49 protein-coding genes are annotated in these 57,671 nt (G+C 65.2%); 10 read left to right on the forward strand and 39 right to left on the reverse strand.

Going from position 1 to position 57,671, the window contains the following annotated elements; genetic code table 11:
- Positions 1-57 precede the first annotated feature (57 nt).
- Complete coding sequence (nusA, locus tag QP997_RS01310; RefSeq protein ID WP_284845956.1) at positions 58-1,086, reverse strand: transcription termination factor NusA; 1,029 nt, start codon at positions 1,084-1,086, stop codon at positions 58-60.
- Positions 1,087-1,113: 27 nt separating this feature from the next.
- Entirely contained in the window at positions 1,114-1,704 is a 591-nt protein-coding gene (gene rimP / locus QP997_RS01315; protein WP_284780304.1) for a ribosome maturation factor RimP, read from the reverse strand.
- A gap of 169 nt (positions 1,705-1,873) precedes the next feature.
- On the opposite strand from rimP, the gene QP997_RS01320 reads away from it, so the two are divergent.
- A complete protein-coding gene (locus QP997_RS01320) occupies positions 1,874-2,947 on the forward strand; it encodes a hypothetical protein (protein ID WP_284845957.1) in 1,074 nt (357 codons plus the stop codon).
- Between the two features lie 86 nt (positions 2,948-3,033).
- Here QP997_RS01320 and QP997_RS01325 read toward each other — a convergent pair whose 3' ends face one another.
- Positions 3,034-4,812 carry a proline--tRNA ligase gene (locus tag QP997_RS01325; RefSeq protein WP_284845958.1) on the reverse strand — a complete coding sequence of 593 codons (1,779 nt, stop codon included), beginning with the start codon at positions 4,810-4,812 and terminating at the stop codon, positions 3,034-3,036.
- 56 nt (positions 4,813-4,868) lie between these two features.
- Between QP997_RS01325 and QP997_RS01330 the strand changes: the two genes are divergently transcribed.
- A complete protein-coding gene (locus QP997_RS01330; protein ID WP_284845959.1) occupies positions 4,869-5,783 on the forward strand; it encodes a YaaA family protein in 915 nt (304 codons plus the stop codon).
- A 29-nt stretch (positions 5,784-5,812) separates the two neighbouring features.
- On the opposite strand, the gene cobA is transcribed toward QP997_RS01330, so the two are convergent.
- Together cobA and mqo are read right to left on the reverse strand one after the other, a co-directional pair.
- Positions 5,813-6,850, reverse strand: a complete 1,038-nt coding sequence (gene cobA / locus QP997_RS01335) for a uroporphyrinogen-III C-methyltransferase (protein ID WP_284845960.1) — start codon at positions 6,848-6,850, stop codon at positions 5,813-5,815.
- A gap of 112 nt (positions 6,851-6,962) precedes the next feature.
- Positions 6,963-8,450: a malate dehydrogenase (quinone) gene (gene mqo, locus QP997_RS01340; protein WP_284845961.1), complete on the reverse strand. Its 1,488-nt coding sequence runs from the start codon at positions 8,448-8,450 to the stop codon at positions 6,963-6,965.
- Positions 8,451-8,574: 124 nt separating this feature from the next.
- Between mqo and QP997_RS01345 the strand changes: the two genes are divergently transcribed.
- Together QP997_RS01345 and mtr are read left to right on the forward strand one after the other, a co-directional pair.
- Positions 8,575-9,735, forward strand: coding sequence for an alpha/beta hydrolase (locus QP997_RS01345; RefSeq protein ID WP_284845962.1), 1,161 nt, complete (start codon positions 8,575-8,577; stop codon positions 9,733-9,735).
- A gap of 57 nt (positions 9,736-9,792) precedes the next feature.
- Positions 9,793-11,220: a mycothione reductase gene (gene mtr / locus QP997_RS01350; protein ID WP_284845963.1), complete on the forward strand. Its 1,428-nt coding sequence runs from the start codon at positions 9,793-9,795 to the stop codon at positions 11,218-11,220.
- Positions 11,221-11,317: 97 nt separating this feature from the next.
- Here mtr and map read toward each other — a convergent pair whose 3' ends face one another.
- The 4 genes from map to QP997_RS01370 all read right to left on the reverse strand — a co-directional run bounded on the left by map (position 11,318) and on the right by QP997_RS01370 (position 16,267).
- On the reverse strand, positions 11,318-12,184 hold the full coding sequence (map, locus tag QP997_RS01355) for a type I methionyl aminopeptidase (RefSeq protein WP_284757637.1): 867 nt from the start codon (positions 12,182-12,184) through the stop codon (positions 11,318-11,320).
- A 38-nt stretch (positions 12,185-12,222) separates the two neighbouring features.
- Positions 12,223-14,139, reverse strand: coding sequence for a penicillin-binding transpeptidase domain-containing protein (locus QP997_RS01360; protein WP_502870417.1), 1,917 nt, complete (start codon positions 14,137-14,139; stop codon positions 12,223-12,225).
- 80 nt (positions 14,140-14,219) lie between these two features.
- Positions 14,220-14,870, reverse strand: a complete 651-nt coding sequence (locus QP997_RS01365) for a LuxR C-terminal-related transcriptional regulator (RefSeq protein ID WP_187441081.1) — start codon at positions 14,868-14,870, stop codon at positions 14,220-14,222.
- Positions 14,871-14,920: 50 nt separating this feature from the next.
- Entirely contained in the window at positions 14,921-16,267 is a 1,347-nt protein-coding gene (locus QP997_RS01370) for a sensor histidine kinase (protein ID WP_284845965.1), read from the reverse strand.
- Between the two features lie 115 nt (positions 16,268-16,382).
- Between QP997_RS01370 and QP997_RS01375 the strand changes: the two genes are divergently transcribed.
- Both QP997_RS01375 and QP997_RS01380 read left to right on the forward strand, forming a co-directional pair.
- Entirely contained in the window at positions 16,383-17,390 is a 1,008-nt protein-coding gene (locus tag QP997_RS01375; RefSeq protein ID WP_284845966.1) for an ABC transporter permease family protein, read from the forward strand.
- Between the two features lie 102 nt (positions 17,391-17,492).
- Positions 17,493-18,266: an ABC transporter ATP-binding protein gene (locus QP997_RS01380; RefSeq protein WP_284845967.1), complete on the forward strand. Its 774-nt coding sequence runs from the start codon at positions 17,493-17,495 to the stop codon at positions 18,264-18,266.
- A gap of 72 nt (positions 18,267-18,338) precedes the next feature.
- On the opposite strand, the gene ispG is transcribed toward QP997_RS01380, so the two are convergent.
- From ispG to dxr, 3 genes are all read right to left on the reverse strand, one after another.
- Positions 18,339-19,499 (reverse strand): flavodoxin-dependent (E)-4-hydroxy-3-methylbut-2-enyl-diphosphate synthase, encoded by a 1,161-nt coding sequence (ispG, locus tag QP997_RS01385; RefSeq protein WP_148811635.1) that lies wholly within the window; start codon positions 19,497-19,499, stop codon positions 18,339-18,341.
- Between the two features lie 128 nt (positions 19,500-19,627).
- Positions 19,628-21,031, reverse strand: coding sequence for a M50 family metallopeptidase (locus tag QP997_RS01390; RefSeq protein ID WP_284845968.1), 1,404 nt, complete (start codon positions 21,029-21,031; stop codon positions 19,628-19,630).
- Positions 21,016-22,209 carry a 1-deoxy-D-xylulose-5-phosphate reductoisomerase gene (gene dxr, locus QP997_RS01395; protein WP_148811633.1) on the reverse strand — a complete coding sequence of 398 codons (1,194 nt, stop codon included), beginning with the start codon at positions 22,207-22,209 and terminating at the stop codon, positions 21,016-21,018. The genes QP997_RS01390 and dxr overlap by 16 nt, the downstream gene beginning before the upstream one ends.
- Positions 22,210-22,338: 129 nt before the next feature.
- On the opposite strand from dxr, the gene QP997_RS01400 reads away from it, so the two are divergent.
- Positions 22,339-22,725: a DUF2631 domain-containing protein gene (locus QP997_RS01400; RefSeq protein ID WP_070758869.1), complete on the forward strand. Its 387-nt coding sequence runs from the start codon at positions 22,339-22,341 to the stop codon at positions 22,723-22,725.
- Between the two features lie 175 nt (positions 22,726-22,900).
- Here QP997_RS01400 and QP997_RS01405 read toward each other — a convergent pair whose 3' ends face one another.
- The 6 genes from QP997_RS01405 to rlmN form a co-directional block, all read right to left on the reverse strand.
- Positions 22,901-23,689, reverse strand: coding sequence for a 4Fe-4S dicluster domain-containing protein (locus QP997_RS01405; protein WP_284845969.1), 789 nt, complete (start codon positions 23,687-23,689; stop codon positions 22,901-22,903).
- A 55-nt stretch (positions 23,690-23,744) separates the two neighbouring features.
- Positions 23,745-24,350, reverse strand: a complete 606-nt coding sequence (locus tag QP997_RS01410; protein ID WP_284845970.1) for a TorD/DmsD family molecular chaperone — start codon at positions 24,348-24,350, stop codon at positions 23,745-23,747.
- Entirely contained in the window at positions 24,350-25,321 is a 972-nt protein-coding gene (locus QP997_RS01415; protein ID WP_284845971.1) for a dimethyl sulfoxide reductase anchor subunit family protein, read from the reverse strand. Before QP997_RS01415 ends, QP997_RS01410 begins: the two co-directional genes overlap by 1 nt.
- A gap of 4 nt (positions 25,322-25,325) precedes the next feature.
- Complete coding sequence (locus QP997_RS01420) at positions 25,326-25,967, reverse strand: DMSO/selenate family reductase complex B subunit (protein WP_012360075.1); 642 nt, start codon at positions 25,965-25,967, stop codon at positions 25,326-25,328.
- A gap of 24 nt (positions 25,968-25,991) precedes the next feature.
- Positions 25,992-28,451, reverse strand: coding sequence for a DMSO/selenate family reductase complex A subunit (locus QP997_RS01425; RefSeq protein WP_284845972.1), 2,460 nt, complete (start codon positions 28,449-28,451; stop codon positions 25,992-25,994).
- 162 nt (positions 28,452-28,613) lie between these two features.
- Positions 28,614-29,726 (reverse strand): dual-specificity RNA methyltransferase RlmN, encoded by a 1,113-nt coding sequence (gene rlmN, locus QP997_RS01430; protein ID WP_284845973.1) that lies wholly within the window; start codon positions 29,724-29,726, stop codon positions 28,614-28,616.
- Positions 29,727-29,859: 133 nt separating this feature from the next.
- Between rlmN and QP997_RS01435 the strand changes: the two genes are divergently transcribed.
- Positions 29,860-30,297 carry a LapA family protein gene (locus QP997_RS01435; protein WP_284845974.1) on the forward strand — a complete coding sequence of 146 codons (438 nt, stop codon included), beginning with the start codon at positions 29,860-29,862 and terminating at the stop codon, positions 30,295-30,297.
- 7 nt (positions 30,298-30,304) lie between these two features.
- On the opposite strand, the gene QP997_RS01440 is transcribed toward QP997_RS01435, so the two are convergent.
- The 5 genes from QP997_RS01440 to rpsB form a co-directional block, all read right to left on the reverse strand.
- Positions 30,305-31,129 carry a phosphatidate cytidylyltransferase gene (locus QP997_RS01440; RefSeq protein ID WP_070758875.1) on the reverse strand — a complete coding sequence of 275 codons (825 nt, stop codon included), beginning with the start codon at positions 31,127-31,129 and terminating at the stop codon, positions 30,305-30,307.
- Positions 31,130-31,361: 232 nt separating this feature from the next.
- A complete protein-coding gene (frr, locus tag QP997_RS01445) occupies positions 31,362-31,919 on the reverse strand; it encodes a ribosome recycling factor (RefSeq protein WP_070758862.1) in 558 nt (185 codons plus the stop codon).
- Between the two features lie 99 nt (positions 31,920-32,018).
- Positions 32,019-32,714 (reverse strand): UMP kinase, encoded by a 696-nt coding sequence (gene pyrH / locus QP997_RS01450; protein ID WP_222863800.1) that lies wholly within the window; start codon positions 32,712-32,714, stop codon positions 32,019-32,021.
- A gap of 204 nt (positions 32,715-32,918) precedes the next feature.
- On the reverse strand, positions 32,919-33,737 hold the full coding sequence (gene tsf, locus QP997_RS01455; RefSeq protein ID WP_284845975.1) for a translation elongation factor Ts: 819 nt from the start codon (positions 33,735-33,737) through the stop codon (positions 32,919-32,921).
- Between the two features lie 178 nt (positions 33,738-33,915).
- Positions 33,916-34,725, reverse strand: a complete 810-nt coding sequence (rpsB, locus tag QP997_RS01460; RefSeq protein ID WP_070758859.1) for a 30S ribosomal protein S2 — start codon at positions 34,723-34,725, stop codon at positions 33,916-33,918.
- Positions 34,726-35,241: 516 nt separating this feature from the next.
- On the opposite strand from rpsB, the gene QP997_RS01465 reads away from it, so the two are divergent.
- A complete protein-coding gene (locus QP997_RS01465; RefSeq protein ID WP_284845976.1) occupies positions 35,242-35,868 on the forward strand; it encodes a M23 family metallopeptidase in 627 nt (208 codons plus the stop codon).
- Positions 35,869-35,915: 47 nt separating this feature from the next.
- Here QP997_RS01465 and QP997_RS01470 read toward each other — a convergent pair whose 3' ends face one another.
- The 12 genes from QP997_RS01470 to betT (QP997_RS01525) all read right to left on the reverse strand — a co-directional run bounded on the left by QP997_RS01470 (position 35,916) and on the right by betT (QP997_RS01525) (position 51,690).
- Positions 35,916-36,899, reverse strand: coding sequence for a tyrosine recombinase XerC (locus QP997_RS01470; RefSeq protein WP_502870418.1), 984 nt, complete (start codon positions 36,897-36,899; stop codon positions 35,916-35,918).
- Positions 36,900-36,960: 61 nt separating this feature from the next.
- The gene (gene dprA / locus QP997_RS01475) at positions 36,961-38,217 is read right to left on the reverse strand and encodes a DNA-processing protein DprA (RefSeq protein WP_284845978.1); all 1,257 of its coding nucleotides are present in this window, start codon (positions 38,215-38,217) and stop codon (positions 36,961-36,963) included.
- A complete protein-coding gene (locus QP997_RS01480) occupies positions 38,214-39,830 on the reverse strand; it encodes a YifB family Mg chelatase-like AAA ATPase (protein WP_284845979.1) in 1,617 nt (538 codons plus the stop codon). Before QP997_RS01480 ends, dprA begins: the two co-directional genes overlap by 4 nt.
- Complete coding sequence (locus QP997_RS01485) at positions 39,830-40,294, reverse strand: YraN family protein (protein WP_284845980.1); 465 nt, start codon at positions 40,292-40,294, stop codon at positions 39,830-39,832. Before QP997_RS01485 ends, QP997_RS01480 begins: the two co-directional genes overlap by 1 nt.
- Before the next feature lie 236 nt (positions 40,295-40,530).
- Complete coding sequence (locus tag QP997_RS01490) at positions 40,531-40,839, reverse strand: DUF2469 domain-containing protein (protein ID WP_012360061.1); 309 nt, start codon at positions 40,837-40,839, stop codon at positions 40,531-40,533.
- Entirely contained in the window at positions 40,836-41,561 is a 726-nt protein-coding gene (gene rnhB, locus QP997_RS01495) for a ribonuclease HII (RefSeq protein WP_284845981.1), read from the reverse strand. The genes QP997_RS01490 and rnhB overlap by 4 nt, the downstream gene beginning before the upstream one ends.
- 2 nt (positions 41,562-41,563) lie before the next feature.
- Positions 41,564-42,457 carry a signal peptidase I gene (lepB, locus tag QP997_RS01500; RefSeq protein ID WP_284845982.1) on the reverse strand — a complete coding sequence of 298 codons (894 nt, stop codon included), beginning with the start codon at positions 42,455-42,457 and terminating at the stop codon, positions 41,564-41,566.
- A 140-nt stretch (positions 42,458-42,597) separates the two neighbouring features.
- On the reverse strand, positions 42,598-42,939 hold the full coding sequence (gene rplS / locus QP997_RS01505) for a 50S ribosomal protein L19 (protein ID WP_012360058.1): 342 nt from the start codon (positions 42,937-42,939) through the stop codon (positions 42,598-42,600).
- A gap of 130 nt (positions 42,940-43,069) precedes the next feature.
- Positions 43,070-45,433 carry a Tex family protein gene (locus QP997_RS01510; protein WP_284845983.1) on the reverse strand — a complete coding sequence of 788 codons (2,364 nt, stop codon included), beginning with the start codon at positions 45,431-45,433 and terminating at the stop codon, positions 43,070-43,072.
- Between the two features lie 80 nt (positions 45,434-45,513).
- Complete coding sequence (gene betT, locus QP997_RS01515; RefSeq protein ID WP_070761996.1) at positions 45,514-47,700, reverse strand: choline BCCT transporter BetT; 2,187 nt, start codon at positions 47,698-47,700, stop codon at positions 45,514-45,516.
- Between the two features lie 114 nt (positions 47,701-47,814).
- Positions 47,815-49,386 carry an aldehyde dehydrogenase family protein gene (locus tag QP997_RS01520; RefSeq protein WP_284845984.1) on the reverse strand — a complete coding sequence of 524 codons (1,572 nt, stop codon included), beginning with the start codon at positions 49,384-49,386 and terminating at the stop codon, positions 47,815-47,817.
- 39 nt (positions 49,387-49,425) lie between these two features.
- On the reverse strand, positions 49,426-51,690 hold the full coding sequence (betT, locus tag QP997_RS01525) for a choline BCCT transporter BetT (protein ID WP_284845985.1): 2,265 nt from the start codon (positions 51,688-51,690) through the stop codon (positions 49,426-49,428).
- A gap of 454 nt (positions 51,691-52,144) precedes the next feature.
- Between betT (QP997_RS01525) and betA the strand changes: the two genes are divergently transcribed.
- Entirely contained in the window at positions 52,145-53,935 is a 1,791-nt protein-coding gene (gene betA, locus QP997_RS01530; RefSeq protein ID WP_502870420.1) for a choline dehydrogenase, read from the forward strand.
- 57 nt (positions 53,936-53,992) lie between these two features.
- Here the strand turns inward: betA and trmD are convergent, their stop codons facing one another.
- The 4 genes from trmD to rpsP form a co-directional block, all read right to left on the reverse strand.
- Positions 53,993-54,874, reverse strand: a complete 882-nt coding sequence (gene trmD / locus QP997_RS01535) for a tRNA (guanosine(37)-N1)-methyltransferase TrmD (RefSeq protein ID WP_284845987.1) — start codon at positions 54,872-54,874, stop codon at positions 53,993-53,995.
- Positions 54,871-55,455 carry a ribosome maturation factor RimM gene (gene rimM, locus QP997_RS01540; RefSeq protein ID WP_015381525.1) on the reverse strand — a complete coding sequence of 195 codons (585 nt, stop codon included), beginning with the start codon at positions 55,453-55,455 and terminating at the stop codon, positions 54,871-54,873. The genes trmD and rimM overlap by 4 nt, the downstream gene beginning before the upstream one ends.
- A gap of 8 nt (positions 55,456-55,463) precedes the next feature.
- On the reverse strand, positions 55,464-56,807 hold the full coding sequence (gene gdhA, locus QP997_RS01545) for an NADP-specific glutamate dehydrogenase (protein WP_148813358.1): 1,344 nt from the start codon (positions 56,805-56,807) through the stop codon (positions 55,464-55,466).
- A gap of 349 nt (positions 56,808-57,156) precedes the next feature.
- A complete protein-coding gene (gene rpsP / locus QP997_RS01550) occupies positions 57,157-57,666 on the reverse strand; it encodes a 30S ribosomal protein S16 (RefSeq protein WP_070761991.1) in 510 nt (169 codons plus the stop codon).
- Positions 57,667-57,671 lie beyond the last annotated feature (5 nt).

Here is a 57,671-nt window from a genome sequence, read left to right on the forward strand (position 1 = left end):
CGCCGGATCCGGCGGGGCCACCCTAGCGAACCTCCCCCACGTTGAACTTCAGCGGCGCTAGTTCGCCTGCTCGCCCTCGCCAGCCGAGTGCTCCTCTGGCGCGGCGTCGGACTTAATGTCGATCTTCCACCCGGTGAGACGCGCGGCGAGGCGAACATTCTGCCCCTCCCTACCAATCGCCAGCGAGAGCTGGTAGTCCGGAACGACCACGCGAGCGATCTGCTGCTCTGCGTCGATCACAGTCGAGGAGACGAACTTCGAGGGCGAGAGCGCATTGCCCACGTACTGCGCCGGGTCATCGGAGTAGTCGATGATGTCGATCTTCTCGCCGCCGAGCTCACCCATGATGGCCGACACGCGCTGGCCACGCGGGCCGATGCACGCCCCCTTGGCATTGAGCCCCTTGATCGTGGCGCGGACTGCGATCTTCGTGCGGTGCCCCGCCTCGCGGGCGATGGACATGATCTCCACGGAGCCGTCGGCGACCTCCGGAACCTCGAGCTCGAACAGCCCGCGAACCAGCTCGGGGTGGGTGCGCGACAGGCTGATCTGCACGTTGCGGTCGGCGTGCTTGATGACGTCCGTGACGAAGGCCTTCACGCGGGTGCCGTGCTTGAGCACCTCGCCGGGGATGTGCTCGGCGGGCAGGATCTGGCCGTCGATGCCGTCCGCCTCGGTACCGATGTGGACCACGGTGATGCCGCGCTCGTTTGCGCGTGCGTCGCGGGTGACCACGCCAGAGACGATGGTGTGGCGGATCGACGAATATTCGTCGTAGCGCTGCTGGACTCGAGCTCCCCCGATCCGGCGGCGGATCGCCTCGCGCATCGCCAGCGCCGTGGTGCGGTCGAAGTTCTCCGGGGTCTCGTCCAACCGGCCGGTGACGTTGCCCTCCTCGTCGCGCTCCACCTGGTAGATCGCCACTGCACCAGAGGTGGGGTCAATCTGGACGTCCACCTCGCCGGTGAAGGCGCTCTGGTTGCGGTAGGCCTCCTTGAGGCCGTTGGCGATGGCGTGGATCAGCTCGTCGACCGGCACGCCCTCCTGCCGCTCGATGGCGCGCAGCGTAGCAAGATCAATATTCACTTGTACTCCTCATCGACTTCTTGTCGCTTAGGCTTCGTCACTCTTTGCGAGCTCATGGTACTCGGCCATGGTCAATCCGAGTAATTCCTGCTCGGCTGCTGGCGCGGGTGAGAATTCAACCTCGATGGTCGACCCGGCAAGCTCGGCGAGCGGGTAAATCCGCACCGGAGCCTGTGGGGTCTGCTTCCCCGCCTTCTTACCCTGGGACTTCTTCCCTGCCTTCTTCTTCGCCACGGGCAGGATCGCGACCTCGTCATTCTCGACTCCCGCGATACGCCCCTTGCCCCCTCCCGCAAGGTTGGCGAGTCGGCCAAGGTTGCGCTGGAAGTGGCGGGCGTCGCGCAGCGGGAAGTCCAGACCTGGGGTCGTCACTTCGAGGGTGTAGCTCGGCCCGAGGTCAATCTCCTGTGCCGCCTCAGCTGCATCGAACGCAGCGCCAATCAGCTGGGAAGCTTCCTCGAGCAGGTCAAGATCCGGCCGGTCGTCAGCGTCCACAGCGATCTTCACGCTGGACTTCGCCCCGGCCCGGGTAAAGGTTAATTTTTCCACATCAAGGCCACACTTCATCGCCTCGTCGGCGGCCAGTGCGCGGAGCTTTTCATCAAGAGGGGTTGCCATGCCTTGCACCCTACCCGCCAGTACGGTGCCCAGCGGAATGTGTGGCACCATAGTGGCTGTGAATCCGGACTCTCCTCAGAATCAACGCCTCCACCTCCCCGAGCGCTCTCGCGCCACCCCAGCCCTCACTCGGCGTGGCGTGCTCAAAGCGGGGGTCGCGGGGCTGGGGGTGGCTCTCGCAACAGGCCTGCTCTCGGCCTGTGGCATCGACGAGGCCTCGGAGGCGCTCAACCGCGTGCGCGGCGGCTTCGAGCCCAATGATCAGCTGCGTTCCATCGCAGCAGTGATGCGTTCGACTCTGAATCGGGCCGACGCTGAGGAAGAGGAATTCATCCGCCGCCAGATCGGGGTTCTCGAAAAGGAATTCCTGCGCCAGTGCGGCACCGACGATGAAGGCCAGCGGGACCCACAGTGCAGTTTCGAGGCCGCAGACGGTGGTGGCAGCGACGACTCCCCCACCTCCAGCAACACGTCACCCACCACCGAAAAGCCCCGGAGCGGCGGCGACAACAAGGGCAGCGATTCTGCCGCTGAGCGCAAACAGCTCTTCGCCGGAATCCAGCGCGAGCTGCTGGGCGCCATCGAAAGCCCGGAGTTGCCCAACGCGGATGCCCACGAGAAGGACTCTCAAGGCCGCACCGTGACCCGGCAAGAGTTCCAGACTCAGCTGCTGGTCGGCCTCTACGGCGCGACCGCGCCCGTCGCCGGTGCGCCGCAGCGCGAGGATATCGCCGAGCTGCTCGAGGATCCTGAGGTCGTGGGCCGCGGGAACACGAAGGCGCTCGGTGAGGATCTGAAGGACGCCCTGGACTCCGTCTACGGGGCGATCCAGGCCGCCGGGGTCGCGCTGGCGGCCGACGACGGCTCCGCACGCAAGCAACTGGCAGCCGCCGGAGATGGTGCCCGACTGGCCCGCGACGTCGTTACCGCGATGATCACACCCGCCGCAGACGACAGCGCCGAGAAGCCCGAGGACGCAGAAGGCGCTTATGAGCCCCCTGCTGGCTTCGGCGTATCGAAGGCCACCAAGGCCCCCGCGAGTGCCAAGGAGGCCCCCGCTTTCCTGCACGCCGCACTCGCCGCCCCGCTTTCCCAGCTACGCTTGCTCGCTGGCCGCGCCGAGACCGGGCCGCTGCGGGTGGCACTGGCTCAGGCGTGCGCAGCACTGAGCCGTGCCCAGGGCCAGCTGGAGTTGGCCCAGGGGCTTGGGCCCGAAGCAGTGGTCCTGCGAGGTGGGGACTAGCAACGCCCCCTTATCTCTCTGCGTAATCCACTGAGCTCACCCCCACCGGTTGCCCCACGCCTACCCCGCTGGCGTGGGGCAGGTTCTTAGGCCCGGGCTGCCTTCGTGATGACGTCGACGGCGTCCGCGTAGTCGATCTCGGAACGCTCGTCGTTCAGACGATCTCGCAGCTCGACCTTGCCCTCGGCGAAGCCGCGCCCAACGACCACGACCTGCGGCATTCCCAGCAGCTCGGAGTCCTTGAACTTCACGCCCGGGGAGACCTTCGGGCGATCGTCGAAGAGCACCTCCAGGCCCGCGTCCGACAGCGCCTCGGCGAGCTCGCGGGCAGCCTCGCCCGCGGCTTCGTCCTTGTTGGCGATGACCACGTGGACGTCGTAGGGGGCGATGCTGCGCGGCCAGCGCAGGCCCTTCTCGTCGTGCATCTGCTCGGCCACCACGGCCAGCAGTCGGGAGACGCCGATGCCGTAGGAACCCATCGTCGGGACGGTTCGGCGGCCGTTCTCGTCCAGGATCTGAACGTCGAAGGCCTCGGTGTACTTCCGGCCCAACTGGAAGATGTGGCCGATCTCGATGCCACGGGACAGGGTGAGCACGCCCTTGCCATCCGGGGAAGGGTCGCCCTCCCGAACCTCGGCGGCCTCAACATAACCATCCGGGGTGAAGTCGCGGCCCGCGACGAGGTTGGAGTAGTGACGATCCTTCTCATCCGCGCCGGTGATCCAGGCGGTGCCCTTGACCACACGGGGATCGGCGAGCACGCGCAGGTCGTTATCCGCGAACGTGCGGGGGCCAACGAAGCCCTTGACGAGGAAGGGGTACTTCTTGAAGTCCTCATCGTCAGCCAGTTCGACGACGGCCGGCTCCAGGGAGGCTTCGAGACGCTTCATGTCGACCTCGCGGTCGCCCGGCACGAGCACTCCGGTGAGCTCAGGGGCGTACGGGTTACCGTCCTCATCCTCGCCTGGGCGGGTGACCTTGCACACGATGCACTTGAGGGTGTCCTTCGCCGTCACCGGAGCCCCGTCGACAGTCAAGCCCGCCTCGTTGGCCCACTCCACGAGGGTCTCGATGGTGTCGGCTCCAGGGCTCTCGTGGCTTACTGCCTCCGGCTTATCCTCGACCGACTCCTCAGCCGGCGGAATGGAGACGACAGCTTCCACGTTGGCGGCGTAGTCGGACTCCGTGGAGCGAACGAAGGTATCCTCGCCGTCCGCAGCCACCGCCAGGAATTCCTCGGAGGCCGAACCACCCATCGCTCCAGAGGTCGCATAGCAAATGACGTACTCGATGCCGAGGGCGTCGAAGATCCGCTGGTAGGCCTTACGGTGCAGCTGGTAGGACTCGTCCAGCCCCTCGTCGGTCATGTTGAAGGAGTAGGAGTCCTTCATGACGAACTCGCGGCCGCGCAGGATGCCAGCACGCGGGCGAGCCTCATCGCGGTACTTGGTCTGGATTTGGTAGAGGACCTTCGGGAAATCCTTATAGGAGTTCAGCTCCCCCTTGACGAGCCAGGTGAACAGCTCCTCGTGGGTGGGACCGAGTAGGTAGTCCGCCTCCTTGCGGTCCTTGAGGCGGAAGAGCTCGGGACCGTATTCGTCCCAGCGCCCGGTGACCTCGTAGGGCTCCTTCGGCAGCAGCGCGGGGAACATCAGCTCCTGACCGCCGATGGCGTCCATTTCGCGCCGAACAACGTTTTCGACCTTGCGCAGGACGCGCAGACCAATGGGGAGCCAGGAGTACACACCCGGTGCAACGCGGCGGATATAGCCAGCTCGGACAAGCAGCTTGTGACTGGCGAGTTCTGCATCAGCTGGGTCGTCACGCAGCGTGTGCAGGAAGAGGGAGGACATGCGGGTAATCATGATGCTTAGCCTACAGCCCCGACCCTGCGTGGCACGCCACCGGCTAGCATGTTTTCATGCTCATCATCCTGCCTCCTTCGGAAAGCAAAACAGTGGGCGGCCAGCCCGGCCCGGTCGCCGTGGATCAGCTGGCCTTTCCCGGGTTAGCGCCAACCAGAAAACACCTGCTCAGCACCCTTGAGGAGATGGGCTGCAGTTTCCTTGCGGCCCAAGAAGCGCTGTCGAAGGACTCGGGTTCTGCAGAAGCCGCAGAAGAGCGGATTCGCTCCTTAGACAAGATGATCGGGATCCGTGCTACCCAGCACGCTGAGCACGAGTCCAACGCCGCCGTCGCTTCCTCCGAGCTGCTTCCTGCGGTGGAGCGATACACCGGGGTGGCCTACGATGCCCTCGACCCAACGGGGCAACGCACCGGCCTGCCCCTCCCCGCGGACGCGCGTGCAAGGCTGGCGATCGGCTCCGCGCTCTTCGGGGTGATCGCCGCCGACGACTTGATCCCCCGCTATCGACTCTCCGCCGGCTCCAAGGTGCTCGTGGACGGTCAGCCCCGCACCCTGCGCTCCCAGTGGACGAAGCCGGCCGAGGGCAACCGCATCGGCGAGGAGCTCGCCCGGTGGCGGGAGGATCGCGCCGCCGACACGGATGGCGCTGGCGGCGGGATCATTGACCTGCGCTCCGGTGGTTACCGGGACCTCGGGAAAATTCCGGGTGCGGTGAGCTTGCGAGTGGAATCCGAGTACCCGGACGGCAGCCGCAAGGTCGTCAGCCACTTCAACAAGCACTACAAGGGGCTAGTTGCCCGGGAGCTGGCGTTGGCCGGTGGACACCTGCCCGCTGACCCGCAGGGAACCGGCGAGCTGGCGGAGGCTTTCGCCCACCGCATCGGTGACGTGGAGGCGTTCGTCGAGGCGAATTTCCGCACAGAGGTGCGTAACCCCGGCGAGGTCACGCTCATCGTTCCGGCCGAATAGGCTTAAAAGCCCCTCCCCTCTTATCTCTGTTAGAACGCCGCCGCCAAGCCCTTGATCCGGCGCTCGCTGACCCGGCCGACCACAATGATCGCCGGTGGCTTGATTCCTGCCGCGTCGATCGTTTCCCCAAGGGTCCCGAGAGTGGTTTCCGTGATCCGCTCGCCGTCGATGGAGGCCGACTCGATGATCGTCACCGCCTGCTCGCGAGCGCGTCCCTTGGCGATGAGCTCAGCCGCGATTGCCCCTGCGTTCTTCACGGCCATGATCAGCACCAACGTGCCGGTCAGCCCAGCCAGCGCCTCCCAGTTCACGAGCGACTTCTCGTGGCCCGGGGGCACGTGCCCGGAGACGATCGTGATGTCGTGAACCCAGCCGCGGTGGGTCAGAGATACGCCGGCCAGCGCTGGCGCGGAGGTCGCGCTCGTCACCCCGGGGATGACGGATACCGGCACCCCGGCGGCCGCACATGCTTCGGCTTCTTCTAGTCCCCGGCCGAAGATGAAGGGATCCCCTCCCTTCAAGCGCACCACCTTCTTGCCCTGTTGAGCAGCCTCGATGAGCATCTCGTTGGTTTTCTCCTGGGCTACCTGCTTGCCATAGGGGATCTTGGACACGTCCACGAGTTCCACCCCGCGCTCGGCTGCCTCCTCGGCGAGACTAAAGGGACCCAGGTGGTCGGCGAAGATGATGTCGGCTCCCTCGATGGCTCGCTTCCCTGCGACGGTGATCAACCCCTCGCCACCGGGGCCACCGCCCACCAGCGTCACGGTCCCCGCGCCAGGGCATTCCCCGCCCCTGTCCCCCGCATTCTGCGCTTCCTCGGTTCCGCCCCCAAGGTTATTGACCGGCACGCCGTGCTGCTCAGCTGCTGCGATCAGTTCCGTGGCACCCGGGGTCTGGCCCGGGAGCACGACGAGGGCGGTGGCAGCCCAGTCAATCTCCGACGCCGCCCCGGCAGGGCTGGTGGTGACGATGGCTCCTGCGTCACGGCAGCGCTGGGCGACGAGCTCGGCGTCGGGGCTGCCGGCCGGGACAAGGACGTGGACGTTGCGCAGGGAAATACTCATAAGCACAGCATAGTAGACCGAGCGGTCTAGATTCTCAAGCCCCCACCAACAGCGAAAAACCGCCCGCCCCGAGGGCAATCCTCTCGGGCGGGCGGCCTGCGGGCAGCGGAAGCTACTTAGCCAGCTTCAGCGCCTTCTGGGAGCGGTCCCACTGCTCCTGGAACAGGGCCTCGTTCTTCACCAGGCGCTGGCCGTAGGACGGGATCATCTCGCGCAGCTTCGGAGCCCACTCAGCCATGTGGCCGCCGAAGCAGCGCTCCAGCACCTCGAGCATGGCAGCCGGGGCGATGGAAGCGCCCGGGGAGGCACCCATCAGGCCGGCGATGCTGCCGTCGTTGGAGTTGATCAGGGTCGTACCGAACTCCAGGGAACCGAACTTCGGGGCGCCGATCGGCTTGATGACCTGGACACGCTGGCCAGCGATGACCAGCTCCCAGTCCTCATCCTTAGCCTCCGGCATGTACTCGCGCAGGGACTCCATCTTCGCGGTCTGGTCCTTCAGCAGCTCCTCGACCAGGTACTTGGTCAGGCCGAACTCCTGCAGGCCAACACCGATCATGGACGGCAGATTGCCCGGACGCAGGGACTTGAACAGGTCCAGGAAGGAACCGGACTTCAGGAACTTCGGGGTCCAGCCGGCGTATGGGCCGAAGAGCAGGCCCTTCTTGCCGTCGATCACGCGGGTGTCGAGGTGTGGCACGGACATCGGCGGGGCGCCGACGGAGGCCTTACCGTAGACCTTCGCGGCGTGCTTCTCGATGAGCTCCTCGTTGGTGCAGCGCAGCCACTGGCCGGAGACCGGGAAGCCACCGTAGCCCTTGATCTCCGGGATGCCGGCCTTCTGCAGCAGCGGCAGTGCCATGCCGCCGGCGCCGATGAAGACGAAGTTGGCGGTGACGACGGAGGTGTCGCCGGTGTGGCGGTTCTTGACGGAGACCTTCCACTTCGCGCCGTCGCGCTTGAGGTTGACGACCTCGCTGCCGTAACGCACCTCGACGCCCTCAGCGGTCAGGGCGTCGACGTACTGGCGGGTCAGCGCACCGTAGTTGATGTCGGTGCCCTCCTCGAACCAGGAAATCGCGGTCGGGGTGTTGAAGTCGCGGCCCTCCGCCATCAGCGGCAGGAACTCACGGAACTTCGTCTCCGAGTCCGAGAACTTCATGTTCGGGAACAGCGGGTTATCCTTCAGGGCCTCGTAGCGGGCCTTCAGGTAGTCCACCTGATCCATGCCCTGAGCGAAGGAGACGTGAGGAACCCGGTTGATCCACTCAGACGGCTCGCCCAGGATGTCGTTCTCCACGAGGTGGGACCAGAACTGGCGGGAGACCTGGAACTTCTCGTTGACACCGACGGCCTTGGAGACGTCGATCTTGCCGTTGACCTCCGGCGTGTAGTTCAGCTCGCACAGCGCGGAGTGGCCGGTGCCTGCGTTGTTCCACGGGTCAGAAGACTCGGCGGCCGGGGTGTCCAGGCGCTCGAGAATCAGCTGGCTCCATTCCGGCTGGAGCTGCTTCAGCATCACAGACAGGGTGGTGGAGATGACGCCGGCGCCAACCAGCAGGACGTCGACGGTATCGTTTTGAGAACTGTTCGTTGCCACGGTTTCCTCAATCCTTCACGGAAGAAAGCTTTGTCACGCTTCTTCAACCATACGCCTGTGCCTTTTCGATCCATATTCAGGCCTGCCCTTATACCCCTGAAAAAGTTGAATATGATCGATCCCGATGAATGATTCCACAGCTATGAATAACGCCCCGGCCCACGGTGGCAACACGTCTTCCCGGCAGCTGGACGATGTCCTCACCGATCCGCGAGGCGCCAGCGTCGCAGAACTGACCTTCGGGCCGGACCTTCTGGGCCCGGATTTCGGGGTCCACTACGTCGAGATGGGCGACGATCCTGACGGCGAGACCCCGGTGCGTTTCGCCCTCGTCCGCTACTTCCCCGCCGAGGCTAGCGGGTCGACAGCCGCCACTGCGGTCTCCGACCCGACCCGTAATTTCTACGCGCGTCCCGCCCTACTTTTCGTCCACGGAATGACGGATTACTTCTTCCAGGACCACGTGGCCCGCTTCTTCCACGAGGCCGGCTACGCGGTCTACGCCATCGACATGCGCAAGTGCGGCAGAGCGTGGCGGGAAGGCCAGACCTGGCACCACGTAACCAGCCAGGCCATCTATGACGAGGACCTCTCCATCGCGCTGGGGCTCATCGGTACTGCCCACCCGACCGTCGTTGCGGTGGGTCACTCCACCGGCGGGCTGGACGTCACCACCTGGGCCGGCCGGCTCAACGCTGCTACTCAGCGCGATCCTTCCAGCGCGGAGGCCGGGCTGCACGGCATGCTCGGCGCCGTTGTCGGCAACTCCCCCTGGTATGGCATCCAGTTCGACGGCCTCGTGGGCTTCGTGATCAAGCGGGTCTTCCCGCAGCTCGCCAAGGTCGCCCCGCACATGCCCCTGCCGGAGGGCATCAACCCTTCCTATGGGCACTCACTTCACGCCGATTACGCGGGCGAATGGGACTACGACCTTGAGCTCAAGCCCATTGAGCCCCGCAAGAAGTACGTCAGCTGGATGGCCGGTGTGGTCCGCCAGATCGCCGACCTCCAGGCGGGCCATTGTGACACCGGCCTGCCGACCCTGGTGCTCACCAGCGACGGCCACTACTTCGGGCGCGGGCTCACGGACGCGACCTACGTCAATGACCCGATCCTCAAGCCGGAGCAGATGTGGCAGACCGCGCCGAAGGTCTCCCCTCATGCACACATCGAGGTCATCGCAGACGCCACCCACGATGTCTTCCTTTCCCGCCCCGCGGTGCGCCGTCGCGCCCTGAATGCGACTGCAGACTGGCTGGCAGCCCAGGGCATCGCCGGCAACTAGCTGGCCACAAACCGGCCTCGTGGCCGCCGCCTGTTTTTCGCGCCTAGGCTGGCAGGCATGAAGAACATGAATGCCGAGCAGAACACCGCACCGGGAGAGATCCAGGACTTCGACATCATCATCGTTGGCACCGGGTCGGGGAACACGATCCCGGCTCCGATCAACGATGAGAAGACCATCGCCATCGTCGAAAAGGGTGTCTTCGGTGGCACCTGCATCAACGTCGGCTGCATCCCGACGAAGATGTTCGTCCACACCGCGGATGTGGCGCGCTCCTTCCGCGTCGCCGACAAGCTCAGTCTGACTGGCTCGCTGGAGCACGTGGACTGGAAGGGCATCCAGCAACGCGTCTTCGGTGACCGCATCGATCCCATCGCCGAGGGCGGTGCGGCCTACCGCGCCGGGGACGAGACCCCGAATATCACCCTCTTCCACGGGGAAGCGGCGTCCTTCGTCGCGCCCCGGACGCTGCAGATCGGCGACGGCTCCGACGCGCCCGTCATCCGGGGCAAGGACGTGGTGCTGGCCACCGGCACCCGCCCGTGGATTCACCCCGTCCTCGCCGACTCCGGCGTGCGCTACCGCACCAACGAGGACATCATGCGCCTGGATACCCAGCCCGAGTCGCTGATCATCCTGGGCGGTGGCATCGTCGCGGTCGAGTTCGCCGCGATTTTCGACGCCCTGGGCACCAAGGTCACGGTCGTCAACCGCAGCGAGCGTCTCCTGCGCAAGCTGGACGCCGAGATCTCCGAGGCTTTCACTAAGCAGGCCCGCGAGCAGTGGGATACCCACCTCGGGGTGGAACCGCGCTCGGCGCGCGAGACCGACAACGGGCAGGTGGAGCTCACCCTCGACGACGGCACGGTGCTTCTCGCCGACGAGATCCTCGCCGCCCAGGGGCGCATCAGCAACGCGGACACGCTGGCACTCGAGGCCGCTGGCGTCGAAAAGAAGGAGAATGGGAAGATCAAGGTCGACGAATTCGGCCGCACCACGGCCGAGGGGGTATGGGCGCTGGGCGATGCCTCCAACGACTTCGATCTCAAGCACGTCGCGAACCAGGAGGCGAAGGTCATCCAACACAACCTCGCCCACCCCGAGGACCTGCGCGCCAACGACTACCACGCCGTCCCCAGTGGCGTGTTCACCCACCCGCAGATCGCGGTGGTGGGGATGACCGAGGAGGAAGCCAAGGACACGGGCCGGGAGCTGACGGTGAAGGTGCAGCGCTACGCGGATGTGGCCTACGGCTGGGCGATGGAGGACACCACCGGCTTCTGCAAGGTGATCGCCGACCGCAAGACTGGCGAAATCCTGGGCGCGCACATCATGGGGCCGGAGGCTAGCACGCTGATTCAGAGTGTCGTCACTGCGATGGCCTTCGGCATCGATGCCCGCCGCTTCGCCACCGAGCAGTACTGGCCGCACCCTGCGCTGACCGAGCTGGTGGAAAATGCCCTGCTCGGCCTGGAATTCGACTAGCCCCCTAACCCCGGCTCTCGCCCCTGCCTCGCGCTGCTGTCACGCCGAGCTAGTCCGGGAACCTGGGGCTGGAGGCCCCGGGGGGCTGGTGTGTGAGTTACTCCTCGCTCGGCAGGGTGAGGACCTCGTAGCCCTCCTCGGTGACGACGAGGGTGTGCTCGAACTGGGCGGTCCACTGCCGGTCGCTGGTCTGGACGGTCCAGTCGTCATCCCAGATCTCGTAGTCCAGCCCACCCAGGTTGATCATCGGCTCGATGGTCAGGGTCATGCCCGGCTCCAGCAGCGTCTGGTTGCTCGGGTTGTCGTAGTGCAGGACGATCAGGCCATTGTGGAAGGTGGGGCCCACGCCGTGGCCGGTGAAATCGCGGACCACGTTGTAGCCGAAGCGCTTAGCGTAGGACTCGATCACGCGGCCAATGACGTTGATCTCACGGCCGGGCTTGACGGCCTTGATGCCGCGCCACATAGCGGCCTCGGTGCGCTCGACGAGGAGGCGGTGCTCTTCGCTGACGTCCCCGGCGAGGAAGGTCGCGTTCGTGTCCCCGTGCACGCCGTTCTTGTAGGCGGTGACGTCGATGTTGACGATGTCCCCGTCCTCGATCACCGTCGTATCGGGGATGCCGTGGCAGATGATCTCGTTGAGGCTCACGCAGGTGGACTTCGGGAAGTCCCGGTATCCCAGGGTGGAGGGGTAGGCGCCGTGGTCGCACATGTACTCGTGTGCCACGCGGTCGACCTCGTCGGTGGTCACGCCCGGGCGGACGGCCTTGCCGGCCTCCTGGAGCGCGTCAGCGGCGATGCGGGAGGCTTCGCGCATCTTCTCGATGGTCTCTGGATCCTGGATCCAGGCCTCGCCGATGTTTTCCTGGACCTCGGCCTTCCACGCGTATTCCGGCCGCTCGATGTGGGCGGGCACGGTGCGGATCGGGGTTGGCTTACCTGGGGAAAGTGGTGCTCTCGTCATAGTGCCCGATGGTACTCCCCGGGCAGCGGCACAGTTCCTTAGCCCTCAGCGGCCGGGGTCAGCTGGTCCTCGCGCGGGGCCGCTGGGGCGTCCAGGTGCTTGAAGAACTCCCCGGTCACCGCGGTGGCGTGCTCACTGCCGCCGCCGCGGACGATGAGGGTCGCGAAGGCGAGGTCGCCGCGGTAGCCGGTGAACCAGGCGTGCGAGCCGTCGTTGATCTCCGCCTCACCGGTCTTGCCGCGGACGTCGCCGTAACGGTCGAGCCCGGCCGCGGTGCCGTTGGTCACCACGTCCTGCATCATGGCCTGCAGTTCGGCGACCCTCTTCTTGTCGAGCGCCGGGGGTGCTGCCGGGGATTTCTTGCCCTTATCGGCGCCCTTCGGCTGGGTGCCCGGCTTCGGCTTGTGAGAGGTAATGAGGTACGGGGTCGGCATCTTCCCCGCCGCCGCGGTGGCCGAGACCAGCGCCATGCCGAAGGGGCTGACCAGGTCGTGGCCCTGGCCGTAGCCGGCCTCGGTGCGGTCCAGCATGACCTCGCCGGTGGGAACCGATCCGGTGAAGGTATCCAGACCCGGAATCTTGAAGTCCACGCCCAGGCCGAACTGCGCGCTCGTGGCCTTCAACTCGCCGGGCTTGAGCTTGGTGGAGATGTCCGCAAACGTCGTGTTGCAGGAGCGGGCGAAGGCCTGGCGAAGCGGCCCGTCGCCGAACCCCGAGCCGTTGTAGTTCGTTACGATGCGCCCGCCGATGTCCTGGGTGCCGGGGCAGCCCACGATCGAATCAGGCGTGAGGTTCTGCTTCTCCAGGCCGGCGTAGGCGGTGATGATCTTGAACGTCGAGCCCGGCGGGTACTGGCCCTGCAGCGCGAGGTCGCCGTGCTCATCGGCCTTCGCTGTCTGTGCTACCGCGAGCACCTCGCCCGTCGACGGCCGCATGACGACCATCATCGTCTGGCTATCCGCTCGGGTGTCTACGGCTCGCTGGGCGGCGTCCTGCACCTTCTTGGAGAGGCTGACCTGCACCGACGGGGCTTCCTTCGCCTCGTGCTTCTCCAGCTCCGTGACCTCGTTGCCCTCGGCGGTGGAGACGATGACCTTCCACCCGTCGGTGCCCTGCAACTCGTCTTCGACGACCGTATTCACGCGGCTCAAGATGTCCGGCGCGAAGTTTGGGTCCGGGCGGACCAGCGCGGATTCATCGTTGAGGCGGACCCCCGGCACGTCCCGCAGCGCACCACGCAGCCGCTGCCCCAGCTTGTCCTCCACCATGGCGACCGAATAGTCGCCGTCGACCTTCTTGGCCTCCGCCGCGACCTTCTCCGCGTCGATGGCCGGCGCGTTCTCCCCACCCAGGGCGCTAACCTCAGCTGCGATGCGCTCGGCGGCTGCCCGGGCATCGCCGGCCTTGTCCGCGTTGAGGAAAATGCGCCACTTCTTCCCCGGCTTCATCAACACGGCACCGTCGGAGCCGACCACGCTCGCGGTCTCGGCCGCCACGGTGCGCAGCTCCAGGTGCTGATTAGCCCCCAGGCGCGGGTGCAGAACCGTGGGCTGCCAGCGGACCACCCAGTCCCCCTTGGACTTGGTGAGCGTCATCTGGGAGTCGTAGGCGAAACGGCGCTCACCCGGCAGCTGCCAATCCATGCGGTAGCTGGCGGTCGCGACGTTGTCCTGGGTGCGCACGTCCTTGAGCTGCGCGTCGAGCCCCTCGGCCTGCAGCTTGGTCCAGGTGTTGTCGATCTCCTTGGCCGCGGTATCCGACTTGTCCGTGATGGTCTCCGGCTCATTGCGTTCGGCCAGCCGTTCCAGGAACTCCGCCGCGGCGTCATCCGCCACATCCGGGCGCGGGGTGCACCCAGTGGCGGCCACGGTGACCCCCAGGGCGCACAGGAAGGCGAGGAAAATCCGACTCATAACCGTGTACGTTAGCACCGCATTTGCGCTGTTCATCGGCATGACACAGCCGAATTTTCACCCTGCTTAAGCGTGGAGTGGTGCCCACGGGGCCGCTAGGCGATGATCCTCGCTGGGCCTTGCTAGGCGATGATCCCCCGCTGGCGGGCCACAGCCACCGCCGAGGTGCGGTTATTGGCACCCAGCTTGCGGAAAACGTGCGAGAGGTGGCTCTTCACGGTGGCCTCGGTGAGGACGAGCTGACGGGCAATGTCTCGGTTGGATTTTCCCTCGCCGACCAGGGCCAGCACCTCGAGTTCCCGTGGGGTCAGCGCTTCGGTCGGGTTCGTCATCTGGCCCATGAGTTTTCCCATGATCTCCGGGGCCATGACGGATTCGCCACGGGCGGCACGTCGAATCCCGTCCAACACCTCGGACGGCGGGGCATCCTTGAGCAGGTAACCGACCGCACCAGCGGACACCGCACCGACGACGTCCTGGTCGGTGGAGTAGTTCGTGACCACGAGGACCTGGGGGCCGTCGGGAATCGCGCGGATCGCCTGGGTGGCGCGCACCCCACCCGCAAGCTCGGCGCCAGCCGGCCCCTCCCCGAAACGCAGATCCATGAGCACCACGTCGATCTCCTGCTCGGTCCCCTGGAGTTCCCGGACCTGAACCACGGCCTCGTCCGGGTCGGCGATCGAGGCGACGACGTCGATGCCCGCAGCGTCCTCGGCGGTTTCGATGAGTGCCTGCAGCCCCACGCGGACGACGGGGTGGTCATCCACGATCATGATGTTCAGCCCACCCTGGGCTCCCCGAGCTGGGGTCTGTGCTGCGTGGTTCACAGTGTCTCACCTTCCCGGCGCGGGTGCGACCCGGCGCCATCGACCCGATCGTATCCGGTCGTGGGCACCGTGATCGAGATGCCGGTTCCCTCCCCGGGGGCGGACTCGATGGTCATCTCGCCGCCGAGGGCCTGGACGCGACGGTAGACGCCTGAGAGGCCGAGGCTGCCGCCGGTAGCTCCGCGGTCGATGGCGTCACTGGGGTCAAAGCCCGCGCCATTGTCGACGACGTCGAGGATGACGTCCCCCGGGTGGAAGGTCAGCGAGAGTTTGGCGCGGTCGGCCCTAGCGTGGCGAACCACGTTGGATACGAGTGACTGGGCGCACCGCAGCAGCCCTTCCTCCACCTCGTCGGGCAACGGGCGGGGCGCGCCGTCCGTCTCGAAGCTCAGCTTCTCCCCGAGCGGGGTGGAGCTGGCTAGCCGTGCCAGGGCCACGGGCAGCGCTGCCCCCTCTAGTGGGGCGGGCTGCAGGGCGGCAATGATGCGGCGGGTCTCGGCGAGGTTCTCGGAGGCGGTGGTTTTAGCTAGCCGCACCTGGGTAAGCATCCGTTGGTGCACCGCCTCGATCTCCGGCTGTTCTGCGGGGTGCTGGGCGGCGGGCCGCTTTCCACCGCTATCGGGCGTTCCCCCGGCCACGCTTACCCCTGTCTCGCCTACCCCAGCCGGGCTGGCTCCCTCCAGCTGGGACTCCACGGCGGTGAGCAGCATGTGGATACTGGATAGCCCCTGGGCCACGGTGTCGTGGATGTCGCCGGCCAGCCGCATCCGCTCATCGGCCTCACCCGCCTTGCGGGAGCTGGCTAGGGCCTCTTCGCGGGCCGCGACCAGGGCATCGAGGGCGCGTGCCTTGGCGGTGGCCTCCCGGTGCAGCAGCTGGAAACCGACCCCCAGGGTCCAGGCGACCGCGGCCCCAATGGTCGGTCCGGTCACCGCGCCGATGTTCCAGCCGATGTGGCCCACCAGCATCGTCACGACCCCGAGCGTGAGCGCGGCGACCACCGCCGCGGAGATCCTCGGGCTAAACACGTACACGGCGAGGAAGAACATCGGGAAGACCACGAATGCGCCCTCCAGCTGCCCGACGGACATCACCGCCCACGCCCCCACCAGCAGGGCGAACCAGGTGGGCGCGCCCACCCAGCGGGTGACGAGTCGTTGGCTGCAGTAGATCACCCAGAACACCCCCAGCCCGACCCAGGTCATCGGGTGGGTGGCCCGCCAGGCCACGAGAATGAGCAGGCCGATCATCAACACCTGCAGGCCCAACCACAAGCCGTGGGAGAGCTTGTCGAGGGTCGCAGGCTGCGAGCTGACTGGGTGGGTGCGTGGGTCTTCCTTCACGCCTCCACCCTAACCCCCATGGCCTGGGGCTTTGGGGTGACTCATCCTTTCGTATGAGTCAAAGTCCACCCCCACAGCCGATGTTTTCCTCTCCCCGCCCGGCGAGCATAGAAGTATGTTCCAAGGTCTTAAAGAGCTCCGTTCCGCCCCCAGCCGCACTGCGCTGATCACCCTGACGGTTGCCATGATCACCGTGATGGTGACCTTCCTGGCTTCCCTCGCCGCAGGTTTGAAGTATCAGTCGGTGTCCGCGCTCCAGGACCGTCTGAGCGACGATCAGGTGCTGGTGCTCGAGGACTCCGGCACCGCGTCGCTATCCTCCTCCCGCCTCAGCGAGTCCCAGATCGACACGCTGCGCGAAGACTACGGCGCCTCCCTGCTCGTCGTCGCCCGGGAGCGCGTGGACTCCACCCCTGTGTCCGTGTTCAGCTCCCCTGATATCCCGCACGGTGTTGCGCAGGTTCCATCCGAGTTTGAGGACGACGCCCTCGCCGCGACCTCCGGAACGCCCGGCACCATCACGCTGGGCGGCAGCGATTTCCAGGTCGAGCGCCCCGACCGGGACCTCTACTTCGACCACCAGCCGGTGATCTTCGTGTCTGACGCCGATGCTGGGAGCCTGCGCACCAATTCCCTGGCAGCCGTCGTGGACGCCGAGGCGATCGATTCCGCGGGCGGGGCACCCGAGGGAACGGTGGCGCTGAGCGGCGATGACCGGTGGAATGCCTCGGCCTCCTATACCGGTGAGCAGCTCTCGCTGAACCTCATGATCAATCTGCTGTACGTGATTTCCGCCCTCGTGCTTGGCGCCTTCTTCATGGTGTGGACGATCCAGCGCCTGCGGGGCGTGGCGATCTCCTCGGCTTTGGGCGCCTCCCGTCGGGTGTTGATCACTGACTCGCTGGGCCAGGCCGTGGTCGTCCTCGCCGTGGGCATCCTGGGCGGGCTCGCGGTCACTGGCGGTGTCGGCATCGCCCTGGCCGACCCCCTGCCGATCGACCTCACCGCGTCCACGATGCTCCAGCCCGCCGGCATCCTGCTGCTCGCAGGCCTGGCAGGTTCCGCGCTCTCGCTGCACCCCGTGTTGAAGGTCTCCCCACGCGAGGCAATGGCCGCAGCCTAGGCATCTTTCTGGCGAGATAGTGCCACCACCCCGCTGGCGCACGATTCCCCTCCACTGACTTCCCCGACGTACACCCCGACAACGCCTTCCAAGGAGAAAACCATGACCACCGCAACCTCGCACAGCACCCAGGCCCTGCAGCAGAAGCGCAATGCACGCTCCGGTTCCGGGCTCACGATGGATGCCATCACCCTGGAGGTCAACGATGGCGCGCAGACTCGCCGCGTTCTGGATGAGGTCTCCCTACACATCGCCCCCGGCGAGCTGGTGGGTATCACCGGCCCGTCTGGTTCCGGTAAGTCCACCCTGCTGTCCGTGGCTGGCTGCCTCCAGGAGCCAACGAGCGGTGAGGCCGTGTTGACGGCGGCCGAGCCCGCCGAGGCGAGGACGCTCACCGGGCACTCCGCCCGCGAGGCTGCGCGCATCCGTCGCAGCCACATCGGCATCGTCTTCCAGCAGCCGAATCTCTTGCCCTCCCTGCGGGTCAAGGATCAGCTCATGGCGATGCTGCACTTGGGCTCCCCGTGGCCACTGCAGCGCAAGGCCAAGCAGGCTGCTTCCCAGCGTGCCGACGAGCTGCTGGATGCTGTGGGCCTGGGTGGCCTGCAGCAGCGCAAGGTCGGCGAACTCTCCGGTGGGCAGCAGGCCCGGGTCAACCTCGCCCGCGCGCTCATGAACTCCCCACAGCTCCTGCTCGTCGACGAGCCCACCGCGGCACTGGATACGACCACGGCGACCCAGGTCACCGAGCTGATTCGACAGATGGCTCGGGAGTCCAACGCGGCCACCCTGTATGTCTCCCACGACCAAGATCAGCTGGCTACCCTGGACCGAGTGGTGACCCTCGTGGACGGCAAGATCACCGAGAGCCGCTAAACCTGGATAAGGCTTCGGCCCCGCCCTGCGTACGCAGGACGGGGCCGATCGTCGTCATCAAGGAAAAGAACCCTAGCGGGTGACCTTCACCTCGGCGGAAGCCCCTTCCACGGCCTCCATGCCCTGCTCCTCGGCGATGCGGTGCGCCTCCTCGATGAGGGTCTCGACAATCTGGTCCTCGGGCACGGTCTTGATGACCTCACCCTTGACGAAGATCTGCCCCTTGCCGTTGCCGGACGCCACGCCAAGGTCGGCGTCCCGAGCCTCGCCTGGGCCGTTGACCACGCAGCCCATGACAGCCACGCGCAGCGGGAACTCCATGCCCTCCAGGCCGGCGGTGACCTCCTCGGCCAGGGTGTAGACATCCACCTGGGCGCGACCACAAGACGGGCAGGAAACAATCTCCAGCTTGCGGGGGCGCAGGTTCAGCGACTGCAGAATCTGGTCGCCGACCTTAATCTCCTCCACCGGGTCCGCAGACAGGGACACGCGGATCGTGTCGCCGATGCCCTGGGAGAGCAGCGCGCCGAAGGCCACGGAGGACTTGATGGTGCCCTGGAAAGCCGGGCCCGCCTCGGTCACGCCGAGGTGCAGCGGGTAGTCCGTCTTCGCCGCCAGCTGGCGGTAGGCCTCCACCATCACGACCGGGTCGGAGTGCTTCACGGAGATCGCGATATCCCCGAAGCCGTGCTCCTCGAACAGGCCGGCCTCCCAGATGGCGGACTCCACCAGCGCCTCCGGGGTGGCCTTGCCGTACTTTTCGAGCAGGCGCTTATCGAGGGAGCCGCCGTTGACACCGATGCGGATCGGAACGCCCGCGTCCCCGGCGGCCTGGGCGACCTCCTTGACGCGGCCGTCGAACTCCTTGATATTGCCCGGGTTCACACGCACCGCAGCACAGCCGGCCTCGATGGCCTGGAAGATGTAACGCGGCTGGAAGTGAATGTCAGCGATCACCGGGATCGGGGACTTCTTGGCGATGATCGGCAGGGCCTCGGCGTCGCGAGGCTTCGGGCAGGCCACGCGGACGATGTCGCAGCCCGACGCAGTCAGCTGGGCGATCTGCTGCAGCGTGGCGTTGACGTCGTGCGTCTTCGTGGTCGTCATCGACTGCACCGAGATCGGGTGCTCGCTGCCGACTCCCACGTCGCCGACCATCAGCTGGCGGGTCTTCCGGCGCGGCGCGAGCGTGGGTGGAGGTCCATCTGGGATTCCCAGAGAAATGCCGGACATGAAGGTCTCTAGCCCCTTTCGAAGAAAATAGAGTGCTGCGGATCAAGCAGCGTGCCCCTCCCAGCCTAATACCGCCCCGGCGACAACGGGCAACGCCCCCGCCGGTGTGGTGCGGACAGAGTTGCGAATTAGAAAAGCCGCACGGGGTTGATCACATCCGCGACGATGACGATGGCGCCGAAGACCATCAGCAACAGCGCGACACCGTAGGTCAGTGGCAGCAGCTTGCGGTAGTCCACCGGCTGGCCCGGCTCTTTACCCCGGCGGCGGCGCAGGCCATCACGAATGCGCTCGTAGATGGCCACCGCGATGTGCCCGCCATCGAGTGGCGGCAGCGGCACCAGGTTGAAGGCGGCGAGGAAGAGGTTCAGGCTGGCCAGCATCATCAGGAAGTAACGCCACTGCTCGTGTTGCACCAGCTCCCCGCCGATGCGGGAAGCACCCACCACGCTCATGGGGGAATCATCCGCGCGCTCGGCCCCGAAGATCGCCGCGACCACTCCTGGCACCTTCGCGGGCAGCGCGACCAAGCCCTTGGCCGTCTCGGAGACCATATAGCCGGTAAAGGAGAGGGTCCCTCCCACCGCGGTCGCCGGGTTGTATTCGACGTTGCCCGGCAGCTTGATCGTGATGCCAATCGCACCGGCGAGTCTCGTGGAGCCGTCCTGGTTGCGCCGTTCCACGATGTCGACGTCGACCTGCTTAACCTCGTCGGCACCATCCGGGTTTTGCACGCGCATCGGCACGGTGAGGGTATCGCCCACGCTGAGTTCGCGGCTCTGGGCGTGTGCCTCACCGCTCCCGGCGCCAGCCGCGTTCTCCGAGACGAGTTGGTCAATGGCCTTGGTGAAGTCCGGGAAGGTGGGCACCTCCTGGCCATCCACCTCGGTGATGGTATCGCCCGGTGTGATGCCCGCAGCGGCTGCTGGGCCGTCGCCCGTGCAGTCTGCGAGGGTGCCGTCGGCGTCCTGGGTCGGCGGGGCGCATTGGGTGGACTGCACGGTGGTGCGAATATCCGCCTTGTGGTCGGGCAGGCCCCAGATATTCGCCACCGAATAGAGCACGATCAGCGCGACGAGCACGTTGACGGCGATGCCGCCGGAGAGCACGATGACCCGCTGCCACCAGGGCTTGCGGTACATCGCGTGGGGCTTTTCTTCCTCGCTGAGCTCGTCCAGCGGGGTCATGCCGGCGATCTCGCAGAAGCCGCCGAGCGGAATCGCCTTGATCCCGTACTCGGTGTGCGGCACGCCACCGGTCGGGTCGGTAGCAACCTCCGTCTCCGCCGTTAGCAGGGCCGGATTCGCCGGGACGTTGGCAGCGTCGACGTCGACGTCCGCTGTTCCCGCGGTGGCAGCGCCCCGTCCCTTATCCTTCGGCGCGGTGGACCACAGGGTGGGCCCGAAACCGATGAAGTATCGGCGCACCCGCATGCCGAAGGCGCGGGCGGCGAACATGTGTCCCGCCTCGTGCAGCGCAATACTGATCAGGATGCCGAAGGCGAAGAGCAGTACTCCTAGCCCAAAAGCCACGGGCGCATCCTCTCATGTGCCAGTGCGCGGGCCTCGCGCTCGGCCTCCAAAACGTCCTCCAGGCACGTCGGGGTGGACGCTGCACCGGAGGCGGACATCACGGCTTCCACCGTGTCGACAATGCGGGGGAAGGCCATATTCGCGTTGAGGAACTCGATCGCAGCTTCCTCGTTCGCCGCGTTATAGATCGCGGGCATGACCCCGCCCGCCTTCGCTGCCTCGCGGGCCAGCTCCACCGCGGGGAATACCTCGTCGTCGAGTGGCTCGAACTCCCAGGTGGCGGCCTGCGTGAAGTCGAGCGGCTGCCCCACCCCGGCCACGCGGTTCGGCCAGCCGAGCGCGAGGCTGATCGGCAGCTTCATGGACGGTGGGGATGCCTGCGCGATGGTGGAGCCGTCGCGGAAGGTCACCATCGAGTGCACGATCGACTGCGGGTGAACGGTGACCTCCACGCGGTCGGAAGGCATGTCGAACAGCAGGCAGGCCTCGATCAGCTCCAGGCCCTTGTTCACCATCGTTGCGGAGTTCAGCGTGTTCATCTGGCCCATGGACCAGGTGGGGTGGCTGGCCGCCTGGAGCGGGGTAACCGGCTCCAGTTGCTCACGGGTCCAGCCGCGGAACGGCCCGCCGGAGGCGGTCAGCACGAGGGTGGCCACCTCGTCGCGACGCCCGGAGCGCAGGCACTGTGCCATCGCAGAGTGCTCGGAGTCGACAGGGACGAGCTGCCCCTCATCGGCGGCGTCCAGCACCAGCTGACCGCCGGCGACGAGGCTCTCCTTATTCGCCAACGCGAGACGCGCCTGGGTACCCAGGGAGGACAGCGTCGCCTCGAGCCCCTGGGAGCCAACCAGGGCATTCAGGATCACGTCCGTGCTCTCCAACTGATCGCCGAGCTCCTCCACCAGGTCGCGGGCGGAGTCCTGGCCACGAATGCAGTGGCCGCCGAGCTGGGCTTCGACGAAATCGGCGGTTCGGTCGGAGGCCACCGCGACTCGTTCGGCGGGCAGACCGATCTTCTGGGCCTGCTCCAAGAGCAACTCGGGCTTACTGCCGTGGGCCGAAATCCCAATCACCTCGAACTGTTCGGGATTGTCGAAAACCACCTCGAGGGCCTGGACACCGATGGATCCAGTACTCCCGAGAATCACCACGCGAGTCTTGTCGAAAGTCATGGCCATATCCTAACCCGCCGGCCGCGAAGCCTCCTACACCCGAGTAGGGGCTGTATGGCGTGTGGAGATACCTACATTCTGTGAAATCTATGGCAAGATGAGTGTGATTAACTGATCAGACGTCAGGAGGATTCCGTGGCTCACCACGAAGCAAAGGTTGAAGTTTTCAACGGCATTTCGACCGAAGATGTACCATCCGCGGGCTGGGGCTGGAGCGCCCTGAGCAAGCGCGCCGTCGTTCTGTCCGGCCTCATTTCCGTCGGATTCCTGGTGTTCATGCTGGTTGGTAACCACGAGGGCAACGTCGAGAACATCTGGCTGATCGCCCTGGCTGCTTTCATCCTCGTCGGTACCGCATGGTTCGCGTTCGAGCCTAAGGCCAAGGAGCGCACCACGGTGACCGCACGCAACAAGGCCCCGGGTCACGTCGAGCCGAACTGGACCGAGGATCAGCGCAACAACACCGGCGTGTACGCGGACCTCACCCCTGAGGAGAAGCTGGCGCTGAACATCAAGGAGTAGCGCAGCTACCCCATTAGCGACACGCCAGGCGTCTGGCACAAGCGATGGCCCCGAACCAGAAGTGGTTCGGGGCCATCGCTGCATTCACGGGTTCCGCTAGCGCCACCGAACGCCCTCACGCCGTGGCCCGGCGATAATTCCCGGCGCCGCGGCGCCGTGAAAACGCCCCCGGACGCTAGTCGAGGGTGAAGCCGGGAGGCAGCCAGGAGGAAAACGGGTCGGCAGTGGTGCGCTCGCACGTTGGGCACAAGGTCTTCGCCGTGCCGTCCTCCCCTTCCCGGGCCGGGAAATCCGCCCCGCAGCGGCGACACTGGCAGACCGGGAATCTAGTGATTTCGCGTATGTCCCCGTCGACCAGGTCGGCGAGCTGCAGCTGGCCGCTGCTGCTCAATGCGCCGTAGGGGCAGCTGGCAACACAAGTATTCTCCCCAGTGCAGGCGGCGAGGTTCTGGGTGAGGCTGGCCACCGAATCCACAACCGTGAGCTCCAGGGCAGAGCTCGGGCACATCTGGGTGCACACCCCGCATGCTTGACAACCGGAGGCGATCAGCCGCGGGGCGTCCAGCTCGGTGCTGGTGGCGGGCTGGGTTCCCAACACCTGGTGCGCTTGGGCGAGCCGGATCATCGTCGGGGCGTTCGGATCCACCACGATCTCCCCGTCCCCCAGCGCCCCCAGCCCGATCAGCGCCCGCCGGGACACCGGCACCTGAGTTGCATCCAGGTACTCGGCCGCGCGCAGCACCCGCGCCTGCGGGGTTTCCACCAGTTCCGCACCCGCCGCGCAGCGTTCCGAGTGGGCTTCCCGGCATGGCAGGACGCGCACCCGCTTCGCCCCGCAGGCCAATAACGCAGCGGCCAACGAGGGATCCTCACCCGCGCAGCCTGGCAACAGGACGGGGCTGTGGTTCCGGGGGAAGCGCGGCAGCTGGGCCTCGGCACACACCAGCACAACGTCGGGGTTCATGTCTCGCGCCCACCGGTAGAGCCGATGGCGTTGGTCGGCGCTTAAGAGCTCAGGCTTAGCGCTCGGCTCGGACATGGGCCAGCACTCCCTCGCTCAGCTCGGCCAGGGCACGGTAGGTCACGGTCTGGGCGTGCTCCCGGAGCCCCTCAGCCACGTCACCGGCGAAGCACCCGAGGTGCTCACTCACGAAGCGGTACAAGGCTGGCAGCGCTCCGGCGTTGCCTCCAGCGGCCTGCCCTGCCAGGTGGGAGACGAAAGCAAATTCGTAGCCGATGTGATCATCCGGAACCCGGGGGTTTGGTACCCGCAGACCGTGAGCCGCATAAGCCTCACGGACGGCAACCGTCTGCTCGTCGAAGAGCAACCCCTCCTTCGACAGGTACGGCGATTCAAAGGGCTGAGCCAGCGGTTTGCCGATCCCGGTGAAGAGGTAGAGGTGGTCACGTTGGAGGGAATCCGGGCTATCCAGATTGCCCTCCCGCACCGCCTCGCGCAGCATCGCGATCCCCCGCTGGGATTGGGGGTCGGTTAGCGGCCACTGCGCCAGTGCGTCGTCGTCCTGCAACGCCCCGCGCAGCTCGGGGTTCGGGGCAGCCAGGAAAAGCTGGGAGACCACCAAGGCGGCCTCCGAGATGGCCGCCAGGTCCTGCTCGGCGCCCATCAAATCCCAATCCTGTCCATGCCGCCGTAGAAGATGAAGCGGCCGATAACCTCAGAGATCGTCACGAGGATGTAGCTGGTCATCACCAGCGTGAGCAACAGGTTGATGTCGTCCCTCTTGGTCCGCGCCAGGAATAGGCCCATCAGCCCAGCACCGATGATCAGCAGGGCCAGCCGCAGGACGAACCACCCGGTCGGGAAGGCGAAGGCCGCGGGGTTGACCGAATCTGGTCGGATATAGGCGAAGATGATCACGAAGAGCTCGATCGGGAGCAGCAAAACGGAGAGCACGCCGATGCCCTGCAGCGAGCGCTGCACCAGCCGGTTGACGTAGTCCACGTGGGCATCGCTCATGTCTGCCGGGCGACGGTTGGCGGGCATGAGCTTGTTCAGCCAGGGCTTATCCCGCAGCTTCGGGAACCACGCGAGCGCCGTGCCGATCGCGAGTGCGCCACTCAAGAAGGTGGTCACATAGAACTGCGCCGGGGTGGTCCAGTGATCCCAATGCGGGATCGTTGGCAGCATGTAGAGGCGCGCCATGGACCACACGAAGGCCAGGCCCCACAGCGCGGTGACGATCGCCAGCACGAAGCGCAGCCGTGAGCTGCCCCAGTGGAACCATTGGGTGGCGGCGAAGGCGAAGCCCAGCACAGCAAAGCCCACGCCCATCATGACTTCCTGCGCGAGCGGAGAGCTCGGCACGCCCCGGATCACGTTGATGCCGTTCATGGGATTGCCCAGGTGGAAGAACGCGGCGATAAAGCCGGCGACCATCAGCGGGCCAATTGCGTAGAGTGCGGCGTCCGAGACCCGCTCCAATGCCTGCGCCTTGGCCTCGGCGCGGTCCTTATCCGCCACTGCCCCGACCCTCCGGCGGGAGCTCACTTGGATGAGCCCCAGGATGATGAACGCGCCCACGGCCATTTGGGACAGGATCGTGAAGAAGGTCAGTGGCCATTCCTGCAGAAACACTGGTCTAGATCTCCTGGCGATTCATGATCTCGCCGTGGTTGGTATCCCACTCCTTCGCATCGCGGTGCGGGCGAATAACGAGGTTGGGCTTGGTGATGCTCGGATCAGGCAGGGGCGCGACGGCGCTGATATCGCCGTACTTCTCCCGCAGCTCGTCGATCGGCCCCCAGTCCAGGGCACGCGACGGGCAGGCGGTGACGCAGGCGGGCTCCTCCCCCTCCGCACGTAGGTCGGCGCACAGGTCGCACTTGCTCATCTGCTTGGTCTCCGGGTTGAACTGCGGAGCGGAATAAGGGCAGGCCCACTCGCAGTAGCGGCAACCAATGCACTTATCGGGGTCGACGGTGACGATGCCGTCTTCCCCCTTGTGCATCGCGGTCGTCGGGCAGACCTTCGCGCAGATCGGGTCCTCACAGTGATTGCAGGAGATCGACGTGTAGTAGGTGAAGGTGTCGTGGTTAAACACCCCGTTGGCGAGGTTCCAATCCCCGCCGGAGTACTCCACGACCCGGCGCCAGTTGGTACCCAGCGGGGTGTCGTGCTTGTCCTTGCATGCGATTTGGCAGGCCTTGCAGCCGTTGCACAAGCTCTGGTCGAAGTAGAAACCCAGCCGCTGGTTTTCTTGGGAAGCGTTCTTCTTAGCCATGTTTTTCCTTACCTTCGGCCTTTCTTAGGCCTTCTCAACCTCAACGAGAGTCGTGTGCTGGGCATTGCCCTTGCCCAGCGGGGATGGGTGCCAACTGGTCAGTGTGTTGACGCTGGCTCCGGCGTCCACTCCCTTGGCGTCCGGCGCAAACCAGGACCCCTGGGGAACGGAGATCACGCCGGGCGCGATGCGGGGGCTGACCCGTGCGACGGACTTGATCCTGCCGCGGTCGTTGAACGCGTAGACCTCGTCGTCGTTCTTGATACCCCGCTTGCGGGCGTCCAGCGGGTTGATCCACAGCACCTGGGGGTGGGCGTCGTCCCGGAGCCAGTCCACGTTGCCGTAAGACGAGTGGGTTCGGCCCTTCGTGTGGTGTCCGATGCACTGCAGCGGGTACTTGCCGCCGCTGGTGTAGGCCTTGTGCGCCTCCGCGGGTCCTTCCCAGGTGTCGACGTGTTCCGGCAGCGCGGTGATCTCATCACCAGGTGCGGCGTTCGGGAATTCCCACTCCTTGCGTAGCTTCGCGAGTTCCTCGGAGTAGATCTCGATCAGCCCGGACGGGGTTTCGAGCGGGTTGGCTGCCGGGTCCTCGCGGAACTCCTTCAGCGGGATCACCGACTCCCCAGCCCGCTTCCACACGCCCATCTCCTTGAGCTTCTCGTAACTCGGCAGCTCCGGGATTTCGCGGGCGGATTCCGCGATCGTGTGCTTGACCCACTGCTCCTGGGTGCGCCCCTCGGTGAACTTCTTTCCCACCCCGAGACGCTCGGCCAGCTCGGCGCAGACCTCGTAGATCGGCTTGGTGTTGTGGATCGGTTCGATGGCTTTGGAGGCCAGGATCGTGTACTCCATGTTGCCGGCACTGCCCTGTTGGATGACGTCCTCCTGTTCGGCAGTGGACGCATCCGGCAGGACGTAGTCGGCGTAGCGGGCGGACACACTCATCTGGATGTCGCTGACGACGATGAGTTCCGCCTTGTCCTCCCTGCGCAGCAGCTCGATCGTGCGATTGAGGTCGCCGTGCTGGTTGGTATTGGCGTTTCCGCCGTAGGACCAGATCATCTTGATCGGGACGTCCAGCTTGTCCTTGCCCTGCACGCCGTCGCGGGTGGCGGTCATCTCCTCGCCACGTTCGACGGCCTCGGTCCATCCGAAGACCGGGATCGCGGTCTCGATGGGGTTTTCGTGCTGGGTGTTGAACGGGCTTGCCATGCCGAGGTTCGCGGAGCTTTCGCGCGCGCCGGTGCCACCGCCCCTGATGCCGATCTGCCCGATGACGGCTGCGAGCAGGAAGATCGCGCGGGCCTGATTCTCGCCGTTGGCGTGGCGCTGCGGCCCCCAGCCCTGGGTGATGGCGCAGGGCTTGGCCTGGGCGATCTCGCGCGCCAGCTGGGTGATCCGGTCGGCCGGCACCCCGGTGACTTTCGCGGCCCACTGTGGGCTCTTCTCGATTCCGTCGGGGCCTTTGCCCATGACGTAGGAGCGGTAGGAGGAGTTCTTCGGCGCCGAGTCGGGCAGAGTGTGCTCGTCGAAGCCGACGGTGTACTTGTCGAGGAACTTCTGGTCCTGGAGGTTCTCCGTCAGCATGACGTGGATGAGCCCGGCGACGAGCGCGGCGTCAGTGCCGGGACGCAGGGCCACCCATTCATCAGCGAGCGCGACGGAGGTTTCGGACTGCCTCGGGTCGATGACGATCGTCTTGACCCCGTGCTCCTGCTTGATCTTCTGAGTCACGAAGGTTTCCCCGCCACCCGACATGCGGGTTTCCAGCGGATTATTGCCGAACATGACCTGGAGCTTGGAGTTCGCGACGTCGTCGAAGGAGTTCGACCCGACCCACTCCCCGTAGTGGTACGGGTAGGCCGAGGTGATCTGAGCCGTGGAGTAGTCCGAGTAGTGGTTGAGGTAGCCGCCCCACAGGTTCATCAGGCGCGCGAACGGAGTCTCGACGGGCGGCCAGGAACGCGCGATCGTCGCCCCGATGACGCCGGTGCCGTACTGCAGGTAGAAGGCCTCGTTGCCGTAGGTGGACTTGATCTCCGTCATCTTCTCGGCGATCTCGTCGAGAGCCTGTTCCCAGGAGATCTCGACCCACTCGCCGTCGCCCCGCTTGGTGCCTGGCTTACGCTTCAGTGGGGTCTTCAGTCGGTCCGGGTTGTAGATGCGGTGCCGAATCGAGCGGCCGCGGACGCAGGCGCGGATCTGCTGAGTGCCCAGCTCCGCGTCGCCGGTGTTATCGGCCATGACCTGAACGATCTGGCCGTCCCGCACCTTGAGGCGCAGCGGGCAGCGCGAGCCGCAGTTCACGGTGCAGGCGGACCAGACGATCTTCTCATCGGCCTCTTCCTGGCCCATCGCCGGGATGCCGAGGAACTGCTTGCTCAGTGCGTCGCCCGCACCCGAGGCGACCAGGGCGCCGGCACCGCCGGCCGCGGCCGACCAGCCGAGAAAACGCCGACGAGTGACTTTATTAAGATTAGCCAATTGAACGCCTTCACTAAACCTATGGACTCTTAACCGGATTTTAGCAATCCCGAGAATGCAGAGTCGAGGTTTTCCGGCGTAAAGTTGATCACAAAACGCCTGTACTGGTGGGGTTTTCCCAGCAGTACAGGCGCCTTGTTTTCACGGAACCCCTGGGGGTCGCTAGTCCTCCTCGGCAGCGAGCTGGCCACAGGCCGCTGCGATCTCCTGCCCCTTCGTATCGCGCACGGTACACGGCACGCCCTGCTCGATCACACGCCGGACGAACTCATCCTGACGCTCCTTCGGGGACGCATCCCACTTCGAGCCCGGGGTCGGGTTCAGCGGAATGAGATTGACGTGCACCTTGCTGCCCAGTGCCTTGTGGAGCTTCTTGCCCAGCATGTCGGCCCGCCACGGCTGATCGTTGATGTCGCGGATGAGCGCATACTCGATGGACACGCGGCGACCGGACTTCTCCGCGTAATACGCGGCGGCGCCCAAAACCTCTTCGACGGACCAGCGGTTATTGACCGGGACGAGGGTGTCGCGCAGCTCGTCGTCCGGGGTGTGCAGGGACACGGCCAGTCGGACGGACATGTCCTCATCGGCGAGCTTGCGGATCGCCGGGGCCAGGCCCACGGTGGACACGGTGACGTTGCGCTGGGAGATCCCGAAGCCGTGCGGCTCCGGCTGGGTGATCTGACGCACGGCCTCGACCACGCGCTTGTAGTTAGCCAGGGGCTCGCCCATGCCCATGAACACGATGTTGGACAGTCGCCCCTCGGTGCCGGCGACCTCACCATCGCGCATCGCGCGGGCGGCGTTGCGCACCTGCTCCACGATCTCGCCCACGGAGAGGTTGCGATCCAGCCCACCCTGGCCAGTCGCGCAGAACGGGCATGCCATGCCACAGCCGGCCTGGGAGGAGATGCACAAGGTGGCGCGGCCCGGGTAGCGCATCAGGACGGATTCCAGCAGCGTGCCATCATGCAGCCGCCAGAGCGTCTTGCGGGTCTCCCCATCATCGGCATCGAGCTTGCGCAGCGGGGTCATCAGCTCCGGGAAGAGCTTCTCCTTGACGGTCTGTCGGCTGGCTTCCGGGAGGTCCGTCATCTCGAGCGGATCGCCCTCGAGGCGACCGTAATACTGGTTGTACAGCTGCTTCGCACGGAACTTCGGAAGCCCGAGCTCCACCACTGCCTCCTCAACCTGCTCAGCCGTCAGGTCGGCGAAGTGCTTGGGCGGAAGGCCGCGGCGAGGCGCGGAAAAATTCAGTTTCACGGGGGTAGCCATAGTGAGCCCCATTATTCCACGTATGCCCTCTACCTCGCGATTCCGGGCCATGAGCCCAGATAAGCCGGTGCCGAAGAGTAGCGAGGGCACCCCGGTGATGGCAGCTGGCCGCACAGTTCGTTTGAATAGAGGTATGACGAACCCAGGCACCAATCCCCAGAATCCTGATTTCCAGCCCGCTGGCGAGGCCTTCAACGAGCCTCCGGCAGAGGCTCAACTACCCGCCGAGCCCGCCGCAGAAAACAACTCGGCACCAGCACCCACTCAGGGGGAGGTCGCCCCCGTAGCGCAGGCTGAGCAGCAAGAGCGTACCCACCAGAACGTGAAGGGCTCCGTCGCAGCCAGCACGTGGGCGGCGCTGATCATCGGCGCTCTCGTGTTGATTCTCCTGCTGGTGTTCATCCTGCAGAATCAGACGGAGGCCCAGCTGGTCTTCTTCGGCTGGGAGTGGAGCTTCCCCATCGGCATCGGCATGCTGATCGCCGCGATCGCAGGAGCCCTCATCATGGCGATGGTCGGCATCGTGCGGATGACGCAGCTGCGCCGCCAGATCAAGCGCGGCTATAAGTAACGTCGGCCTAGCCGATCAGGTTGAGGACCACCCAGGTCACCATCGCCGCGGGCAGCATCCCGTCGAGGCGGTCCATCAGCCCACCGTGTCCAGGCAGCATGCCGGACATGTCCTTGATGCCCAGATCCCGCTTGAACTGGGATTCCACCAGGTCTCCCAGGGTGGCGCAGACGGACAGCCCCACGCCCAGCCCGATCCCCAACCACCAGGGACCACCCAGCAACAGGGCCACCGCGAGCGCGCCGACCACGGCGGCACTCGTCACGGAGCCTGCGAAGCCCTCCCAGGACTTCTTCGGGCTCACCGCAGGAGCCATGGGGTGCTTGCCGAAGAGCACGCCGAACGCATAACCGCCCACATCATTGGCGACCACGCAAAGCATGAAGGTGATGATGTAGAAGGCCCCGGGGGCTCCGGCGGACTCCAATCGCGACAGCATCGCCGCGAACGCACCGAACATCGGAATCCACGTCAACACCATCACCCCCACCGCCATATCGCGCACGTAGTTATGCGGTGGCGAGTGCCTGCCGTGGTGAAACAGGCGGGTAACCATCAACAGCAGCACACTGCTGGCAAACCCTGCCACCAACCCCGTGGGGCCAAAGGGCCAGGAAAGCAGGATCATCGCGGTGGAGCCCACCACGAGCACCGGGAGGCTCAGCACATAGCCGGCCTCCAGCAGGCGGCGCCAGACCTCGTAGACCGCCAGGCCCATGCCCACGACGAGCAGGGCGTACCACAGCAACGGCGAGAGCAGCGAAAGGATGACGATTGCGCCGAGAATCAACGCCGTCGTGATCGCATGCTTAAGGTTTCGCCCAGGGTTGATCTGCTTGGCGGGCTTGGCCGCCTCCCCCGGGGCGGTGCTCCCGGGCTCCGATGCAGGATTCGACGCGTGAGCTGCCACCGCACCTCGCCTTTCCGGCCGCCTGCCGGCAGCCCCTCATGAGTGTGTGCACTTTGCCCTCTTATCGCGACATGCCCGCTCACAACGCGAGCGGGCATGTGTTGTGTGCTTAAAGGGCTATCAAGAGCTCAAGGAGCCCTCCTCAAGAAGGTCCCTAGACCTCCATCAGCTCCTCTTCCTTGCGCTCAACAAGCTCGTCGACCTGCTTGACGTAGTTCGAGGTGGTCTTCTCGAGCTCGTTCTCGCTGGCGCGAACCTCGTCCTCGCCGGCATCGCCGTCCTTCTGGATCTTCGCGAGCTGTTCCATACCGTGGCGGCGGATGTTGCGGATCGCGATCTTCGCGTCCTCGCCCTTGGACTTGGCCTGGCGCACCATCTCGCGGCGGCGCTCCTCGGTGAGCTGCGGGATCGTCACGCGCAGCACTTGGCCGTCGTTGGTCGGGTTAACGCCCAGGTCAGAGTTGCGGATCGCGTTCTCAATGACCTGGATCTGGGACTGCTCATAGGGCTTGATGAGCATCATGCGCGCCTCGGGAACGCTGATCGTCGCCATCTGGGTGATCGGCGTCGGGACACCGTAGTACTCGGCGATCACGCTATTGAACATGGCCGGGTTAGCACGCCCGGTACGGATCGTCGTGAGGTCTTCGCGCGCGAACTCGACGGAGCTCGTCATGCGCTCTTCGCATTCCAGGAGAATTTCGTCCATCATGGCTACCAATTTAGCAGCCCTTGCCCCCAACTCTCCTGTTTGGTGCGGCGAGGCGGACTGTTCTTGCCCGCCTCACCCGCGTGCCGCCATCGTGGCGGGTTACTTCACCTCGGAGCTGACGAGCGTGCCGATGCGCTCGCCGGCGCAAGCACGGGCGATATTGCCCTGCTCCAGGAGGTTGAACACCAGGATCGGCATGTCATTGTCCTTGCAGAGGCTGAAGGCCGTCGCGTCGGCGACCTTGAGGTTGCGCTCAAGCACGTCCTGGGGGTTGATCTCGTGGAAGAGCTCAGCGTCCGGGTTCGTGCGTGGGTCATCCGAGTACACGCCGTCAACCGCCTTGGCCATCAGCAGAACCTCGCAACCGATCTCGAGGGCGCGCTGGGCTGCGGTGGTGTCCGTGGAGAAGTAGGGCATGCCCATGCCGGCGCCGAAGATGACCACACGCCCCTTCTCGAGGTGGCGGTCCGCGCGCAGCGGAAGGTAGGGCTCAGCGACCTGGGTCATCTGGATGGCGGTCTGCACGCGGCAGTCCACGCCTTCCTGCTGCAGGAAGTCCTGCAGGGCCAGGCAGTTCATGACGGTGCCCAGCATGCCCATGTAGTCAGAGCGGGAACGGTCGAGGCCACGCTGCTGCAGCTCCGCGCCGCGGAAGAAGTTTCCACCGCCGATGACCACAGCCACCTGCACGCCACTGTTAGCGACTTCGGCGATCTGGCGTGCGACGTTCTGAACGACATCTGGGTCAATGCCTACGGCTCCCCCACCGAACATCTCACCGCCCAGCTTCAACATAACCCGCTTATAACCGGACCTGTGTGGCGCGTTACTCAACGAATCTCCTTGTCTCGCTTCAGATGTTGAACAGGATTATAGCGCACAATAAAAGCCGCCCACCCGTGTGAAACGGGTGGGCGGCTCAAACTATCGCCATGCCGTGGCGCGGTGCCGTGCTAAGCGACTAAGCCACGCCGTGAAGGCACGGGATCAGTGTCGGGTTTAGCCCTGGCCGATCTCGTAGCGCACGAAACCGGTCAGCTTCACGCCTGCCTCGTCCATGACCTGCTTGACGGTCTTCTTGGACTCGGTGACCGACGGCTGCTCCAGCAGGACGACGTCCTTGAAGTAGCCCTTCAGGCGACCCTCGATGATGTTCGGCAGAGCCTTCTCCGGCTTGCCCTCCTCACGAGCGGTAGCCTCGGCGATCTCGCGCTCCTTGGCGACGGTCTCGGCCGGGACCTCATCGGTGGACAGGAAGCTGGCCTTCAGAGCGGCGACCTGCATGGCGGCCGCGCGTGCAGCCTCCTCGTTCTCGCCCTCGTAAGCAACGAGCACGCCGACTGCCGGCGGCAGGTCAGCGGAGCGCTGGTGCAGGTAAACAGCAACCTTGTCGCCCTCCAGGGTGACAGCGCGCTTCAGCTCGAGCTTCTCGCCGATCTTGGCGGAGAGCTCCTGCAGGGCGTCGACAGCCTTCGCGCCGTCGACCTCGACTGCCTCGAGCTCCTCGCGGGAGTTAGCGTTCGCAGCGTCGGCTGCCTGAGCAACCTTGTTCGCGAAGTCGATGAACTCCTGGTTCTTGGCCACGAAGTCGGTCTCAGCGTTGACCTCGATCATGGTGTTACCGGAGACTGCGATCAGGCCCTCGGATGCGGAGCGCTCAGCGCGCTTGCCAACGTCCTTGGCACCCTGGATACGCAGGATCTCGATGGCCTTATCGAAGTCGCCCTCAGCCTCGACGAGAGCCTTCTTGCAGTCCATCATGCCGGAGCCGGTCATCTCACGGAGCTTCTTGACATCAGCAGCGGTGTAGTTCGCCATCAGTGGCGACCCTCCTTCGTATGGAAGTGGTGAAAGAATGAATGTGCTGTCAGCCAATAATTCTAGAGGCAAATCCCCGCCACGTGTGGCGGCGGGCAACACACTCACTAGGCAGGCCGAGATACGGCCTTTCCGTGTGAGGCATCGAGCGGGGCGTACGCGCCCCGCTCAACACTCTTTAGGCCTCGGTGGACTCGGCCTTCTCCTCGGCTGCAGCCTCAGCCTTCACAGCCTCAGCGTCCGCCTCGGACTTGCCGGTGTCGCCGGCAGCGTCCTTCGCAGCAGCTGCCTGACGCTCCGCGCGAGCCTTGCGGCCCTCCTCAACAGCGGAGGAGATGATGGAGGTCAGCAGGTTTGCGGAACGGATCGCGTCGTCGTTGCCCGGGACCGGGTACTGGACCTCGTCCGGGTCGCAGTTGGTGTCCAGGATGGCGACAACCGGGATGCCCAGCTTCTTCGCCTCGGAGACAGCGATGTGCTCCTTGTTGGTGTCAACGACCCACATTGCCGACGGGACCTTGGTCATGTCGGCGATGCCGCCCAGGACACGCTCCAGCTTCTCGCGCTCGCGGTTCAGAAGGAGGATCTCCTTCTTGGTGCGGCCCTGGTAGCCATCCTCGGCTGCGTCCATAGCCTGCAGTTCCTTCATGCGGGCCAGGCGCTTGGAGACGGTCTGGAAGTTGGTGAGCATGCCACCGAGCCAGCGGTGGTTGACGTACGGCATGCCAACGCGCTCAGCCTCGTTGGCAACGGCCTCCTGAGCCTGCTTCTTGGTGCCGACGAACAGGATGTTGCCGCCGTGGGCGACGGTCTCCTTGACGAACTCGTAGGCCTCGTCGATGTAGGTCAGGGTCTGCTGCAGGTCGATGATGTAGATGCCGTTGCGGTCGGTGAAGATGAAACGACGCATCTTCGGGTTCCAACGACGGGTCTGGTGACCAAAGTGGACGCCTGCATCCAGCAGTTCGCGCATAGTAACAACAGCCATGGTGTTACAGGGGCAGCTTTGAAGCGTTTTCTTCGCCTTGTAGCGTTGCCGCCCCTTCCTCGCTTTCGAAAGTTTGGGGTTTTACGGTTTTCTTCTTCGGCGCACTCGACGAACTTCCATTCGGCTTATGCGACCGGCCGGCAGACTCCCCGGGCTGCGCCACCTGTATTGACCCGCAATCAGCGGGACCGTAGGTGGAACCTGTTGGGGACACGAGGCATCTACGTGTAGTCAGTCTGCTCGCTATCTCGCCGCCGGTTGCCCGGGGTGTTGTGTTCTTGACGTCGCTGCGATCGCCACTAGCGGGAGGCCTCGTGTTCTCCGCTGGCACGGTTCGCGCGGCGCATCATCCCCGGGTAGTGCGGGAAACGTGAGCACACTGCACCAGAACATCTTAGCTGCTCTGCCTTGCCAATCCAAGTGGCTGCCTGCCCGGTGTGTATCGGTTGATCTTGCCTGTCCACCGCCCGTTCTTCGCCCTTCTTTTGAGGACGTCGCCTGCGGCAGGTTTGAGGCATGTTCCGCTTTCTTTCTTCCGCTCGTTTCTGTGGCCGACTGTTCGCAGCGGCCAGTGTTTTCAGCTTGACGTCGACCATCGCGGTGGCTCCGGTTCCGCCAGTGGCTTCCGCCGTGGAGGAAGCGCAACAAGATCGCGGGGGCGTGCTGCGGGGCACTGATCGGCTGAACCGTTCCCACCGCGTGCCGCTCGTCACGGACTCCCCGACCTCCCCCGTTGCGGCGGAAGCTCTGGTGACCCGGCCGCTCGATATTCCGGAGAAGGACTGGCTACCCGGCCACCGCGTCGTGGACCTGCGGGCAGCGCCAGGTGCGGACGTCCTCGCCAGTATGGGCGGGCAAGTCAACTTCGTCGGAACCGTCGCGGGCACACCGGTGGTGACGATCCGGCACCGGGATGGGCTACACACCACCTACGAGCCCGTACACGCGGAGGTCACCAAGGGTGAGTCCGTATCCCGGGGCCAGCGAATCGGTCGGCTCGCGAATGCGGCGTTGTTGGGCGATAGTGCCCGGAAGCCGGATGGGTTGTCCTGGGGCGCGTGGGTCAAGGGCACGGATGGGCGGAAGCGATACCTCGATCCGTTTGAGCTCTTGGGCTCGGTGCGCGTGCGTCTATTGCGCTAGCTCCGCGTGGTGTGGGGCGCATGTTGCGGGCTTCGTGGTGCGGGCCGTTATTCTCCCGAGCGCGGGTGGGCTTGGCGGTAGGCGGCCTTGAGCCGCTCGGCGCCGACGTGAGTGTAGATCTGAGTGGTATTCATCGAGGCGTGCCCCAGAAGTTCCTGGACTACCCGCAGATCCGCCCCGCCTTCGAGCACGGCGGTTGCTGCGGAGTGGCGGAACCCGTGTGGGGACATGTGCCCTACTGTGAGCTCCGGGTGGCGGCGGATGGCCTGGTCAACTACTCGGCGGATCTCCCGTTGGTTGAGCCGACCCCCGCGCACCCCAACGAGCAGCGCCGGATTACCAGGCTGGGCAAGCTCACCGCGGTGGGAAAGCCAGTGTGTGAGAGCCTCATCGATGATTCCGCCGTAGGGAACCACGCGGGTCTTATTTCCCTTACCGGTGACACGCAAGAGCCGGTTGGCCCGGTCGAAATCCTCGACGTCAATGGCCTCGGCCTCGCCAACACGAATGCCGGTGCCAAACAGCAGCTCGGCGATGAACCAATCCCGCACCCGGCGCGCTGTGGCGCGTCGCCGTTGCTTCTCGCCTGTTGGCTGCGTGGCTGCTGGAGCGTCGTCGACGTCGTGGTCGGCGGTCGGGGGTTCGAGGGCATCACGCTTGAGCCCATCGAGGAGGGTGCGGGCCTGGTCACTGCGCATCACGCGTGGCAGTGTCTTCTCTCCCTTGGGTAGCCGGAGCGCAGAGACCGGGTTCGCGGGGAGTACCTCGCGCTGGGCGAGAAACTTCCCGAAGCCTTTCATGCTGGAGGCCAGACGGGAGAGCCGGGACCGGCTGGCGCCATCGTCGGCCGCGTACCCCAGCACGTCGCGTGCGTGGTCGAGGGTGAAGGACTCAATATCCCGCAGCCCCTCGAGAGCGTCGATGAGGTCCCGCTGGTAGGCCCGGATCGTGTTTTCCGACCGGCCGAGGTTATAGCGCAGGTAGTCCACGTAGTCCTCGAGGAGGAGTTGCGGGTCGCGGGCTTTCGGCATGCAGCTCAGCATAGCTGTTGCCGCGCAATGGAGCTGTCGCCGCAGATCAACAGCCTCCCAGCTACTCTTGCCCATCCACCCGGACCCAACGCTCCCCTTCCCTGGTGATGAGTCCCTGCTTGTCGAGTTCCTTGAGCGTCCGCATCACCAGCTGGATGGAGAGCCCGGTCTCCTGCTGGATGTCGCGCAGCGTTCCACCGCCTCCGCCAGGCAATCCGGCTGCGTCGTAGACGGTGACCTGGTTCAGCGACATGCTCTGCACCCCGGTGCCGGAGCCGAAGACCATCGCCTGCTGTTCAGGCGCCCCGGCGTGGAACTGGCTGGAGTCCTCCACCAGCTCCCGGACGTGGCTGGCGGTCCAGACCGGTTGGGCCCGGCCGTCCCGCAGGCGGTGGAGCACCCCCTGGCTGAGTGCCGTATCCACGGGGCCGGGCACCACCATGGGCTGATTGAGCATGACCTCCGCCCAGTTGAGGGTGTTCAGCGCCCCGGAGCGGTTGGCGGCCTGAGTCACGATGGTGCCTGCAGACAGGCCGGCGACCAGTCGGTTCCGGGTGAGGAAGCGGTGCCGGGCGGGGTGGGTACCCAGCGCGTACTCGCTAACAACAACCCCGGACTCCGCGATCTGGTTGAACATCCCCACGTGCTGCCTGGGGTAATCCACGTCGAGTCCGCAGGCGAGCACCGCGATGCTCGCGCCCCCGGCGCGCAGGGCGGCGGTGTGGGCGCAGCGGTCCACTCCGCGGGCTCCGCCTGAGACGATGCTGTAGCCCTCCAGGGCGAGGTCCGTGCTGAGCTGGGTGCTCAGCTGCGCCCCATAAGCATTGGGCTGCCTGGTGCCAACGACGGTCACCGACTGGCGGCTTAAGTTCCGCAGGTTGCCGTTGCCCCGTAGCCAGAGGGCAAAGGGTGCTGCGGCAAGGCCCCGGACGGCCGAGTTCTGGTCGCTGCCGCGGTCATCAATCCGGGCGAAGGCGTGATCCAGGGTCTCTGGCCACTCCTGGTCCAGCGGGGTGATCAGCCGGAACCCCGCAGCCGTTGCGGCGTCGAGTTCGGCTTCCGGATCGCAGTCCACGCGCGTGGCAGTCGATTCCAGGATCCTGCGCGGCAGGCTGGGGTCACGGTGGCGAATGCGGCTGGCGAGCCCCCGCACATCGGGAGCCACTCCCTTTCCCGCGTCCCGGTCCGCGACCCGATTCTCCCACCCTTCGGGCCAGAGGAGGTTGAGAATATCCGTATTTGAGGCTTCGATGGTCTGCCGCAGGTAGATCCACGCGAGCAGGTTCTGGCGTTCCTCCGTAGTGCCACCAGGGCTCATGCTGGCACCTCCTCAGTGTCGGAAAAGAGCTCGGCAGCGTCCAGAACCTCCCCAACCCCGGGCCGGGCCACCCCGGCGAGGTCGGCGAGGCTCCACGCCACCCGCAGCGCCCGGTCCACCCCACGCTGCGAGAGCGCACCGGAACCATAGGCTTCCTGCAGCGCCACCATTCCCTCGAAACTCGCCGCGCACTCGGAGCGCAGCAGCCTGCCGGGAATCGTCGCATTCGTCACGGCCTCCCCTAGGTCGAGTTTTCGCCAACGGTGGTGGGAACGCTCCCTGGCCTGGGCGACCCGTTCCGCCACCACCGCTGAGCTCTCCGCTCGTCCCTCCTCGCTGTCGGCTCCACTCGTGGCCGTTGCCTGCGCACTCACCGGGAACTGTTGACCGATCAGCCGCTGCCTGCGGGTCTGTGCGAAGACGTCAATCCGGTCGCGGATGGGACCCGAGACCCGCGCATAATAGCGGCGGCGGTCCGTCGAACTACACGTGCACATGCTTGGATCCTCAGCACCGCAACGGCACGGGTTCGCCGCCATCACCAGCTGGAATCCCGCCGGGTAGGAGACACTGCGGCGGGCACGCGCGATCTCCACCCGGCGGGACTCCATCGGGATCCGCAAGCAGTCCAGCACCCCCGAGCGGGTCTCCGCTGCCTCGTCCAAGAACAGCACACCGTGGTGGGCCAGGCTGATCGCGCCGGGCTGCAGGTTCGGCCCGCCACCAACAAGCGCGGCTTGGGTCACCGAAGGGTGCGGGGAGACGAAGGGTCTCACCCCGGCCCAGATCGGGCCAAGGTCTCCCCGGCCACCGGCAATCGAGTGAATCGCGGCCGCCTCGACCTGCTCGGTGGCCGACAGCGGAGGCAGGATCGTCGGCAGGCGCTCTGCGAGCATCGACTTTCCACTGCCCGGCGGTCCGGTGAGCATGATGGCGTGCCCGCCCACGGCGGCAATCTCCAGCGCCCGGCGCGCTTCGGCCTGCCCCACGATGTCGGCCATGTCGACCTCCTCATCCCGTGCCCCGTGCCCGGAATCCGGGGTCAGCGCGCCCACGGGTTTACTCACGGGGACAATGCTGCCGGAGCCACGCAGCCATGCGTGAAATTCCTTCAGGCTGCCCACGGCGAGGATGTCCAGACCGGCAACCACGTCGACGAGCTGCTGAGCATCGGGCAGGTTCTCCTCTGGGATCACGATGCGACTCATCCCCCGGCGTTGTGCGGACAGAATCATGGGGACAACCCCGGCGACGGCGCGCACCGTACCGTCCAGTCCGAGCTCCCCGACGACCACCGTGTCACTCAGGAGCTCCAGCGCGAACTCGGATAAACCCTGGGCTGCCAGGATCGACGCCACCATCGCCAAGTCGTAGCTGGAGCCCTCCTTCTTCACGTCTGCCGGCGACAGGCTCATCACGACCTTCGACTTCGGCCACGGCAGTGTGCTGTTCAGCATCGCCGCGCGAATTCGGTCACGAGCCTGCACCACCGCCGCATCCCCCAGCCCGACTACGCTGACCCCGGGCAGCCCCCGCCCCAGGTCGCATTCCACGGTCACGAGCATCCCGTCCAACCCGTGAAGGGCCATGCTTCTGGCTTGCCCGACTGCCATCACGCCACCCCCACCACGTGTTCCCGCACGCCAGCGGGGCCCACGTCGATGACGTCGAAACGCACCACATCGACCCCGCGTTGCTGTTCCGCCAGCCACTTCCCCGCCGCCAGTCGCATCCGGCGCAGCTTGGTCTGTGTCACTGCTTCCACACCAGTGCCGTGGGCGGTGTCCTTGCGATACTTGACCTCCACGAACACCATCTCGCCTGCGGGGTCGAGAGCAATGATGTCGAGCTCCGCGAACCGGCAGTGCCAATTGCGCTCCACAATTCTCCAGCCCTGATTCACCAGATATTCCCCGGCCAGGTTCTCACCTTGTCGGCCTACCCCCACCGTTGAATCCGCCGAGTTCTGGCCAACCGAGCTCTGGCCGACCGAGTCCTGTCCAACCGCACCCTGGCGAACCGAACCCCGGCCGGTCACGTTTCGGCCGACCTGTGCCACCTGCGTTGCGCTATCCATCCCCCGTACCTCGCTGTCGTTGTCTTTCGCTGCGCGTGGAAAATTCCTTCACCCATGCCCTGCCCACGCAGCTGTCGTACCAGGGCAGCGTGTGAGGCTAGCCAAGCACGGTGGCCAGGGCGTTGACGTCCTGAAAAGAAAGCGGGAAGAAGAAAACCCCAGGAGCCTGTGGATAGGCGCTGGGGTGTGGATAACAGCGGGGCAGCCGGCAAAAGGGGGCCGACGCTGGGTCCGGGCTAGTGCTCCGGCAACTGCAGCTCGGGCTTGTCGAGCTCCTCGATATTGACATCCTTGTAGGTGATCACGCGGACGTAGCGGACGAAGCGGGCCGGGCGGTACATATCCCACACCCAGGCGTCCGACATGCGGATCTCGTAGTAGACCTCGCCACCGGAGTTGCGGGGCGTGAGCTCCACCGCGTTAGCCAAGTAGAACCGGCGCTCGGTTTCCACGACATAGGAGAACTGGCTCACGACGTCGCGGTACTCGCGGTACATCGACAGCTCAACGTTTGCCTCGTAGTCGTCTAGCTCTTCAGCGCTCACTGGCCAGGACGTCCTTCCTCACGCGGTTGTGTGCTCGCCCACTCGGCATGTGCGGTGGCGACATTGGAGTAAGTGTAACGGTGTTCCGGGCAGCCACCATGGAGGCGCACCGCAGCCATGTGCTTCGCCGTGCCGTAACCCTTGTGGCCGGCCAAGCCATAGTCCGGATACTGCCCGTCCATCTCCACCATCAGGCGGTCCCGGGACACCTTCGCCAGAATGCTCGCGGCGCTGATCGCCGGGGACAGCGCATCCCCCTTGACCAGGGGTGCGTGCTCGCACGCAAGCTCCGGCAGGTGCACCGCGTCTGTGAGGACCACGTCTGGCTCCACGGATAGCCCCGCAACGGCGCGGTACATGCCGTTGATGTTGGCGTACTGGATCCCCTTCTGGTCGATCTCGGCGGCGGGTATATGGACGATCTTATAGGCCACCGCGTGCTCGGTGATGGCGCCGAAGAGCTTCTCGCGGCGGCGCGGGGTGAGCTTCTTGGAGTCGTTGAGTCCCTCCAGCTCGGGAACGTCGTGATCAGGCAGGACGCAGGAGGCGATGGTGATGGGGCCGCAGCAGGCACCGCGACCGGCCTCGTCCACCCCGGCCACGTGGGTAAACCCGTGGAATCGCAGGTAGTCGTCGACGAAGCTATAGCCCTCGGAGAGCGCCTGCTGCACCAGCTCGGCGCCGCGGGCGCGTGCTGCCGACTGTGGGGTGGGACGCGCCATGGCTACTGCTGGATATCCAGGTGAGCGACCCCGCCGATGCGTTCGATCGGCAGCACACGTGCGGAGACCTTACCCACCACGTTCTCCACCGGGATGGTGCCCTGGTGCTCGTCGCCCACGTGGCCGCGGGAGTCCAGGGAGTTGGTGCGGTTGTCGCCCATCAGCCACAGGTGGTCATCCGGCACGGTGATGGGGCCGAAGTACTCTCCCTGGCAGGCATCGGAGCCGGTTGCCGGGTCCACCGGGTTCACCAACGGGCTCATCGTGTAGGAATCGTCCACCTTCTTGCCGTCGACCATCACGCCGGGGTCGCCGGGGCGGCACTGGACAGTCTGCCCACCGGTGGCGATGACTCGCTTGACCAGGGCGTTTTCATCCGGGGCAATGATGCCGATCATGCTGCCGGCGTTCTGCAGCCCCTTGATCAGCCCATTGTCCGAACGCTGGGAGACATAGGTCGTGTTCCAGGAGTCCTCACCGACAAAGACGACGACGTCCCCCGGCTTCGGCTCTTTACGACCGAGGTAGGCGAGCTTATTGACGAAGATCCGGTCATTCGTGCACCCCTCGCAGCCGTGCAGGGTGGGCTCCATGGATTCGGACGGGATCAGGTAGAGCCTGCCGACGAAGATATTGAACATGCCAAGAATCAGCATGGTGGCAACCAGGATGATGGGCATCTCCACCCACCACGGGTAGGTCTTCTTCTCTTTGGCTTTTGCCTGCGACGTGTCGGCGGTCTTGTGATTCTCGGTTACCGTGCCCTCCCCCGCACGTGCTGTCCCATCCCCCGGCTGCGCAGCGGTTTGACCTGCCGCCTGCTGAGGTGCAGCGCCGCCTGCATGCGGGACTGCTGCGTCGGGGTTGGGCTGGTGCTTCTTGGGATCGGTAGTCACAAGGGTTCAGACTACCAGGCGGCCACCAGCGGCACTGGGACGTTCCATTCCCCGGGTCACCACCTCAGTCAGGCAAGAAAAAAGGGGAACGGAATTGACTTCCGTTCCCCTCTCACGCGCACATCGTGCGGTGGCGCAGATTAGCGCTTCTCCTTGATCTTGGCTGCCTTGCCGTGGCGATCGCGCAGGTAGTACAGCTTCGCGCGACGGACCTTACCGCGGGACAGAACCTCGAGCTTGTCGATGTTCGGGGAGTGCACTGGGATGGTGCGCTCCACGCCGATGCCGAAGGAGACCTTGCGGACGGTGAAGGTCTCGCGGATGCCGGAGCCCTGACGCTTGATCACAACGCCACGGAAGACCTGCACGCGGGACTTGCTGCCCTCGATGACCTTCAGGTGCACGTCAACGGTGTCACCTGCGCGGAACTCTGGGATATCGTCGCGCAGCTGTGCTGCATCGACCTTGTCAAGAATATGCATGGATTAATCCTTTGCTTGCCTGGATAGAGGATCCTCGCGGCTTTTCGATGCTCATCGCGCCTACGGGTTCGTACCCGGAACATAGTTAACTCGGATAGTATGCCAGCCGATTCGGCAGAAACCAAACCAGTTAGAAGCCGGCCTGCTTGAGAGCAGCGGCCATTGCGCCACCGGCTGTTGAACCGCCGCCGCGCTGTCCGCCCCGCTTGCCACGGGAACCACCACGATTGTCGCCACGCTGTCCACCACGATTGCGTCCCCGGCCAGCCCGGGAATTCCTCTCTCCTGCCTCCCCGCGGCGACCTGCCCGACCGGAGCAGGACCCCTGGTCACCACCTGGCTCGTCGCTCAGGCGCAGGCTCAGGCCGATGCGCTGTCGGTCGACGTCGACGTCCATCACCTTCACCTTGACGACCTGACCGGAGTGGACCACCTCGTGGGGGTCCTGGACGAATCGGTCGGCCATCGCTGAGACGTGGACGAGGCCGTCCTGGTGCACTCCGATATCGACGAAGGCGCCGAAGGCGGCCACATTGGTCACCGTGCCCTCCAGCACCATGCCGGGGCGCACGTCGGAGACCTTCTCCACCCCCTCGGCCAGGCTCGCAGTCTTGAAGCTCGGGCGTGGGTCACGGCCTGGCTTATCCAGCTCTGCGAGCACGTCGCGCACCGTCGGCACACCGAAAGTCTCGTTTGCGTAATCCGCCGGTCGCAGCTTCGTGAGCACCGCGGAGTTGCCGATCAGTTGTGGCACCGCCACCCCGGTGTCCTCCGTGATGGCGCGCACCAGAGTGTAGGCCTCGGGGTGGACGGCGGAGGCGTCCAGCGGGTCCTCCCCGTCATGAATGCGGAGGAAGCCGGCGGACTGTTCGAAGGCGCGTGGGCCCAGGCGCGGCACCTTCAGCAGTTCCTTGCGGGAGCGAAAGGCACCGTTGTCGTGCCTGTGCGTGACGATATTCTCTGCCACGGATTTCGTGATTCCCGCGACCCGTTCGAGCAGCTCGGCACTGGCGGAGTTGACGTCCACCCCGACCGAGTTCACGGCATCCTCGACCACCGAGTCCAGGGAGTGGGTCAGCCACGTCTGGTTGACGTCGTGCTGGTACTGCCCCACCCCGATGGACTTCGGGTCGATCTTCACCAGCTCAGCCAGCGGATCTTGCAGGCGCCGGGCGATCGAGACCGCGCCACGCAGGGAGACATCCATGTCCGGGAACTCCCGCGACGCAACCTCGGAGGCAGAGTAGACGGAGGCCCCTGCCTCGCTGACGATGACCGGGGTCGGGCGCTTCCCGCTGGCCTCGGCGATGAGATCGGCAATCTCCCGGGCGAGCTTCTCGGTCTCGCGGCTGGCCGTCCCGTTACCCACCGCGAGCAGTTCGACGCCGTGCTCGGCAACCAGACCCGCAAGCTGGGTACGAGCCTGTTCCCACTTCGCGGCCCCGGAGTGCGGGTAGACGATGATCGTGTCCACCACCTTGCCGGTGGCGTCCACGACCGCGCACTTCACACCGTTACGGTAGCCAGGGTCCAGCCCCAGGGTGGCCCGCTGGCCGGCGGGTGCGGCGAGCAGGAGATCACGCAGGTTCTTCGCGAAGACATCCACGGCGGAGGCGTCCGCCCGCTCCTTCAACTTCACCCGGGCGTCCACGGCGGAGCTGACGGCGAGCTTGGTGCGCCAGCCGAAGCGGACGCACTCGGCGCGGAATTTATCGGCCGCATCCTCCTGCGGGCCGAGATCCAACCTGTCGGCGATGATTCCCTGGTAGAACTCGTCCTCCTCCCCTCCCGTGAGGTTCACGTGGAGCACGCCCTCGCTCTCGCCACGCAGGATGGCGAGGATGCGGTGGCTGGGGAGCTTGTCGAGTGGCTCGGAGAAGTCGAAGTAGTCCCGGTACTTCGCCCCTTCTGTTTCTTTCCCATCGACGACGCCGACCTCGGCGACACCTCGGTTGAAGAACTCCTCACGGACTTCGCCAACCAGGTCCGCGTCCGTGGCGATTCGCTCGACGACGATGGCGCGTGCCCCGGCCAGTGCAGCCTTGGTGTCCTCGAATCCTTCGCAGAGGTAGCCCTCGGCGATGCTTGCCGGGTCTTCGGCGACCCCCGGGGCCAGCAGCGTGTCCGCGAGTGGCTCCAGCCCAGCGTCGCGGGCGATGGTGGCCTTGGTCTTCCGAGTTTTCTTATAGGGCAGGTAGAGGTCCTCGAGGCGGGACTTCGTCTGCACGGCGCGGATCTCGGCGGCAAGTTTGTCGGTCAGCTTGCCCTGCTCCTCGATGGCCTTGAGAATAGTTTCCTTACGCTCCTCCAGCTCCCGCAGGTAATTCAGGCGGGTGTCCAGCTGGCGGATCTGGGAATCATCCATCCCGCCAGTGATTTCTTTGCGGTAGCGGGCGATAAAGGGAACCGTATTGCCCTCGTCGAGCAGGGCGATGGTGGCCTGGACGTGCGACAGCCCGGCACCTAGTTCCTCGGCTAAAATCTCTGCGATCATTTAAGCCATTGTAGGTGCCGGGCTGTGCCGGTTTGCACCAGGTTCACCCGGAGCGAGCCTGTGCTGGCGCAAGACGCTTATTAGTTGGCGTGGTTCTCGCCGAAGTCCTCCTGCCACTCCGGGATCTCGGTGTTGTAGGCCGAGAGGTCGGTCTCGCCCGGCTGGTTCCGCTGCATGTGCAGGTACTCCATGTGTCGTTCAAACAGGTCCAGCACGTTCGCGATGAGTTGCTCGCGGGTGTAGCCGAAGACGTCGTAGCCCAGGGAGCCGTTGATGCCGAAGACCTCGACGCGGTAGTAATTCGCGCCGTGGCTGCCTCGGCGGGCGAACTTCGGCAGGCGCTCCTCGATTGGGTAGAGCTGGTAGCGGAAGTCCGGATCGCCCTTGAAGGTGACGAACAGGTCGAGCTGGTTGATACCGGTGTGCTCGTCAGCCACCGTGGTCAACGTTGCCTCGTGGCCATTGTTCATCAGCTCCTCGGTGACGTCCTTCAGAGCCGGCTTGGCGACCTCCATGATGAAGGACTGCGACTGTTCGGCGGTCGGCCACGTGCCGGCGCGCTCCACGCGGGTGCGCCAATCACCATGCTGGCTATCCGTGCGCCCGGAGATCGCCCCGTGCAGGGCGACTGCACGGGAGTCCATCTGTAGGACCTCTTGTCTGACTGAGAGCACCAGGCCGGCCATGATGAGGAAGACCACGATCATGAACGGCAGTCCCATGATCAATGTCGCCATCTGCAGGGTGCCGATGCCGTCGACCTGCAGCATCGCGACCGTCAGCACAGCGACGGCAACAGCCCACAGCACGCGTAGCCAGACCGCGCCATCGGCTGCCGGGTCGGTGGTGCGGGAGGAGAACTTCGCCATCACCAGCGCACCGGAGTCCGCGGAGGTGACGAAGAACAGCAGGCCGACGATCATCGCCAGCACCAGCGCCAGCGTCGGCCACGGCAGGCCTTCCAGCACCATGTAGAAACCGCGTTCCGGTGAGTTAACGGTCTGCTCCAGCAGGTCGTGGTCGCCGTTGTTAACGACGCGGTCGAGGGCCATGTTGCCCAAGAAGGATGCCCACAGCGCCAGGAACAGGAACGGAACCAGCAGGGTGCCGACGATGAACTGACGGAAGGTGCGGCCACGGGAAATGCGGGCCAGGAACAGTCCGACGAACGGCGCCCAGGCCACCCACCAGGCCCAGAAGAACAGGGTCCAGTTGGCCATCCACTCTTGGGTGGAGGCCGGGGTGGTCGTGTAGGAGAAGGTCTCGAAGGTCCAGCGTGGCAGGGTGGTCAGGTAGTCACCCATATTCTTCACGAGGGAGTCGAAGAGCCAGCCGGTGCGGCCACCAGCGACGACGATGACGAGCAGCGCGACGGCGAGGTAGACGTTCCACTCCGAGAGGCGCTTAATGCCCTTATCCACGCCCGACACGGCGGAAAGGGTGGCCGCAGCGACAGCCAGCACCACCAGCGCGATCTGCATGGCCTTGCCCTCTGGCAGGTCGAAGACGAGGTTCAGGCCGAAGTTCAGCTGCACCACGCCGATACCCAGCGAGGCGGCGACGCCGAAGACGGTGCCCAGCAGGGCGGCGATATCGACCGCATCGCCGATGGGTCCGTGGATTCGCTTACCGATCAGCGGATACAGGGCGCTACGAATCGCCAGCGGCATATTGAGGCGGTAGGCGTAGTAGCCGAAGGCCAGGCCCATCAGGGCGTAGAGCCCCCAGCCGGAGATGCCGTAGTGGAACAGAGTCCACAGCACGGCCTCCTTCATCGCCTCCTCGGTCTCGCCCGGACCAACCGGCGGATTAGCGTACTGCGCCAGCGGCTCGGCGACGGAGTAGAACAGGATTCCAATGCCAATACCCGCAGCGAAGAGCATCGCGGACCAAGAGAAGAGGGAGTATTGGGGGCGGGAGTGATCGGGTCCCAGCCGAATATTGCCGGCCTTGGAGGCGGCCAGCCAGATCATGAAGATCAGAGTGATCGCCACGACGGCGACGTATAGCCAGCCGAAGTTTCCGGTCAGCCAGCTGGCCGTGCCGCCGACGATCTTGTCGAAGCTCTCGGCCCCGGCGGCCGCCCAAATAGCGACGGCGACCGTGACCACGAGCGTCGTGATAATGACGGGCCAGTTGGCCTCGTCACCCTTTTTCATTTTTGCTTCGGCGGGTGCGGGCTTGCCAAGCAAAGTTCGGATGCGGGAGGCACCCTTTTCCTTGGCTGGAGCCTCGCTCCCCGCCGCTGTGCGTGCAGAATCTGCCATTCCTGACTCCTTGGAGAAAACCTTTGGTCAGCCGCAAATGTGCGCTATACCACTCCTCCACCCTAGTGGAGTCTCAGGTTTCCCGCAGGAGCCTTTGAGGTTCTGGGCAGAGACTTAGCCCTGGAACCAGCCGGTCACCGCAGGCGCGATGTTGTGGTAGACGTGCTTCTGCTCCTGGTATTCAGCCAGGCCGGTCGGTCCCAGCTCCCGGCCGTTGCCCGACTGCTTCATGCCGCCCCATTCTGTCTGCGGCAGGTACGGGTGGAAGTCGTTGATCCAGATCGTGCCGTGACGCAGGCGCGCAGTGACTCGCTCCGCCTTACCGGCGTCGCTGGTCCACACGGCGCCGGCGAGGCCGTACTCCGTGTCATTAGCGATCGCCACAGCCTCATCCTCGGTGCGGAAGGTCTCCACCGTGACGACCGGACCGAAAGCCTCGTCGTACACGCAGTCCATCTCCCGAGTGGCGCCGTCGATGACGGTCGGCAGGTAGAAGTAGCCCTTCGACAGGTCGGTGTTACCGGTGCCGTGCGGACCGTGGTTATCCGCCTCATCGGCGATCTTGCCGCCGGTGCGGATATCCGCGCCCTGCTCGCGGGCGCGATCGACGTAGGCTGCCACCTTGTCGCGGTGCTCAGCAGAGATGAGGGCGCCGGTCTCAGCGGCTTCGTCGAGCGGCCCGCCCAGCTTGATGGCCTCAGTACGGCGCACGAGCTCGTCGACGAACTTCTCGTGGATGGATTCCTCGACGATGATGCGGGCGCCTGCGGAGCAGACCTGCCCGGAGTGGACGAAGCCACCGTTGAGGGCGTTGTCCACCGCGGCGTCGAAGTCTGCGTCGGCGAAGATGACGTTCGGATTCTTGCCGCCCAGCTCGAGGGCGACGCGCTTGACGGTATCCGCCGCCTGCTTGGCGACGAGCTTTCCGGTCACCAGGCCACCGGTGAAGGAGACCATGTCCACGTCCGGGTGGGTGGACAATGGATTGCCGGCGGTAGCGCCAGCGCCGGTGATGAGGTTGGCCACGCCAGCCGGCACGCCGGCCTCGGTCAGCACGGTCATCAGCATCATCGCGGTGTGCGGGGTGAGCTCCGCCTGCTTGAGGACGAAGGTGTTGCCCGCCGCGAGCGCTGGGGCAACCTTCCAGGCCACCTGCAGCAGCGGGTAGTTCCACGGGGTGATCAGGCCACATACACCGACGGGTTCGGCGTCGATGCGGGAGCGGACGTTCGGATCACCGGCGTCGACGACGCGTCCGGCGGCGTGGCCGGCGAGGGTGCCGAAGTAGTCGAAGGAGTCAGCGATGTCGTCCATATCGGCCTCGGCCTCGGGGAGGCGCTTACCGGTGTCGGCAGCCTCGGCGCGGGCGAACTCGCTCTTATTCTCGCGGATCAAGTCGGCGACCTTGACCAGGATCTTGCCGCGCTCCACGGCTGGGACGGCCCGCCACTCGCCGTTGTCGAAGGTGCGGCGGGCGACCTCAATCGCGCGGATCGTGTCCTTCTCGCTCGCCTCGGAGACGATACCGACCTCCGAGCCGTCTGCCGGGTTGATGATGGTGCGGGTCTCGCCGTCGGCGGCGGGCTGCCACTGGCCATCGATGAACAGCGACGCCACCGCGTCGCCGTCGTGGACGCCCTTCAGCAGGGGCGAGGCGGCTGGGTCGAAGAGCTTCTCAGTGCTCATTCTGTTTTCCTTTCTTGGATCACGTGGGTGGTGATCGGCTTATTTCTCGTCCGTGTCTACCGCAAGGCCCGGGTCGTCAGTCCATGCTCGCACGGGCTCAGCGCCGTCGGAGTGGTCAGAGGTACCCGGCAGGTTGCGCTGGATGTGGATGAATTCCAGGTGACGCTCGTACAGATCCATGATGTTGTCCTTGATCTGTTCCTGCGTATAGCCGTAGACGTCGAAGCCCATGGAGCCCATGAGGTCGAAGACTTCCAGGCGGTAGTAGACGCTGCCGTCGCTGGTGGAGCGGGTGAACGTCGGGACCGGAAGCTCGACTGGGTAGATCTGGTAGCGGAAGCTCTGCTCTTCGTCGAAGGTGACGGTGAGATCCAGCTGCTTGACGTCGATACCCGGCACCTTCGCGGAGACGAGGGTGGCGTTGAGACCACGGCTGTTGAATTGCTCGGCGACGTCCTGCAGAGCAGGGCGGGCCGTCTCGGACATGAACTTCTGAGCATCCTTCGCCCCAGGCCAGGTCGACGCGCGGGAGAGGCGACGGAGCCAGGCGCCCTTCTCCTTCTCGCCAGAGCTACGGCCGGACATGGCGGCGTGGATGGACACACTCCGGGCCTCGTTGTGGATCGTCTCCAGCTTCAGGGAGCGGATAAGGCCCAGCATGATGAAGTACATCACGATCGCGAAAGGCAGACCCATGACGACCGTGGCGTTCTGGACGGTCTCCACGCCATTGATCTGCAGGAGAACGATCGTCAGAACACCGACCAGGACAGCCCAGAAGATACGGGACCACACGGGACCGTCCTGGCGGGAGTCGGTCACCTTGGAGGTGAAGTTGGACATCACCAGTGCGCCGGAGTCCGCCGAGGTGATGTACAGCAGCAGACCAACCATCGTGGACAGGCCGACCAGGAAGGTCGCTCCCGGGGAGGATGCCAGCAGGTCGTAGAAGCCGCGCTGTGGTTCGGCAACCGCGGCCTCACCAAAGGCGGAATCGCCACCGATGACACGGCTGAGTGCGGTGTTTCCGAAGAAGCTCATCCAGCCCAGGATGAACAGGAACGGCACGGTCAGGACGCCGAACACGAACTGGCGCAGGGTGCGGCCGCGGGAAATGCGAGCCAGGAACAGGCCGACGAACGGCGCCCAGGCCACCCACCATGCCCAGAAGAACAGGGTCCAGGCCCCCAGCCATTCCTTGGTCTCTTCAGGGGTCTCGCTGAAGGCATAGGTGTCCATGGACATGCTCGGCAGCTGAGTGACGTAATCGCCGATGTTCATGATGAGTGCGTCGAAGAGGAAGGCAGTCTGCCCGGAGACCACGATGTAGACAGCCAGCGTGATGGCGAGGATGACGTTGAACTCGGAGAGGCGCTTGATGCCTTTATCCACGCCGGAGACAGCCGACAGGGTCGCCACGCCGACGGCGGCGGTGACGAGGGCGATCTGCACGGTCGGGCCTTCATCCCAGCCAAAGAGCAGCTTGAGGCCGTAGTTCAGCTGAACCACGCCGATGCCCAGGGAGGTCGCGATGCCGAAGACGGTGCCCAGCATCGCGGCGATATCCACCGCGTTGCCGACGGGGCCGTGGATGCGCTTACCGATCAGCGGATAGAGGGCGCTGCGGATCGCCAGCGGCATGTTGAGGCGGTAGGCGTAGTAGCCGAAGGCCATACCCATCAGGGCGTACATAGCCCATCCGGTCACGCCGTAGTGGAAGAGCGCGTAGACGACGGCGTTCTCCGCAGCCTCGCGTGTCTCCCCCGCTCCGACCGGTGGCGCGTAGTACTGCGTCACCGGCTCGGCGACGGCGAAGAACATGAGGTCCACGCCGATGCCGGCCGCGAAGAGCATCGCGGACCAGGAGAACAGACGATATTCGGGCCGGGCGTGGTCCGGGCCGAGGCGGATCGCCCCTGCCCGCGAGAGCGCGACACCCAGCACGAAGACCACGCAGATCGTGGCGGTGAGGATGTAGAACCAGCCGAGGTTATTGGCGATCCACCCGGTGGTGGAGCCCAGGGTGTCGTATGCGTTATCGGGCGCGATGGTCGCCCAGGCCACGATGATCGCGATCCCCAACGCCGAGAGGAGGAACACCGGCCAGTTGGCCTTCGGTTCCACGATTTCGCCCGGGGTGTACGGCTCGGATTCCCGCTCGTCGCCGTGGCCTACGACAACCTCGGGAACGATCTGCGGTTCAGCGCTCGCGCCGGTGCCCTTTTCGGTCGTGTCGACGGCGCCAGGGGTGCTCGACGCGCCTTCCGACACTTCGTTCCCTTTCGCTGAATCTGTGTTCTTCATCTCATTTCCGGTATCTTTTGGCGGCCCTTCACTCAAGGCGTTCCGACCCTCCTACATTAATTCTGTAATAGTTTTGGTTGCTTTTTATAAAGCGAGCCAACTACTCATGCATAGCAAACCTTTTGCCATTCCCGCACCTGAGCCTGGCAATTCTCTAAGAGTCTAGACAACATCACGGTGCGCTCTAGCTGCATGTTTCAGTGATCTCACAGACTTTTGGGCATGCCAACCGAAACTGTGATTTATGCCATCTTTTTAACTGATTCATTATTTCCCGGGTGGCATAGGCAGTTTATCCGCTGGCATACTGGATCGTGCTCAATGTTTTTAGTTGCATTTTCGGGGTTATATCAATGTCCCGGCGGCTCGTGTCCCACTTGGGACGCAGCCCGCAACGGCACCCCGGTTATGCTTTAGGAAAGGTGAGGTTTCACTCTTGTCGCTCTGGAATAAAATTCGGGCACCCTTCGCCAAGAACGACACGGCGGGCGAGGTCATCGAGGACTCGCACCGCGACGTTGTCATCGTCGGTGGCGGCTCGGCGGGCTCCGTCCTGGCCAACCGCCTGACCGAGGACAAGGACACCAAGGTCATGGTGCTGGAAGCCGGCCGCATGGACTCCTTCTGGGATCTGTTCATCCACATGCCAGCCGCCTTTGCCTTCCCCATCGGCAATAAGTTCTACGACTGGGCCTACGAGTCCGAGCCAGAGCCGGAGATGAACGGCCGCCGCATCTACCACGCCCGCGGCAAGGTGCTGGGCGGTTCCGGCTCCGTCAACGGCATGATCTACCAGCGCGGTAACCCGATGGACTACGAGAAGTGGGGCAAGCTACCGGGCATGGAGAACTGGGATTACGCCCACGTCCTCCCCTACTTCAACAAGCTGGAGACCGCACTGGGGGCAGACCCGAACGACCCACGCCGTGGCCACGACGGCCCGCTGAAGCTGACCCGTGGTCCGGCTACCAGCCCGCTGTTCCAGGCCTTCTTCCGCTCCGTGCAGGAGGCAGGCTACAACCTGACCAACGACGTCAACGGCTACCGCCAGGAGGGCTTCGCCCCCTTCGACCGCACCATCTTCCACGGCAAGCGCCACTCTGCAGCGCGCGCATACCTGCACCCGATCATGAACCGGAAGAACCTGGACATCCGCACCCGGGCGTTCACGACCAAGGTTCTCTTCGAGGATGCGCCGGCCGACGGCTCCGCACCGAAGGCCATCGGCGCGGAGTACACCTGGAAGGGCAAGACCCGCCGCGTGTACGCGGACAAGGTGATCCTGTGCGGCGGCGCGTTCAACACCCCGCAGCTGCTGCAGCTCTCCGGAATCGGCGATAAGGAGCACCTGAGCTCCCTGGGCATCGACGTGCGCAAGCACCTGCCGGGCGTGGGCCAGAACCTGCAGGACCACCTGGAGGTTTATGTCCAGTACAACTGCACCCAGCCGGTCAGCTCCCAGCCGTACTACAAGATGTGGATGCGCCCGATCATCGGCCTGCAGTGGCTGCTGACCCGCCGCGGCCCGGTTGCTAGCTCCCACTTCGAGGCCGGCGGCTTCGCTCGCTCCAATGAGAACGAGGACTACCCGAACCTCATGTTCCACTTCCTCCCAATGGCCATCCGCTACGACGGTAGCCAGCCGGAGGGCGAGCACGGCTTCCAGTTCCACGTCGGCCCGATGTACTCGGATACCTCCGGCCACGTGAAGATCAAGAGCACCGACCCGCACGAGAAGCCGGAGATCCTCTTCAACTACCTGAAGACCGAGCAGGATCGCCGCGAGTGGGTCGAGGCCATCAAGGTGTCCCGCGAGCTGCTGGACACCGATGCCATGCGCGAGTTCACCGACGGCGAGATCTCCCCGGGTGATGCCGTGCAGACCGACGAGGAGATCCTGGAGTGGGTGCGCAACGACGCCGAAACCGCACTGCACCCATCCTGCACCGCCAAGATGGGCTCCGCGGACGATGAGATGGCGGTCGTGGACCCGGAGAGCATGCAGGTCCACGGCGTGGAGGGCCTGTACGTCGTCGATGCATCGGCCATGCCGATCGTCACCAACGGCAACATCTACTCCCCGGTCCTGATGCTGGCCGAGAAGGCTGCGGACCTGATCCGTGGCCGCAAGCCGGAGGCACCGATCAACGTGCCGTTCTACCAGGCGAAGAAGGACATGCCGCTCTACGCTGAGGGCGAGCAGGTCCGCGATCACACCAAGGCCATCGACGGCGCGGACTGGTAAATACCACCACCGGGCGCGGCCAAGCGCCCGCCCGGTGTCCGCGCGGTTAACAGCCGTTTAGGCTTCGCGGTGAGCGTCGAGCACTTGCTCGTCCGCCGCGCTCAGCCCACCCGCCGCTCGGAGCTTCTCAATGAGCTCCGGGCGGCGTTGTTGTGTCCGCAGCAAGGCCTGCTCGCGGCGCCAGCGGTCAACGAGACCGTGATTGCCGCTGAAGAGCACCTCCGGGACATCCAACCCCCGCCACTGCCGTGGCTTGGTATAGGCGGGGCCTTCGAGCAGCCCGTCCTGGAAGCTGTCCTCCTCGTGGCTAGCCTGGTTACCCAGCACACCGGGAATCAACCGAACAACGGCCTCCGCCATGACGAGGACGGCGACCTCCCCGCCGATGAGCACATAGTCGCCGATGCTGACCTCCTCGACGCGGTAGTTGCGGGCAGCGTCGTCAACGACTCGCTGGTCGATGCCCTCGTAGCGGCCGCAAGCAAAGACGAGGTGCTCCTCCTTGGACCACCGGGCCGCCATCTCCTGCGTGAAGGGTGTGCCCGCGGGCGTGGGGACGACGACCACGGGGCCGCGCGGTGCGGTGTTACCGTCTCCGTCGCCGTCGTCCTTCGCTTCTCCCCCACCCGCCGGAGCAGGATCGTCGAGGGGTGCCAGCTTCTTGTGGGCCAGGGAGGTCTCGAGGTCGCGTGCGGTGGCTGCGGGTCCGGTGCCCTCGATGACGTCATCGAGGGCGGGCCCCCATACGCTGGGCTTCATCACCATGCCGGGACCACCGCCATAGGGGGTGTCGTCGACGGACTTGTGGCGATCGGTAGCCCACTGCCGCAGGTCGTGCACACCAACCTCGAGGCGGCCGGATTCGATGGCCTTACCCAGCAGCGCGTGACGCAGCGGGTCGAGGTACTCGGGGAAGATCGTGACAACGTCGAGTCTCATGCCAGCTCCAGCAGCCCTTCCGGTGGGGTGACGACGAGGGCCTCGTTGTCGAGGTCCACGATGGGGACGATCGCCAGCTTGAACGGGATGAGGATCGTGGAGCCCGCGGTGGGCAGGTCCACATCTGCGTCCACGGCGACCTCGAGGGTGGCTCCGGCCGGGCCGTGGCTGACCCCGGTGACCTCGCCGATGTCCACGGGCTCGGGCTGCTCCCCCTCGTAGGCACGGCGATTGGCGGTATCGGCATCCACGGCCCCGACGTTGAGCACCCGCAGGCCGATGAGCTCGTGGTCGTAGTAGCCGTCGTCAGAATCATCCTGCAGGGGCGCGGCCATGAAGCGTGCCCCGCGCAGGGACTCGGCCTCGTCGCGGTCCCGGACCTCCTCGAAAGTGACGAGAAGGCGGTTCTGGTGACGGCGTAGACCGGCGACCGTGAGCTGGCGTTCTTTACCCGTTTGAACGGCGCGAAGCGCCTCGCCGATGGCGAAGCGCTCCGTCACGTGGTCGGTCGACGGATCCACCACGACCTCCCCCTTCACGCCGTGGGGCTTGATGACTCGACCAATCTGCAAATCTGGCATGCAGGCTATTAAATCACTCCCTGCGCCAGCATTGCATCTGCCACCTTGCGGAAGCCCGCGATGTTGGCGCCGATGATGTAATCGCCCTCGGCATCGAACTCTGCGGCCGCACGCTGGGCGGTGCGGAAGATGCGGTGCATGATGTCGCGGAGGCGCTTGTCCGTGTACTCGAAGGACCAGGAGTCGCGGGAGGCGTTCTGCTGCATCTCCAGGGCGGAGGTCGCCACACCACCGGCGTTGGCGGCCTTGCCCGGGCCGAAGTGGATGCCGCGCTTGCGGAAGACGCTGATGGCTTCCGGGGTGCTCGGCATGTTCGCGCCCTCTGCCACGAAGCGGCAGCCGTTATCGGCCAGGATGACCGCGGAGTCGCCATCGAGCTCGTTCTGGGTGGCGCATGGAAGGGCGACGTCAGCCTCGACCTCCCAGATGTTGCCCTTCTCGTGGAAGGTCACGCCGTCGATGCGCTTGGCGTAGTCGGACACACGGCCGCGCTCGACCTCCTTGATCTGGTGCAGCAGCTCGAGATCCACGCCGTCTGGGGTGGAGACGTAGCCGGAGGAGTCGGAGAACGCCACGACGGTGGCGCCGAGTTCCTGAGCCTTCTCCATCGCGTAGATCGCGACATTGCCGGAGCCGGAAACGATGACGCGGGCGCCGTTGAGGCGCTCCTTCTCGGCCATCATCATTTCCTGGACGAAGTACACGGCACCGTAACCGGTGGCCTCCTTGCGGACCAGGGAGCCACCCCAGTTCAGGCCCTTGCCGGTCAGCACGCCGGACTCGTGGCGGTTGTTCATGCGGCGGAACTGGCCGAAGAGGTAGCCGATTTCGCGGCCACCGACGCCGATGTCGCCGGCCGGGACATCCGTGTCCTTACCGATGTGGCGGTGCAGCTCGGTCATAAAGGACTGGCAGAAGCGCATGATCTCGTGATCGGAGCGGCCCTTCGGGTCGAAGTCGGAACCGCCCTTACCGCCGCCGATCGGCAGACCGGTCAGGGAGTTCTTGAAGATCTGCTCGAAACCGAGGAACTTGATGATGCCCAGGTTCACCGAAGGGTGGAAACGCAGACCGCCCTTGTAAGGGCCCAGCACCGAGTTGAACTGCACGCGGAAGCCGCGGTTGACCTGCACCTTGCCATTGTCATCGATCCAGGGCACGCGGAAGATGATCTGGCGCTCTGGCTCGCACATGCGCTCGATGAGCCCATCCTGCGCGTAGTGCTCGTCCTTGTGCAGAACGTACTTCAGCGACTGCAGAACTTCTGCGACGGCCTGATGGAACTCCGGTTCGCCTGCATTTCGCTTCAGGATCTGTTCGTAGTACTGATTGACGGTCTTATCAACGTCCACCGGTTTCTCCTCTACGGATGCTAAATCTCACGTGATGTACATCATATTCCACTGCGTGGTCAGCCCGAACACTGGGTCGGAGCTAAGCAACGCTGGTCACGATGCACCCGATCCCACAAGAACTTGTTGAACAATAATTATTTAATTGCCCAAGGTTTTGTGAGATCTTGATTACACCACTCGGGGCGCCTTTTTCGTCAATCGGAACGCGGAACCACCCCGCTGGGGGCACCCCTCACCTCGGGTGCCCCCGCCAGCCAACGATCAGATAAAGAACAACGGGGAGCCACCACGCTTGTGCGCAGCGACTCCCCGTTATGAGGAAATCACACCCCAAAGGGGGCATTGATTACTCGGCGGAAGCCTCCTCGGACTCCTCTGCAGCCTCAGCCTCTGCCTTCTCAGCTGCCTCAGCCTCCGCCTTCTCGGCGGCCTCTGCCTCAGCAGCAGCCTTAGCCTCGGCCTCTTCCTTCGCCTTGCGACGCTTCTCGGTGATGGCCTCAGCGGTCGGGCCCTCGGCAGCCTCAGCCAATGCCTCGTTGAAGATGTCCAGCTTGGACTTCTTCTCCGGCTGCGGCTTCACGGTGTTCTCGCCACCCTCGAGGCCCTTGGCCTTCTGCCAGTCACCGGTCAGCTTCAGCAGTGCCAGTGCGGTGTCGGTCGGCTGAGCGCCAACGCCGATCCAGTACTGAGCACGCTCGGAGTTGATGTCGATGACGGAAGGCTGGTTTGCCGGCTGGTAGATACCCAGGTTCTCGATGACGGCACCGCCGCGGCGGGCACGAGCGTCCTGGACGACCACGCGGTACTGCGGGGTGCGGATCTTACCAACGCGCTGAAGCTTGATCTTGACAGCCATGATGT

The organism is Corynebacterium sp. MSK039 (genome assembly GCF_030232315.1).
Lineage (GTDB): Bacteria > Actinomycetota > Actinomycetes > Mycobacteriales > Mycobacteriaceae > Corynebacterium.

Excerpts from the sequence above, each read along its gene's own strand:
- rimP (WP_284780304.1), bottom strand. The coding sequence starts at position 1,704 with ATGGCAACCCCTCTTGATGAAAAGCTCCGCGCACTGGCCGCCGACGAG.
- QP997_RS01325 (WP_284845958.1), bottom strand. The coding sequence starts at position 4,812 with ATGATTACCCGCATGTCCTCCCTCTTCCTGCACACGCTGCGTGACGAC.
- QP997_RS01330 (WP_284845959.1), top strand. The coding sequence starts at position 4,869 with ATGCTCATCATCCTGCCTCCTTCGGAAAGCAAAACAGTGGGCGGCCAG.
- cobA (WP_284845960.1), bottom strand. The coding sequence starts at position 6,850 with ATGAGTATTTCCCTGCGCAACGTCCACGTCCTTGTCCCGGCCGGCAGC.
- QP997_RS01345 (WP_284845962.1), top strand. The coding sequence starts at position 8,575 with ATGAATGATTCCACAGCTATGAATAACGCCCCGGCCCACGGTGGCAAC.
- mtr (WP_284845963.1), top strand. The coding sequence starts at position 9,793 with ATGAAGAACATGAATGCCGAGCAGAACACCGCACCGGGAGAGATCCAG.
- map (WP_284757637.1), bottom strand. The coding sequence starts at position 12,184 with ATGACGAGAGCACCACTTTCCCCAGGTAAGCCAACCCCGATCCGCACC.
- QP997_RS01360 (WP_502870417.1), bottom strand. The coding sequence starts at position 14,139 with ATGCCGATGAACAGCGCAAATGCGGTGCTAACGTACACGGTTATGAGT.
- QP997_RS01365 (WP_187441081.1), bottom strand. The coding sequence starts at position 14,870 with ATGATCGTGGATGACCACCCCGTCGTCCGCGTGGGGCTGCAGGCACTC.
- QP997_RS01375 (WP_284845966.1), top strand. The coding sequence starts at position 16,383 with ATGTTCCAAGGTCTTAAAGAGCTCCGTTCCGCCCCCAGCCGCACTGCG.
- QP997_RS01380 (WP_284845967.1), top strand. The coding sequence starts at position 17,493 with ATGACCACCGCAACCTCGCACAGCACCCAGGCCCTGCAGCAGAAGCGC.
- ispG (WP_148811635.1), bottom strand. The coding sequence starts at position 19,499 with ATGTCCGGCATTTCTCTGGGAATCCCAGATGGACCTCCACCCACGCTC.
- dxr (WP_148811633.1), bottom strand. The coding sequence starts at position 22,209 with ATGGCCATGACTTTCGACAAGACTCGCGTGGTGATTCTCGGGAGTACT.
- QP997_RS01405 (WP_284845969.1), bottom strand. The coding sequence starts at position 23,689 with ATGAACCCCGACGTTGTGCTGGTGTGTGCCGAGGCCCAGCTGCCGCGC.
- QP997_RS01410 (WP_284845970.1), bottom strand. The coding sequence starts at position 24,350 with ATGGGCGCCGAGCAGGACCTGGCGGCCATCTCGGAGGCCGCCTTGGTG.
- QP997_RS01420 (WP_012360075.1), bottom strand. The coding sequence starts at position 25,967 with ATGGCTAAGAAGAACGCTTCCCAAGAAAACCAGCGGCTGGGTTTCTAC.
- rlmN (WP_284845973.1), bottom strand. The coding sequence starts at position 29,726 with ATGGCTACCCCCGTGAAACTGAATTTTTCCGCGCCTCGCCGCGGCCTT.
- QP997_RS01435 (WP_284845974.1), top strand. The coding sequence starts at position 29,860 with ATGACGAACCCAGGCACCAATCCCCAGAATCCTGATTTCCAGCCCGCT.
- frr (WP_070758862.1), bottom strand. The coding sequence starts at position 31,919 with ATGATGGACGAAATTCTCCTGGAATGCGAAGAGCGCATGACGAGCTCC.
- pyrH (WP_222863800.1), bottom strand. The coding sequence starts at position 32,714 with ATGTTGAAGCTGGGCGGTGAGATGTTCGGTGGGGGAGCCGTAGGCATT.
- tsf (WP_284845975.1), bottom strand. The coding sequence starts at position 33,737 with ATGGCGAACTACACCGCTGCTGATGTCAAGAAGCTCCGTGAGATGACC.
- rpsB (WP_070758859.1), bottom strand. The coding sequence starts at position 34,725 with ATGGCTGTTGTTACTATGCGCGAACTGCTGGATGCAGGCGTCCACTTT.
- QP997_RS01465 (WP_284845976.1), top strand. The coding sequence starts at position 35,242 with ATGTTCCGCTTTCTTTCTTCCGCTCGTTTCTGTGGCCGACTGTTCGCA.
- QP997_RS01470 (WP_502870418.1), bottom strand. The coding sequence starts at position 36,899 with ATGCCGAAAGCCCGCGACCCGCAACTCCTCCTCGAGGACTACGTGGAC.
- dprA (WP_284845978.1), bottom strand. The coding sequence starts at position 38,217 with ATGAGCCCTGGTGGCACTACGGAGGAACGCCAGAACCTGCTCGCGTGG.
- QP997_RS01480 (WP_284845979.1), bottom strand. The coding sequence starts at position 39,830 with ATGGCAGTCGGGCAAGCCAGAAGCATGGCCCTTCACGGGTTGGACGGG.
- QP997_RS01485 (WP_284845980.1), bottom strand. The coding sequence starts at position 40,294 with ATGGATAGCGCAACGCAGGTGGCACAGGTCGGCCGAAACGTGACCGGC.
- rnhB (WP_284845981.1), bottom strand. The coding sequence starts at position 41,561 with ATGGCGCGTCCCACCCCACAGTCGGCAGCACGCGCCCGCGGCGCCGAG.
- rplS (WP_012360058.1), bottom strand. The coding sequence starts at position 42,939 with ATGCATATTCTTGACAAGGTCGATGCAGCACAGCTGCGCGACGATATC.
- QP997_RS01510 (WP_284845983.1), bottom strand. The coding sequence starts at position 45,433 with ATGATCGCAGAGATTTTAGCCGAGGAACTAGGTGCCGGGCTGTCGCAC.
- betT (WP_070761996.1), bottom strand. The coding sequence starts at position 47,700 with ATGGCAGATTCTGCACGCACAGCGGCGGGGAGCGAGGCTCCAGCCAAG.
- QP997_RS01520 (WP_284845984.1), bottom strand. The coding sequence starts at position 49,386 with ATGAGCACTGAGAAGCTCTTCGACCCAGCCGCCTCGCCCCTGCTGAAG.
- betT (WP_284845985.1), bottom strand. The coding sequence starts at position 51,690 with ATGAAGAACACAGATTCAGCGAAAGGGAACGAAGTGTCGGAAGGCGCG.
- trmD (WP_284845987.1), bottom strand. The coding sequence starts at position 54,874 with ATGAGACTCGACGTTGTCACGATCTTCCCCGAGTACCTCGACCCGCTG.
- rimM (WP_015381525.1), bottom strand. The coding sequence starts at position 55,455 with ATGCCAGATTTGCAGATTGGTCGAGTCATCAAGCCCCACGGCGTGAAG.
- rpsP (WP_070761991.1), bottom strand. The coding sequence starts at position 57,666 with ATGGCTGTCAAGATCAAGCTTCAGCGCGTTGGTAAGATCCGCACCCCG.